Source organism: Vibrio sp. 99-70-13A1, assembly GCF_013114625.1.
Lineage (GTDB): Bacteria > Pseudomonadota > Gammaproteobacteria > Enterobacterales > Vibrionaceae > Vibrio.
In genome coordinates, this window is sequence record NZ_VTXD01000030.1 from 1 (window position 1) to 57,671 (window position 57,671).

Here is a 57,671-nt window from a genome sequence, read left to right on the forward strand (position 1 = left end):
TCACCGTTTTCACTTACTGACGCTTTTACTAGATCTTGCTGACCATTGATGTAAGTCGCTAGTTCTTCAATATCGTCGCCTGCTTTAGCGTTGATTTGAAGCTCTTGCTCGTTACCGTAGCTGTCTGTTAGTGACATAGTTAAATCGTTTGAGCCTGATTGAACGTTCCAGTCTTTACCTTTACCGTTCTCAGCTTGGTAGCTCACGCCACCCATTTCAGAGTTATCAGAGCGCATGTCTTTCAGTTGAAGCATTACCGCTTCACCGTTATCCGCACCGATTTGGAATGATTTAGAACCGTGCGTACCATTCAGCAGCTTGTTACCACCAAATGAAGTGGTTTCCGCGATACGATTCAATTCATCGTTCAGTGCAGTTACTTCTTCTTGAATAGCGACACGTTCTGATTTTGAGTTAGAGCCGTTTGAAGATTGTAGCGATAAGTCACGCATACGTTGCAGAATGTTTGTCGTTTCATTCATCGCACCTTCAGCAGTTTGAGCAATAGAGATACCGTCATTCGCGTTACGTACTGCTACATCAAGACCACGGCTTTGAACGTTTAAGCGGTTAGAGATTTGTAGACCTGCCGCATCGTCTTTTGCACTGTTAATCTTAGAACCAGAAGCTAGACGCTCCATTGAGGTTTGTTGAGCACTGTTCGCGTTGTTTAGGTAACGTTGCGCTGTCATTGCTGATACGTTTGTATTTACATTCACTGCCATGGTGATTTCTCCAATTGATTTTTCGATATTGCGGTTTCCGACGTCTCGAAAAACCAAGTAGTTCTCTCAAAGTTACTTTTGAAAGCGTGATGAGAGGTTTAAAAAGTACAAAAAGATGGAAAAAGAATTAAAGTTCGTATTCAAACTGCCGATATGCGGAAAATTTAGCCAAGTATGATTAGCCGAGTAAAGTTAACGCTAAATTAGGGGCTTGTTTAGCTTGAGCTAGAATAGTGGTGCTGACTTGCTGAAGGATTTGCTGCTTTAACATTTGGGTGGTTTCTTTCGCGTAGTCTGTATCTTTGATACGGCTGTTCGATGTGGCTAGGTTTTCATGAACATTTTCTAGGTTATTGACGGCATGACCAAAACGGTTCTGCATTGCCCCTAATTCAGCTCGATGACTATCAACATACTTCATTGCCGTATCGAGAATAGATACAGCCCTTTGCGCGCCACCAGCACTGGTAATGTCGATATTATCTACTGATTCATATTGCCCGCCAGATATAGCTAGTTCATTAGCCAGTCCACCAGAGAACGAGATTGTCCCTGAAGACTCATCACCTGCCATATATATCTGAAGCTGGCCATCATCATTCACGGAAGCCGATACTAAATCAGTCTGACCATTGATATAAGTCGCGAGCTCTTCTATATCATCACCCGCTTTAGCATTAATAGTAATATCTTGCTGCTGCCCAAAGCGATCAGTAAATGACATTGTCATATCATTACTCCCACCTTGAACTGACCATGAATCGCTTGCCATGCCATTCGCTACATAACTAAAGCCGCCCATCTCAAGGGTGTCTGTTCGCATGTTATTCAAGTTGACTTGAACCGCTTCCCCTGATGCAGAACCAATTTGAAAAGCTGTACTGCCAAAACTACCATTTAACAGTTTTTTTCCACCAAAGGATGTGGTTTCTGCAATACGATTCAGTTCATCATTTAACGCACTGATTTCTTCTTGTAGTGCAACACGCTCGGCCTGACTATTCGATCCATTTGATGACTGCAGAGAAAGGTCACGCATTCGCTGCATGATATTGGTGGTTTCATTCATCGCACCTTCAGCAGTTTGCATGATGGAAATACCATCATTTGCATTTCTAACCGCCACATCTAGACCGCTCATTTGAGCTTCAAGTCGATTAGAGATCTGAAGCCCTGCTGCATCATCTTTGGCACTATTAATACGGCTCCCTGAAGCTAGACGCTCCAAGGATTGGTTAAGCATATTGTTTGCATTAGAGAGGTTTCTCTGAGCAACCAATGCCGAAACATTTGTATTTACAGTAATTGCCATAGCACACTAAAGAAGGGGAAAACTTAAACACATATCGACCGTTTACAGAAAAACTTTAATAAAAAAGGAGCGCGACGGCTCCATAATATTCCAAAGTATTCAACGACAATCTTTACTGATTTCTTGAATAATATTTACTTTATGCTTAATTCACCCAGCATGGTGCTTGATGGCGCGAAGAAATACGCACCAGTTACCGCTTTAGTAAAGCGTAGTAGTTGGTCTGTTTTGCCGTCAGTGACGCCATACATACTTTCAAGCATCGCATCAAAGTTATGGCGCACATTACAGTATGCAATAAACAGCAAGCCATGCTCGCCAGTAGCACTTCCGTAAGGCAAGCTATGGCGTACAATTTTAAGCCCTTTGCCTTCTTCTTTGATATCAACACGACCAACGTGAGACGCAGCCGGAACATTATCTAGCTCAATAGAGTCAGGTTTAGTTCGTCCAACGACTTTCTCTTGCGCTGAAACACTCAAACGATTCCAAGCTGGTAAGTTATGAATAAAGCGCTGCACCATCACATAGCTACCACCAGCAAACGTACCTTCAGGTACAATGGCTACTTCTGCTCTTTGTGCTTCTTTAGGGTTCTCTGTGCCATCGACAAAATCTGTCATATCACGAGAGTCTAAATAACGATAACCGTATGTTTCGTCGACCACTTCTACATTATCTGCGATTTCAGATAGCAGCTTTCTCAGAACATAAAAGTGTAAGTCATGTCGATTTGAGTGACAGTGAATCAGTACATCAACCTCACTTGATGGCGCTGTAATTTCGCCCTCTCCAAGTTCAGGGAATGCGATAAGATCAGAAGGTGCATCTTGCTCAAACTTATCCCAGAAAGCCTTAGAAAAAGCGATTGATGCTGTTAGATCTGCACCTGGTTGGCTTTGGTTCAGTTCTTCAATAAGGTTCGGCAGCTTCTGTAACTGCTCTAATACTGCTGAGTCATTACTCTTCACTTTTAACTGGACATAAAGAGCAAAAGGTCCTGCTTCAGGCAATATTGCACTTTGTACATTTTGCGCGTCATGTGACGTGTTAACCATAAATACATCCTCTCGATTTTTACTTCAGTATAATTTTAATTAATTTTCTTATTTTGATAATTATCAGTCTTTAGCTAGAGTAGTTCGGAAACAGTCTTTCACTAGGCGACTATTAAATAAATACAATGCAAACCATAACAAAGCTACAAGGGTAATCGCATTTGCCCAATGAAACCCACCATTGTCTAAATAGACAAGATAGCTGGTATGAAACATTTGCAAAAAGACAGTAATGACTGTGACGCTTCTCCCCCAAGTCACCAACTGGTTAATTCTTTCTCTATCAGGAGAGCGCAAACCAAATAGCCACATTGAAATTAGGCTTGGAATACTCAAAGCTAAGCCTACATAAAACATGTCATGATCTGGGTAAATGATCTCTAATATTTTAGCGCCAGATTCCCTACTCGCCCCAGCAACGATAAACACGACCAGCGCTTTAGCAAGAAACAACCAGATAAGCCAAAGCAACATTGGTGCTTTTAAAAAGCCATGTTTATCGTATTGATCAAAGGAATATCGCACAAATAACTACTTAACTTTATTTCAAACCAACACTTTAACGTAATTTCTTCATATTCGGCTAGATTTTGAGTTATCTTATTGGGAAGTCTGTTTCTATTTCACGATGTAACTATGAAAAACAAGCCAAACACCCCCTCTGTTGAATCTCAGCAAGAAGCCATGAAGATCGCCAAAGCAACTCAAAAACCTAGCCAAACTAAAGAACAAACAAAGTTGATTGCTCAAGGTATTGAGAAAGGTATCGCTCTTTATAAAAAACAACAGAAAGAACGAAGCCGTCAAGCTGATAAAGCCAAGAAAAAATCTCAAAAAGACAAGCAGCAAAATCAAACTCAGCCAAACCCAGAGCCTGTAGAAACGGTTATAGAATCAAGTCATCACTCAAACAGTAAGCTGCCTTGGGGGTTACTAGCTCTAAGTTGGGCAGGGTTTGCCATCTACTTTTTCCAAGCATAGGGTAATGGTATGAATAAGCTTTATTTCATTTTCACTGTTGTAGCCTTACTTACAGGGTGTACAACTCCGACGAAACTTGTCCATTCTGATGCCTTATCAGTAAAAGTAGACATTCATGGCTCATTTGACATTAGTGAATGCCAGTATTTAGGTGAAGTGACAGGAAACGAAGGTCATTGGTATAGCTTTTTATTTTTTCCTAATGACACTCTTATTCAAGGGGCATTAAATGAGCTTAAAAGTAATGCTATCCAACTAGGTGCTGATACTATTGTTCTTACCGTTCCACAAGCATTTAACACATCAGTGACTATGCTAGGTACCGCCTATTCTTGCAGTAAGTAATGGCTAGCAATAGTGAAGACCAAAAAGTTTGAAGAATACTAATGCTCTGCGTATCGACCTTACTATTTGCAGTTTAATGCTATAGATTGAACTCTATAGATAGAAGAAAGCCAGCTTTCGCTGGCTTATGCACTAAATCCAAGGCTTGTCGCTATATCATTCCGACGTTCAAGCACCCACTGGCTATCAAATGGTCCCCAATCAGATAACTGATAGTAACCATCATTATGACGCCGCCCATCTTGAATAAACATCAGTTCAATTCCAATCCCCGGTAAAGCCTTGAGTACATCTTGAATTGTACGACGAGGCCATCCCGTTTTCTCGATGAGTTTAGGCACATTAGGCCTTTCAAGGCTTTCGACTAATAATGCTAAATATAGTCGCCTTGCAAAAACAGGACTCAACTCCATTGACACCTCCTATGTCTGTGCCAATCAATTATTTCTTTTTTCACTCATGACATGTTGAGGCTGATCAATAAGTCTCCAATAGTGGCATTTTCTTACTGTTTTTTTTCGTTCTAAGAAATATTTCACGCTGGATTTTGTCTGATTTACTGCTTCCTGTTAGGATTCAAAGCATAATAATGAAAAAATATCACCAAAAGGAAGAATAATGACTGTCACCATGTTCGGTATTCCAAATTGCGATACCATCAAAAAAGCGAAAAAATGGCTTCAAAGTGAAGGAATTGAGTTCGATTTCCATGATTACCGCAAACAAGGTATCAATGAAGCTCTTGTCACTGAGTTTTGTTCAGAGTTAGGTTGGGAGCTAGTCGTCAATAAACGTGGTACGACATATCGCCAACTGACTCAAGAACAAAAAGACAGCTTAAATGAGGTTTCTGCGATTCAGCTACTGATAGAACAACCTGCGATGATTAAGCGCCCAATTTTAAAAGTGGATGCGCAATACCATTTAGGTTTCAAAGCTGACCAATATGCGGCCATTTTTTCATAACTTCGATTTATTCGCTCTCTAATCGAATAGCATTACATTCAAAATTACGTTTACTTAACAAGGAATTCAAGGATGACAGATAGCCCAACTTTGGCTCTCGCAAAAGATCTAATTAGCCGCCAATCGGTAACACCAGAAGATGCCGGCTGCCAAGAGTTAATGATTAACCGATTAAAAGCACTTGGCTTTGAGATCGAAGTAATGGTATTCGAAGATACTACTAACTTCTGGGCTCGTCGTGGTACTGAAGCTCCCTTATTCGCATTTGCAGGACACACTGATGTAGTCCCATCGGGTCCTGTTGAACAATGGAACACTGCTCCTTTTGAACCAACCATTATTGATGGCGTTCTTTATGGGCGTGGCGCGGCTGATATGAAAGGTTCACTTGCTTCTATGGTAGTCTCCGTTGAACAGTTCATCGCAGAAAATCCAGATCATACTGGTTCAATTGGCTTTTTGATCACCTCTGATGAAGAAGGTCCATTTATTAATGGTACGGTTCGAGTTGTCGAAGCCTTAATGGCTCGAGATGAGCTAATTGACATGTGTATTGTTGGTGAGCCTTCAAGCACGAAGTATGTTGGAGATGTCGTCAAGAACGGTCGCCGAGGTTCAATCACTGGTGATCTGACTATCAAAGGGATACAAGGTCACGTTGCTTACCCTCACTTAGCGAATAACCCAATTCATAGTTCTTTGTTAGCAATTAATGAGCTAGCAACAACGGAATGGGATAAAGGTAATGATTATTTCCCGCCAACAAGCTTTCAAATTCCGAATGTAAGTGCTGGTACAGGCGCTTCAAACGTTATCCCTGGTGAATTTAACGTTCAATTTAACCTACGTTTTAGCACAGAGTTAAACAACGATATTATCGTACAACGCATCACCGCTATCTTAGATAAGTACGACTTTGAATACGGCCTACAATGGACTTTCAATGGCGACCCATTCTTAACCGATGCCGGTGATTTACTTGATGCTGTTGTAGAAGCGGTTGACCATGTAAATGATGTTAAACCAGCACTACTAACCACTGGCGGAACATCTGATGGTCGCTTTATTGCCCGAATGAATGGACAAGTAATTGAGCTAGGTCCGGTTAACGCCACCATCCATAAAGTGAATGAATGCGTAAATATTGCTGACTTAGAAAAACTCACTCAGATGTACCAACGTACGCTAGTTAACCTTTTCGGAAAGTAATATGAACCCTGAGCAGCTGACTGGACAAACTGAATCACACCTTACTGAGGTGTTAATTGGTGAGAAGTATTTTCTCACTCACCCTCAAATTCAGAGTGATTTACACCGTTTGGTCGAAGCTGCTCATGCTGCTGGCTTCAAGTTAGAGATCGCAAGTGGATTTCGAAGCTACGAAAGACAGGCTTCAATTTGGAATAGTAAATTTTCTGGGCAACGTACCATTCTAGATTCAAATAGCCAGCCTATCGATTTTGATTCACTCAGTGAGCAAGACCGAATGTGGGCAATTTTAAGATGGTCTGCACTTCCTGGGGCAAGCCGTCACCATTGGGGCTGTGATTTCGATGTATTTTCACGGACATGCTTACCGGTAGGTACCCAGCTTCAATTAGAGCCTTGGGAGTATTTAACTGGTCACCAAAAGTCATTCTATGATTGGCTGCTTGCTAATATTGAAAAGTACCATTTCTTCTTTCCCTACAGTAAAGATCTAGGGGGCGTTGCGATTGAACCTTGGCACATAAGCCACCGTTCAGTCTCTGAAAAATGCTTATCTCAGTTATCTCCATTAATACTTGGCAATCAGCTTCTATCTGAGCCAATATTAGGACAAGCGATCATTCTTGATCAGCTAGATCATATTTATTCCCAGTTTATCGAAAACATCAGCGATTAGGAGCCTTTATGCTAGAGATCTTAACGAATCCATGGGTTATTTGCTTCATCGTGGTCAGTGTTATTGTCGGTAATATCGCAGCATTAAAATACACTGCCAACATGAATGTAGGCAAGCCAAGCAGACTTAAAGGTGAAAGTGATTTAGATAAGCTGAACCGTTTGGATAAATTAAATAGCGCTAAAAAGGCAGCCGAGCAAGACACTCATAAAGACGCATAGTTTAACTTACGTCAAATATCGATGGTAACTGAAATATCGATGATAAGTTAAAAACCGACAGATATAAAAAAGAGGACTTACGTCCTCTTTTTTGTGTCAGCTAACCAATTTTTCTTTATTCAGTTGGTTCTTTAATTTCTACAATCGCGGCTAAAACAGGTGCTAACGATTTAAGAAACTCTTCTTCTACTGGCTTACCGGATGCATCAGTCACATTAATTGAAGTTCGGTTACCTAGATCACCCATTAGGAAGGTGTACGTTCCACCCGCTAACTCTAATGGTTTCACACCAATGCTTTCCCAAAATTCATCATCTGGAGAAGCATATTTAGCTTTAATTGTACCTTGAGATTGATTTCGCTCTTCTAGCTCAAAACCCATCGTCGGTAATAGTTCAGGTAAGCGTTGCCACAATACATTGTATGGAGTACGAGCAATAATTACAGGGAAGCCACTTCTGTCTGACCCCATAGTAATTGGGATTCTCTTCACCAATTCCTGTGCTTTTAGTGCCGCTTCATCTCGCAAATCTTGATCGTATCTTGCGGTCACTAAGTTCGTCATAAATGCATTATAACGTTCTTTGTTCGTTGCCGTCACAGGTTGAACGGTAGTGCCTTCTCGCCAATCAATCAGGTTGATTTTAAAGCCAAATCGGTTATTGGCTTCAAAACGAGAAATTGAATATCGACTGCCAACTTCTGTTTCTTCATCCTCAGAAATCCATGTTACCCAACCCGTCTCAACTGAATCTTCAGATTGCTCACGAATGTCAATTTGTCGAGCAGATAACATATCCACGGCTGTTTGCCACACTCTGTCAGCTTCATCTTTGCGTAGCAGCCAAAGCGTTACTTCACCATTTTGACGTTCAGCACGAGCACCAGGAATGAGCTCTAAAATTTGCTGAGGTGGTCGAATATCAACAGTAGGACCAACACCACCAGTGAATTCACCTTGTGGAATATCAAAATTAGGATAAAAGAATGGTTCAGCACCTTCAGGCACTTGCCATTGTGTAAATTCTGGTGTTTCTAAATACTCAAAGTCATCTTTAGCTTGGCGACGCTGAGTCGCGCTGCCTGAACACGCAGTAAGAACAAAAACAGCCAGTGAACCGATCACTAGCTGGTGAGAATACTTCATTTAAGCTCCTAAATGCCGAAGTCTACTTCGGCATTATTTCATACTAATTAGTAAATACACGCTTCTGTCATAGCTTGAGCAACAGTCGGTTGTTGTTCAGCAGAAAGCTCTGTCAGCGGCAAGCGTAAGCCACCTTCAGAAATTAAGCCAAGCTTGTGAACCGCCCATTTTACAGGAATTGGGTTTGACTCAACAAATAGGTTTTTGTGCAGTGGCATCAAACGTTCGTTAATGATCTCTGCCTCTTCAAACTTACCTTCTTTAGCTAATTTAAACATTTTAGCCATATCTGCAGCTGCTACGTTATTGGTTACCGAGATAACACCATCACCGCCGCGCTTAACAAATTCAAGACCAGTTAAGTCATCACCACTTAGTAAGATAAAATCTTCGCCACAAAGTTCACGGTGAATTGCAATTCTTTCTAAATCACCTGTCGCGTCTTTCAAAGCAACAATGTTTTCAATTTTAGATAAGCGAGCTACCGTTTCAGGCAATAAGTCAACAGCAGTACGACCTGGTACATTGTATAGAATTTGAGGTACATCACTCACTTCAGCAATGGCTTTATAGTGTTGATACAAGCCTTCTTGAGTCGGTTTGTTGTAATAAGGCGTCACGCTTAAACAGCCGACAATGCCAGAACCATTTAGCAAGCGGCTAAACAGTACCGATTCATGAGTCGCATTTGCACCCGTACCTGCAATAACAGGGATACGACCGTCAGCAAACTCAACAATCTTATTCACGACTTTGACATGCTCTTCAATAGTAAGTGTTGAAGACTCACCTGTTGTACCAACAGCAACTAAACCATCACTTCCAGCAGCCACATGATGATCAACTAACTTTTTAAGGCTGTCGAAATCCACTTCACCATCTAGGTTAAATGGCGTAACGAGCGCAACGATACTTCCTGAAAACATGTCTATCTCCCTTAATTTAATCTTTTTGCATGGTACTGTATGGCGATTGATAAACACAAGACTTTAAAGCCGCTTACCGACCACATCGGCATTAAATATTGTCGTATGTTTGAGGTTGCACCAACTTAGGCTTATGAAGCTTCAACAATTGAGTAACAACTGTTCGCCCCCATTACTCTCTGGTCCTTATTTTAGGGATAAAGTACCGACCTAATTCTACTCAATGAAAGTGACTCAAAACCAAAATCATCCATAGATATGCGCCCTAAAACGGCATGTACCCTTTAAGTAAAAACCTTTACCGTCACTTATTCATTTTGGTAACTGTGCTAACATGCATGAAACAATGGAATATTAAGAGACGTGATTTTATGACTCAGCATCTAGTAATCACAGCTGTGGGCACAGATCGCCCGGGTATATGTAACCAAGTGGTTCAGTTAGTCACCCAATCAGGCTGTAATATTATTGATAGCCGTATTGCTTTATTCGGTGAAGAGTTCACCCTGATTATGCTGTTATCAGGTAAAGCCAGTAACATTACTAGAGTAGAAACCACCTTGCCTTTATTGGGGCAAGAACACGATTTCATTACCATAATGAAACGCACTTCTACTCATGCACAAATCGACAACTCATACACCTTAGAAGTTTTCGTCGAGTCTGATGACAAACTTGGTTTAACCGAAAAGTTCACCACTTTCTTTGCCGATCGCCAAATAGGTATTGATTCATTGAGTGCTCAAACCATCAATAAATCAAAGGTCGATCTGGATAATGACCAATTTCATATCTCAATTACCGCTTCTGTGCATTCAGAATGTAATTTGATGCAGCTACAAGAAGAATTCAATTCACTGTGCCAAGAGCTCAGTGTTCAAGGTTCGCTCAACTTTATTAAAAACAGCCAATAATTATGTACCCATTGACCATTTCCATGGCTCTTTGAAAGCATAGTAACCGTAAAAAGGAAAACTCATGAATACGCTGACAGCTGGTAACCCAGCTCCTGCTTTTTCTCTACTTGATCAAGACGGGAACACTGTTTCTCTTAGTGACTTTTCAGGCAAGAAAGTACTTTTCTACTTTTACCCAAAAGCGATGACGCCTGGGTGTATTGTTCAAGCTGAAGGTCTGCGAGATATAAAGCCTCAACTTGATGATCTCAATGTAGTTGTACTTGGTGTGAGTATCGACCCAGTAAAACGCTTACCTAACTTTGTTGAGAAAAAGTCTCTTAACTTCACTCTATTATCAGATGAAGACCATGCTGTAGCTGAACAGTTTGGCGTGTGGGGAGAGAAGAAGTTTATGGGTAAAGTGTACGATGGCCTGCACCGTATTAGCTTCTTAATCAATGAAGAAGGCATTATTGAGCACGTATTCAATAAGTTTAAAACAAAGACTCACCATGAAGTTGTGTTGGATTACTTCAACAAAGATGCTTAAAACTAGCTTAGACAGCTAATCCACAGTTTGATCGTAGATGCTGTAATAGTTAACAGCTAACTAGCGCAGTGGCATCTACCTTGAGTCAGCTGGAAACAGATAGTAGAAGGGCGAACATTTTCATGTTCGCCCTTTTTATCATTCATACCTAAACCGAAATGTATTTACCGATTAAAGTAAGTACGATCAATCTTTGGCTGTTGGTTCTTGCTCATATAACTCATTACTTGGGAGCGCATTCCAAACCGCCTTCACCAATGTTGCTAATGGAATCGCAAAGAAGACTCCCCAAAAGCCCCATAGCCCGCCAAACACTAGTACCGCAACAATAATCGCTACAGGGTGCAGGTTAACTGCTTCTGAGAACAGCACTGGAACTAAAACATTACCATCCAGAGCTTGGATTATACCGTAGGCTATCAGCAGCCAGTAAAATGGAGGCGCTAAGCCCCATTGGAATAAACCGACAATCGCAACAGGAACTGTCACAGCAGCAGCCCCTATATACGGAATCAACACCGACAGACCAACTGCAACCGCAAGTAAAGCGGAATAGCGAAGATCAAGAATGGCAAACGTGACGTAACTGACACCGCCTACTATTAATATTTCAACGACCTTGCCTCGAATATAATTCGAGATCTGCTGATTCATCTCCACCCATACTTTTGTCGCTAAGCGGCGATTTTGAGGAAGAATGCCACTTGCCATCTGAATCATTTCTTCTTTGTCTTTCAACAAGAAGAAGATAAGCAAAGGAACAAGAATCAAATACACCGCTAATGTCGCGATACTGACCAATGAAGCTAGCGATCCTTTCACAACACTTTCTCCCATCCCTAACACTTTATTTTTCGCATTAGAAACAACAGATTCAACAATTTGAAGGTTGGCTAGTTCAGGGTAGCGCTCTGGAATAGTTGAAATAAATTTCTGCAATCCACCGTACATACTTGGAATGTCATTAATCAAATTACCCACTTGGTTCCATATCGTCGGGACCAAACCAAACAGAGCGAGAAGCATAAAACTGAAGAACATCAAAATGACTAACATTACCGATGGCGTTCTAGGAATACCCACTTTTTGCAGTTGGGCCACCGGCCACTCTAAAAGGTATGCAAGTACAATCGCCACCAGCAACGGGGCAATTAAGTGACCAAAGAAGTAAATCGTAATAAAGCCGAAAAGAATAATAGCAACTAAGCTGACGGCATGAGGATCTGAAAAACGTCGCTTATACCAACGACTGACCATTTCAAGCATTTGACTGCACTTCCTTTTTAATAACTTGGATTTGGTGAAAACCAGAACTCGCTTCCTGTTCTACAGAATAAGCTTGTTGTGATAAGAAGTTCACAATGTCTTTCATTGAGCTCATGTCAGATATATATATGAATAATGATTGACCGTTCTCTAACCTAGCAGCATAACGCTTCGCTAATAATAGTGCCATTGGGCAACGCTCTTCGCGTAAATCGAGAATATTAGGTTTCATTCTTGAGCTCGATGCTTATTATAAGAGGCGTATTGTAATCTGTTTTTTTAAACGCGCCATCTTTCTATTTCATTAACACAGGAGATGAGAGTCGCGTATCGTGAAGTTTTAGCATATAAAGCTTTATGAGATAAAAGGAAACCAATTCAAACAACCCTGGTCTTAATGTCAGATGAAACGGAGTATTACTGACTGATATGTTAAAACGCACCCGCTCGATTGTTTGCTTGTGTATAGCAACTGCATTAAGCACCCCTATTTCAACCAGTGCAAATAGCCTAGATCTTCCAGATATAGGCACTGCTGCAGGTGGCACATTAACCATAGATCAAGAGCTCATTTATGGTGATGCTTACATGAGGATCATCAGAGGTAGCCAACCTATCGTGAATGACCCAGTGCTAAATGAGTACATAAGTAGCCTTGGTCATCGATTAGTTGCGAATGCCAACGATGTAAAAACCCCTTTCGAATTCTTTATGATCCGCGATCGCAATATCAATGCATTTGCATTTTTTGGCGGCTACGTTGCTTTGCATTCAGGGTTATTTCTTCATGCACAATCCGAAAGTGAAATTGCCTCCGTTATTGCACACGAAATTGCGCACGTGACTCAACGTCATTTAGCTAGAAGCATGGAAGATCAGGCGAGACGTTCACCCGCAACGATTGCCGCACTAGCAGCCTCGGTTCTACTTGCTATCGCTGCGCCTGAAGCTGGTATTGCCGCTATAACAGCCACCACTGCGGGCAGTATGCAAAGCCAAATCAACTACACTCGTAGTAACGAAAAAGAAGCGGACCGTTTTGGGATTAACACTTTGGCTAAAGCAGGGTTTGATGTAAAAGCGATGCCAAGATTTTTTGGTCGATTAGCGGATGAATATCGCTACGCAAGTACACCACCGCCAATGCTACTGACTCACCCATTACCAGAAGATCGTATTACCGATTCTCGTGAACGTGCACGTCAATATCCACCTTTAAAAGTATCACCATCTCTTGATTACCACTTGGCTAGAGCTCGTATTGTTGCTCGCTATGCCGGTATAGAAAATGACTCTGCTTTAGATTGGTTTGAACGTAAGTTGAAGAAAGCCCCTGCGTCACTAGTGCCATCACTAGAATACGGTAAAGCTTTAGTTTATTTAGATTCTAAGAAGCTAGATAAAGCCGAACCTATCCTGACAAAACTGATCAGTAATGATCCACTGAATACCTTCTACCTAGATGCTATTTCAGATCTCCATATCGCCCAGAAGAAACCTGAAATTGCGATAAAAGAGATGAAGTCAGCACTAACTCGTAAGCCCAACAATCCGGTATTAACAATTAACTATGCCAACGCCTTATTAGAAAAAGAACAATACCAGGAAGGGATTCGAGTACTACAGCGCTACACTCACGATAACCCAAATGACACCAATGGTTGGCACTTACTTTCTAAAGCGAACATCAGCCTAGCCAATAGCGACGAAGATCTCGCAGCTCGAGCGGAAATTCTAGCGTTACAGGCTCAATGGAATAAAGCGATTCAGTACTACACACAAGCGAGTCAACTTGCAGAATTAGGTAGCCTTAAACAAGCGCGCTACGATGCGAGAATCGATCAACTTATGATTCAACGTGATCGCTTTCTATCATTACAATAATGCCTCTACTTCTCGCGCGGTAACTGTGTAAGATTAACAACAATAATAATTAGGAGAAAAACATGTCTGTCGTCATTTATCATAACCCTCGTTGTTCAAAGAGCCGTCAAACGCTGGCAGTTTTAGAAGAAAATGGTGTTCAACCTGAAATCATCAAGTATTTAGAGACGCCTTTTACTGTTGAGCAACTAAAAACCTTATTCTCTCAACTTGGGTTTGAAAGCGTTCGTGAAATGATGAGAACCAAAGAAGCCGATTACAAGGAAGCCAATTTAGGTGATGAGTCTTTGACTGATGACCAACTTTTCTCAGCAATGGTTGATAACCCAAAGCTCTTTGAAAGACCTGTTGTTGTAGCCAATAATAAAGCGAAGATTGGTCGCCCACCTGAGCAAGTTTTAGAGATTTTATAACTCACTATGAGCATTAAAATACTCGTGCTTTACTACAGCCGACACGGCTGTACTCAAGCATTAGCAAGGCAAATTGCGAGAGGGATAGAATCTATCCCTAATTGTGAAGCCGTATTACGCACAGTTGAAGATATATCGCCACATGGTGAACCTATCGAGCCAATTGTCACCCTGACCGAGCTAAAAGAGTGTGATGGACTTGCGCTTGGTAGCCCTGTTTGGTTTGGCAATATGTCTGGCTCAATGAAGCATTTTTGGGATTCAACCACACCACTTTGGTTAAATGGCGATCTTATCGATAAGCCTGCTTGTGTATTTACTTCGTCTTCATCATTACATGGTGGGCAAGAAACTACTCAACAAACCATGATGCTGCCACTGCTTCATCACGGGATGATGATCTTAGGTATCCCTTACTCTGAACCACTTCTGCACACCACTCAATCTGGCGGAACACCTTACGGTGCAAGTAGTGCAGGTCACTCCGCTTCCTTAACAAAAGATGAAATGGAACTGGCTCAAAAATTAGGTAAGCGCTTAGCTAAAGTTGCTATAAAACAGAAGGAAGTTCAGTTGTAATGGATATGTCACTGCGCACTAAGCAATTTCGTTACCTTGCATTAATCAGTAATGTTTCATTACTTGTATGGGTGGTTTTGTGGCAAGTCACGCTATCCCCTCACCCTCATTTAAATAACCTAACCCTGGCGTTGGTGTGGGCGATACCATTGCTGTTACCGCTACCAGGGATCATTGCTGGTAAGCCTTACACGCATGCTTGGGCTAATTTCGTGCTCATGCTGTATTTCTTACATGCCCTCACTATTTTCTATGTTGATGGTGGAGAGCGCATGCTCGCAGTGGTGGAGTTCGCTCTTACCTCTTTGGGGTTTGTTGGTAATATTCTTTACACTCGCGCACGAGGCAAAGAGTTAAGCCTTAAGTTGCCATTGTTATCAGAAGTAGAGAGACAAGAAAAATCAAGATTTAATCAGTAACCTTTATTTTTCTTAAAGCTTGTTCTTTTTTCGAGGCAATCTGTTTAGAGGGCAAGTTGATTTCAACGACTTCACAAGACACGGTTTATGCATAAAAAAGCCCGATACATCCATTAAGGTGTATCGGGCTTTTTATTATCTTTTAACTTATTTATCTACAATTTTGCTTACTTAGCAAGCCACTCATAAACCAAGTCAGGCTTAACTTCCTGAACGGGAACCACGATTTCGGCTTCATCAAGCTCAGTTGATTCCCCGATTTTACCTTCTAAAACGCCTTCAATAGAAGACTGAGTCTCAGTCTCAAGAGCATCATTTTCATCACCAACCGTCTGCGTGTTAGCTTGTTTTTCAAAACCAGGGGCAACTTCAGGCACATCCGATTGTCGCTCAATGGCGGTCACCTGACGAATTCTCTCCACTTCTTGTTCAAACTCTTGTTGAGTCGACAATAAATGAATACGGAATGTCACTTCACTATTTTGAATTTTTAAAATATCTAGGCTGGCAACAGAATTTAATCGCTTAAGTGCATTTTCTAGTTCAAAGAAACTCTTAGCATTACTAATACTAATAAACTGAGCCAAAATAGATTCTGAAGATTCACTTGCTACTGTTACTGCACTTTTACTTGCATAATAATGGCTGACTTCATCAATCAACTGTTGAGAAGAGGAAGCAGAACCGCTTAAAGGTGATTTAGGCGAGCTTGTCATCAGTGCAGGTTGTTGGTCGTATAAAGTCCAACGTAATGAATTACCTTGTGATTTTATCACCAACACAGCATCAGCAGGATAGCGCTGGCTTGCTGTACTGATTGGTGCAACAAACCCGCCCCATAAATCAGAAGTAGCAATACCAGTGATATCATCAAAATCACCGACAGGCAGAATAATGGGTAAACCACGAGTTTCAGCATTAGCTTGTAAACTACTCGCTAGCTCTGAACCTGAGTGTTCCCAAACAATATTCTTATCAAAGTTTTGCTCTTCGACTAGCCACACTAAAATGTTCGAGCGAGTATCTGGCCAATAAGGTAATTGTGCTTGGGTTAGTAATGAACGAATTTGCGCTGAATTAAATCTCATGCGTAATGTCGTTTGATCGCCCAATTCGCCATAGCTTAATTGTGATATATATTGAGAGCTTTGGCGCATCGCTTTTTTGATCATGTCATTAGACGCTACGTCTTTTAGACCTGTAGCTCTAACGAGTACTTGCTGCATACCAGTATTTCTAGCGACCGTTTCTGGTTGCTTATTTTCACCGTTAATTACGACTTCGGAACTAAAGATATCGACTTGAGTTAATGCGTAACTCGGTAATGACAAAAAAACCATCAACAACAATGCTATATAGCGCATACTGATCCTAATATTCTAATCTTGTGGCTTGATGATAAGCAACTATCTAAAAAGGGGCAAGGATAGACCGTTCAGATAGCTTGATAAAAATTAAATAGAAATAGCCTGAGCAGGTATCACTCATTCAAAAACAGCATGAAATAAAAAATTTCCCTCTTCAATCTATCATTTAGGCAAATAAGTTTGATCTACCCGACATAGCAACCGATTGCTAAATGATAGAATCCTGCGAATTTTATTTATCTTAAATTTTATCTTCTCACTTAAGTTCAAAGGATATTCCATGAAGAATGCTTTGCAGGGCGCTCAAATGCTGTTTGTTGCATTTGGTGCACTCGTCCTCGTGCCTCTATTAACAGGCTTGGATCCAAACGTTGCACTGTTTGGTGCCGGTATCGGTACCCTTTTATTCCAACTTATTACACGCCGTTCAGTGCCAATTTTCTTAGCATCTTCTTTTGCATTCATTGCCCCTATCATGTTTGGTATACAAACGTGGGGCATTGGCGCAACCATGGGTGGTCTCATGGCTGCAGGTGTTGTGTATGTGTTGATGGGTGCTCTGATCAAAGTAAGAGGTGTTGGCTTTATTCACAAACTGCTACCACCAGTGGTGGTTGGCCCAGTAATCATGGTTATCGGTTTAGGTCTTGCACCTGTTGCAGTAAATATGGCATTAGGTAAGACTGGTGATGGGGCTGTCCAATTGATTGATGCAGACGCCGCGCTATGGATTTCTTCGATTTCACTACTAGTGACGATTGTCATCAGTGTCTTCTCAAAAGGCTTCCTGAAACTGTTGCCTATTTTCTCCGGTATTGTCGCGGGTTACATCACAAGCTTAGTGTATGGCGCGGTAGACTTCACACCAGTTGCTGAAGCGTCTTGGTTAGCATTGCCAAACTTCACAACACCTGAGTTCAACATCAACGCCATCTTATTTATGATATTTGTTGCGATTGCACCAGCCGTCGAGCACGTTGGTGACATGCTGGCTATCTCTAACGTAACTGGCAAAGATTACCTAAAGAAACCAGGCTTACACCGCACTATCACTGGCGATGGTGTAGCAACGATTGCAGCTTCTATGCTGGGCGCGCCACCAAACACAACCTACAGTGAAGTAACAGGAGCAGTAATGCTGACCAAAGCATTTAACCCAGTGATCATGACTTGGGCTGCAGTGACTGCAATCGTTCTTGCGTTAGTAGGTAAGCTCGGCGCTTTACTGCAAACTATCCCAGTTCCTGTAATGGGTGGCATCATGATTCTACTGTTTGGTTCTATCGCAACAGTAGGCTTGAATACCCTAATTAAAAATAATGTAGACCTTCACAAATCACGTAACTTGGTGATTGTGGGTATTACTTTAGTTTTTGGGATTGGCGGCATGGCATTTGGCATCGGCGATTTTAGCCTACAAGGTGTAAGCTTATGCGGTATCGTTGCAATCTTACTTAATCTAGTGCTTCCAGAAGAGCTAGGTGACAACACTGTGGTAGATAAAGCTCAAATCGATTAATTAGTCGTTAAGTAAGGCTACCTACAAAAAATCACAAACTAACAAAATCAAAAAAGGGAGAGCATCAAATGCTCTCCCTTTTTATTAATGTGGTTAATTAAGCCAATTCAGCGAGTAAAAATAACTATTCAGATTAACTTAAACAAAAACCGAATTACTTAGTACCGAAGATCTTATCACCAGCATCACCAAGACCAGGGACAATATAACCCTTGTCGTTTAGCTTCTCATCGATTGCAGCAGTGTAAAGCTCTACATCTGGGTGTGCTTTTTCTAGAGCAGCGATGCCTTCAGGAGCAGCAACAAGTACAAGTACTTTAAATACTTTACAGCCTTGCTCTTTTAGAAGGTCAAGAGTTGCAATCATAGAACCGCCAGTTGCTAACATTGGATCAACAACTAGAGCAATACGCTCATCAATGTTAGATGCTAGCTTGTTGAAGTATGGTACAGGCTCTAGTGTTTCTTCGTCACGGTAGATACCAACCACACTGATACGAGCACTTGGCATGTGCTCAAGTACACCATCCATCATGCCTAGACCAGCACGAAGAATTGGTACTACTGTTACTTTTTTACCTTTGATTTGGTCAACTTCTACTGGGCCGTTCCAACCATTAATGGTTACTCGCTCAGTCTCGAAATCAGATGTCGCTTCATACGTTAGAAGGCTACCCACTTCTGTTGCTAGCTCACGAAAACGCTTAGTGCTAATGTCACCTTCACGCATCAGGCCAATTTTATGTTTTACTAGCGGGTGTTTCACTTCAACAACTTTCATTTCCAACTCCGGCAATATTTAAACAAACCTGTAGATTGTACACGAACTTTGTGGTTATTTCAGAATCTTTATTCTAATAAAAAAAACCGCGCAAACGTTTGCTCTTCGTAATCAAGCCCTGTTAGAATAGCGCCGTTTTCACATCCAACTTAAGTTCGAGGACTATCCCGTGAGTGGTAATACTTCTTCTCTAAGCTACAAAGACGCTGGTGTTGATATCGATGCAGGTAACGCACTAGTAGACCGTATTAAAGGTGCTGTTAAACGCACTCGTCGCCCTGAAGTAATGGGTGGTATTGGTGGCTTTGGTGCCCTATGTGAACTTCCAACTAAATATAAAGAGCCAGTACTCGTTTCTGGTACTGACGGCGTTGGTACTAAACTTCGCCTTGCTCTGGATCTGAAAAAGCACGACACAATTGGTATTGACCTTGTGGCTATGTGTGTGAACGACTTAATCGTTCAAGGTGGTGAACCTCTTTTCTTCCTAGATTACTACGCGACTGGCAAACTAGATGTTGATACTGCAGCTGATGTAGTTTCAGGTATTGCTGAAGGTTGTGTTCAAGCAGGCTGTGCACTTATCGGCGGTGAAACTGCTGAAATGCCAGGTATGTATGAAGGCGACGACTATGACGTAGCTGGTTTCTGTGTTGGTGTTGTTGAAAAAGCAAACATCATTGATGGAACAAAAGTAGCGGCTGGCGATGCTCTTATTGCTGTTGGTTCAAGCGGTCCTCACTCAAACGGTTACTCTCTAATTCGTAAAGTGCTAGAAGTTTCTGGCGCTGACAAGAGTGAAGAACTAGAAGGTCGCACAATTGGCGAGCACCTATTAGAACCGACTAAAATTTACATCAAATCAGCACTTAAAATGATTGCAGAACATGACATTCATGCTATCTCGCACATTACTGGTGGTGGTTTCTGGGAAAATATCCCTCGCGTACTTCCTGAAGGTACGAAAGCCGTGATTGATGGTAAGAGCTGGGAATGGCCTTCTATCTTTAACTGGCTACAAGAGAAAGGTAACGTGGAAACATTCGAAATGTACCGCACTTTCAACTGTGGTGTAGGTCTTGTGGTTGCTCTACCGAAAGATCAAGCAGATGCTGCTGTCGAATTACTGAAAGCTGAAGGCGAAAACGCTTGGGTTATCGGTGAGATTGCCAATGCTGAAGCTGGTGAAGAACAAGTAGAAATCAACTAATAGCCTATTATCTGTTTTGGCTTTATCCAAAACATTATTAGTGAATTTCACGAATGAGGACCTTATGGTCCTCATTCTGCTATTTAGCCCCCAGAAAACCTTAAAATGTATAGGTACATTACATAAAGCTTATTCACTATGAATGTACTTTGAACAAACGAGTTAGACTACCGCATGAAAAATATTGTTGTTTTAATTTCAGGAAACGGAAGTAACCTTCAAGCCATTCTCGATGCTTGCGAGAACAATATCATCGACGCTTCTGTAAAAGCGGTCTTTTCAAATAAAGAGGACGCTTTTGGTTTAGAGCGCGCAAGATCAGCTAATGTTCCTGCTCGCAGTCTAAGCCCTAAAGCTTACGAATCTCGTGAATTGTTTGATATTGAGCTAATGAAGCAAATCGATGAATACCAGCCAGATTTAATTGTTCTTGCTGGCTATATGCGAATCTTAAGCCCTGAGTTTGTTCGTCATTACTTAGGTAAAATGATCAATATTCACCCATCACTACTTCCTAAGTACCCAGGCCTGCATACCCACCAGCGCGCTATTGATGCAAAAGATGCAGAGCATGGTACCAGTGTACACTTTGTGACCGAAGAACTAGATGGCGGTCCGGTTATCTTACAAGCCAAAGTACCTATTTTCTCCGATGATGATGCTGATGCATTAGCCAATCGAGTATTGACCCAAGAGCATAATATCTACCCTCTCGTAAGCAAGTGGTTTGTAGAAGGTCGATTAGAGATGAATAACGGAAAAGCACTGTTAGATGGTGAATATTTAGGGGAACACGGCTACGCTGAAGAGTAACAATCAGTGAACCCAAAAATAAAAAGCCGCTTAAACTAAAACTTAGTTTAAGCGGCTTTTTAATGCAGGCTATAAAATCACACTCACTCGTTAACTGTCTGCAGTTAGTTATCCGTGGTTAACTATCAGGGGTTAGCTATTATCAGCTAGCCAAATATCAGACACGCACCAGTAACTCGTTAGCAATCACTGGTTAAAGGTGCAGTAGGAGCCTGACTCAGTACCTTCTTCGGAGCATAAGCTACATCGGAAAGCTGTTCATGATTACTATCAACCATTTCACCAAAGTGGAACAATGTGAACTCTCCTGGTTTCATACGACACCATTCCTCGTTATCTGTTAAAGGCTGGGTCGCCACAACAGACACCACATCATTCGGTGTCGTTTCTTCTTGGAAGTTAATCTCAACATCTTCGTCGATTAAACTCGCCTTCCCAAAAGGGGCGCGTCGTGTGATCCAATACAAATGGTTAGTGCAATAAGTCATGACATACTCGCCATCACTCAGCAGCATATTAAATACGCCTTTTTCTCTGAGGGTATCGCAACAATGTGCGACAAAGCGGAACATGCTTTCTTGATCTTGTGGTGGTTCAGGGTAGCGATCTTCTAATTGCTTCAGTAACCAACAAAAAGAAAGTTCACTGTCTGTTTGGCCAACAGGACGAAAACGCCCACTATTCAGATCATCATAATCAGTAAGCTGACCATTGTGAGCAAATGTCCAATACCTTCCCCATAGCTCTCGAGTAAATGGATGAGTGTTTTCTAAGTTCACTCCACCTCGGTTTGCTTGACGAATATGGCTGACAACAGCACAACTCTTAATTGGATAGTTTTGAACAAGTTCAGCAATTTTAGATTCACAGCTAGGATTAGGATCTTTAAACGTCCTAAAGCCTTTTCCTTCATAAAAAGTAATACCCCATCCATCTCTATGCGGACCTGTATTTCCCCCACGTTGAATGAGCCCTGTAAAACTAAAACATATATCAGTTGGCACATTGGCGCTCATACCGAGCAATTCACACATGGTCTAACCTACTCCCTTGTTATCACCATCATTGGAGCAAAGTATGCTCCAATTTATATCTGTTTAATTCACTATAAATTCTGTTTAACTAGCTTTAGATATAGCGATTATTCCATTTCTTTTTCAACAAGCTGAATAACAATATGGATAATTTTAATATGTACTTCTTGAATACGGTCTGCGTAGCCAAAATGTGGTACACGGATTTCAATATCCGCACAACCTGCCATTTTACCGCCATCTTTACCAGTTAAAGCAATGGTCTTCATACCCTTTGCTTGCGCCGCCTCAATCGCTTTTAAAATGTTGCTAGAGTTACCTGAAGTCGACAAACCAAACAACACGTCGCCTTTACGACCAACCGCTTCTACATAACGAGAAAATACGTGATCGTAGCCAAAGTCATTACTCACGCAAGAAAGGTGGCTTGGATCTGAAATTGCGATACCAGCATAACCTGGGCGATTCTCACGGTATCGACCTGTTAGCTCTTCAGCAAAGTGCATAGCATCACAATGCGAGCCACCATTACCACAAGAAAGAACTTTGCCATCTTGCTTAAAAGAATCTGCGATCATTTTAGCTGCGGCTTCTATCTGAGCAATATTATGATCATCACTTAAAAATTTATTTAGAACGTCAGCAGCTTCGTTCAATTCACTTTTGATTAGGTCTTGGTACATAAGGCTTATCTCTTATATTAGTTCACGCAGCGTATCGCTCGTAAAGTGAGAACTGAAGGTTATTCCTTCTATTATCTGAGTTTACCCAGAAACATTTCATAGTGTCGACACTTTAGCTAAAAGATTGCCACGATAATTTCCTTCCTAGGTCAAAACTGGGCACTTCTTCACCGCCCACCTCTCATAATTAGAACTTTAACTCTACTTAGATCACTTTTTATGCAGTTAGGGATTTTACAAATATTCAACAATTAAATTACACTTAACTGGTTCGACCTCTTTAGAGCTTATACAACAAGCTTTAGTAGCTACATAACAAGAATAATGTCTGAAAAGGAAATCAACAATGGACATATTGCTCTCCCTACTCTGCGTCACTTTAACTGCTGGTGTGTGCTTATATCATCGCCTTAGCTTAACTCGTGCTCTATTCGCCATTACGCTGGTAATGGTAGGGCTAACCTTTAATGGAAACATAGGTGCGACGGGTTGGTTAACTTACTTACTGTTCACTGCAATTTTCGCTGTGCCAAGTATTCGACAAACCCTAATTAGCCAAAAAGCATTAGTTCTGTTTAAAAAAGTGCTGCCTGCTATGTCTCAAACCGAGAAAGAAGCACTAGATGCTGGCACGGTTTGGTGGGAAGCCGAACTTTTTAAAGGCAAACCGCAGTGGGAGAAGCTTCAACAAATTCCAGCTCCATCGCTATCTAAAGAAGAACAAGATTTTTTAGATGGACCAGTTAATCACGTTTGTGAAATGGTTAGTGATTATCACGTAACCCATGAGTTGGCAGATTTACCGCCAGAAGTGTGGCAATACCTAAAAGACCATAAGTTTTTCGCGATGATCATTAAGAAAAAATATGGTGGTTTGGAATTCTCAGCTTATGCGCAGTCTCTGGTATTGCAAAAGCTCACAGGCGTCTCAAGTGTTCTATCTTCTACTGTTGGCGTGCCTAACTCCCTCGGTCCCGGTGAGTTATTACAACACTACGGTACTGAAGATCAAAAAGACTACTACCTGCCCCGCCTAGCTGAAGGGAAAGAGATTCCATGTTTTGCTCTGACCAGCCCTGAAGCAGGTTCAGATGCCGGCTCTATCCCTGACTATGGCATTGTCTGCCAAGGTGAATGGGAAGGTAAGCAAGTACTCGGCATGCGCCTTACTTGGAATAAGCGTTACATAACACTAGCGCCTGTGGCAACCGTGCTTGGTCTTGCTTTTAAATTGCGAGATCCTGAAGGCTTATTGGGCGACAAGGAAGATCTAGGCATCACCTGTGCCCTGATTCCTACTGACTTAAAAGGCGTTGAAATTGGTAACCGCCACTTCCCATTAAATGTTCCTTTCCAAAATGGTCCCACTCAAGCGCAAGATTTATTTGTGCCAATGGACTTCATCATTGGCGGTTCGAAAATGGCAGGACAAGGTTGGAGAATGCTGGTTGAATGTCTTTCTGTTGGTCGTGGTATTACCTTACCTTCAAACTCGACAGGAGGCATAAAATCAGCCGCTCTTGCAACTGGAGCGTATGCTCGTATTCGCCGCCAATTCAAACAACCAATCGGTCGTATGGAAGGGGTTGAAGAACCACTAGCTCGCCTTGCAGGTAATGCTTACGTTTTGGATGCTGCAAGCACCCTAACCGTTGCAGGTATTGATCTAGGTGAAAAGCCTTCGGTTATCTCGGCTATTGTGAAATATCACTGTACCCATCGCGGTCAACGCAGCATTATTGATGCTATGGATATCGTAGGGGGTAAAGGGATTTGTTTAGGTCCATCAAACTTCCTAGCTCGAAGCTACCAAGGTGCACCAATTGCAATCACGGTTGAAGGGGCAAACATTCTTACTCGCTCTATGATCATTTATGGGCAAGGTGCAATTCGCTGCCATCCTTATGTTTTAGAGGAAATGGAAGCCGCGTATTCAAATGATGCTAATTCAGTTGAAAGATTCGATTCTGCACTTGCTGGACATGTAAGCTTCACACTCAGTAACTTTGTCCGCAGTTTGTGGTTAGGTTTAACCGATGGTAGAGGGTCGAACTCTCCAACTAAAGATCAAACCAAGCGTTACTATCAGCAACTCAACCGCTACAGCGCAAACTTGGCATTCCTTTCTGATGTTTCTATGGCGGTACTCGGTGGCTCATTAAAACGAAGAGAGCGTTTATCAGCAAGACTTGGCGATATTCTTAGCCAACTTTACTTAAGCTCTGCAACTTTAAAGCGCTATGAAAGTGACGGCAGACATAGCGAAGATTTAGCTTTAGTTCATTGGGGTATGCAAGATAGCCTACAACAAGCTGAAGTGGCTATTGATGAGTTTTTGATGAACTTCCCTAACCCTGTTCTTGGTCGTGCGTTACGCGTAATCTTAATGCCATTTGGTCGTGTTCGCCGCGCGCCAAGTGACAAACTGGATAGCCAAGTGGCGCATATTATCCAAACACCAAGTGCAACTCGTTCACGTATAGGTCGAGGCCAATATCTAGAGCCAACAGAACACAACGCTGTAGGTAAAATAGAACAAGCTTTAGAGATTATTCTGAAAGCTGAACCTTTATTTGATCGCGTTTGTAAAGAAACCCATAAAAAGAGACCTTTCCTTCGCTTAGATCTAGTTGCTGATATTGGGCTTGAAAAAGGTATCTTAAACGCACAAGAAGCAGAGTTACTAAAAACCGCTGAAATACATCGTTTATACACAATTAATGTCGATGACTTTAACCCAGAGGAATTAGCAGCAAAGCCTCAATACCCAACGATTGAAAATGTTGCTTAGCTACTGTTTCTAATGCATTTAAATCTAATCTAGTACACACAATAAAAAGGGACTCATCAGAGTCCCTTTTTCTATTTTCTATTTTCTATTTTCTATTTTCTATCTTCTATCTTCTATCTTCTATCTTCACGATTATTTCTTAGGTGCTTGTAATTGCATCTCTGGCATTGCTTGCTTCTTAGCCTTTATCTTCCTAATCACAAACCAAATCAGTAACCCTAAAAGGATAGCAACTACGTTTCCAACCCCAATGATAATCATGTTCTTTTGTCTATCGGCTTCTCTTTGTTCTAAGATGCGTTGTTCTTCTTCTAACTTTTTCTGTTCTGCTAAAGCCGCCTCTTGTAATCGCCTTGACTCAGCTAGATCGATTTCCTCAACCACACTGTAAGTATGCTCTTGAATGGGGAACATCAACGGACGCTTAGTTGCAGCATCATTGGCAAATACTTCACCGAACCATGAATAAATCCCTAACTCACCGTTGTAATCAATAGCCAACGGCACTTTCATTTCCTCAGGACGTGCTTGACCTTGCTCGTAGTAAACATATTCATCTGGGGCTTTATGCTCAATGTGAACAGCTAATGTACCGGGTTCAATCATTCCCTGTTCACCAGAAACAACCACGCTATGAGGTTTACCTTCTTTTCTTGATTGGATGAAAGTAGTCGAAATAGGCGAAGGATAAACTAAAACTTCTTGCTCCTGAGCTCTAAGAAAGACGCCATTGCCTGAAGTAATTCGCACTCGGTATTTTCCCGGCTCGATATCAACGGGCAGAGCAACGGTAAACACTCCGTCACCAGGCATTTCATCTAAGCCTTCACCATCATCAGAAAACTCCCCCATAACTATAGGAATAGGACGAGCTTCTTTAACTAATGAGTCTTCGTTTTCAACAAACTTAGTAAAAGTAACTTTAAGCTTCACCCTATCTAAGAAGTCTCTCAAAACCAGCGGTTTACCATCAGAAGAAAGGCGAGCGGTAAATTTAATGTTCTCGCTTTGATAAAGCTTATTCGGGAAGTTGCCCGTTTTCAGTACAAGGTGCGAAAGAAGCTTAATATTATTATTAGGGGAGACCTTACCAATCGCCTGCCAAGGGCCCGGCATCGGGTTATCTATAGATATAATATCCATGGATGATTCTTCATACCAACGTACATTGTCGGCACTTCTCCATGAGTAATATTTTTTACCGTCAGGGCGAACAAGTACAACGGGTTGAGAACTTTCCGCACGATAAATTACGAAGGTAATCTGCTCAATAGTCGGATCAACTCGAAAACGATTATCCAACAAACTCATTGCTGATTCAGTGGCTGCTTTTGCGCCAAGGCTCATCAATAACAAACAACAGGTAACCATTACCCTCAACATAAATTCTCCTACTGACGCCAGAGGCAGCTTCCGCTTTTCTCTACGATATCTAACCGGCTTTGATGTTCATCTAGTTCATCGGCTGTTGCCCTTAAAACCTTTAATAGTTTTCGTCCAGATTGTGCTCTGCGAATACTTTCGGCCCCACCATCTTGTTGACCAGCATTAAATTGCAGTGATGTTTGACCACCCGTCATTAATAAATAAACGTCGGCTAAAATCTCGGCATCGAGTAAAGCGCCGTGCAAAGTACGATGAGAATTATCAATTCCGTATCTTTCACATAAGATATCTAGGTTGTTTCGCTTACCTGGGAATATCTTCTTTGCCATCGCTAAGGTATCGGTCACTTCACAGAAGTCACTCGTTTTACCAATAGTTGGATCTAGCTTTTCAAACTCATAATCCATGAACCCTGTATCAAAGGGCGCGTTATGGGCGACAAGCTCAGCACCATCAATGAACTCCAGAAACTCTTTATGAACATCTCGGTACAGTGGTTTATCAATCAAAAATTCATCAGTAATACCGTGAACTCCAACCGCCTCATCTTGGATCATTCGATCGGGTTTCAAGTAAACGTGAAAGTGACGCCCTGTTAACCTTCGATTAATGATCTCAACGGCACCAATTTCAATGATTCGGTGACCAAGATAGTGCGGTCCACTCTCGGTATTCATACCGGTTGTTTCGGTATCGAGTACGATGATGCGCTTGTTTTTAGCGTCGGTTTGTCTTTCAGAATTGCTGCTGGTATTCATAAGGATAACTGTGTCAGACTATGCCAATAATGTGCTTAAGGTAATAGTATCAAATCATGACGAAACAAGTCGAAATTTTCACAGATGGGTCTTGTTTAGGTAACCCAGGACCAGGTGGCTATGGCGTTGTGCTTCGCTATAAAAAAGTCGAAAAGACGCTAGCGAAAGGCTATACCCTAACCACAAACAATCGCATGGAAATGCTTGCAGCGGTTGTAGGGCTTAAAGCCTTAAAAGAACCTTGTTCTGTTATTCTCACGACTGATAGCCAATATGTTCGCCAAGGGATCACACAGTGGATACATAACTGGAAGAAAAGAGACTGGAAAACCACCGACAAAAAGCCTGTAAAAAATGCCGATTTATGGAAGCAGCTTGATCAAGAAACAGCGCGACATAGCGTAGATTGGCGTTGGGTTAAAGGGCACGCTGGTCATCGAGAAAATGAAATGTGTGATGAATTGGCGAGAACCGCGGCAGAAAGCCCAACCGAAGAAGATATCGGCTATCAACCTGCTTAACTAGCAACTACAAATATCAGTTATCAGTAAGCCAGCATCGAATTTCAATTAAAGCCGCTAGTCGGCTTTTTTATGCTTTGTAGGGTGCTGAGTTTTTTCAGGTGATAAAGTCCCAGCATGCGCCGTACACCTCGTGGTCAAGCTTGCTCCTACGGGCGAAAAACGTCGCTTTAAGTGCCAGTGTGGTTTAATTGGTTTGATAGGATAAGTGCGTTTTCTCGCGACAATGAAGTACTGACTTCCGGCAGATGATGCCCAGTCACCAAGACTGTTCTCTAACCAAGTCCACACCGTTTGATATTTCTTCATCGGAAATAAAGCATAGCTATCACATTGGATTACTTGATAGTTAAGTACCCCTAGCCAGTCTTTCATTCGACTTGGCGTGTACATCCTTCCACTCCAAGGTAAGCTGTTTTTCCGCCATGGCATTAAGCTCGCTAAACCCGTTAAGCTAAACGGATTAAAGCCTGAGATAATCAGATAGCCATCATCCATCATCACTCGATCAACTTCTCGCAGTAATCTATGAGGGTCGTTGCTATAATCCAATTGATGACTGAGTACTACGACATCAAAACTTTTTTCTACAAAGGGCAAATTATAAACATCTGCAATCACATTATGTAATGGGTTCTGGATATCTAAATTTACTTGATGTTGAATGTTACAAGTGCAGCTAGAAAGCTCACTACTAAGTCCGCCGAGTTTGAGCATATGGTATCCAAATAGTTTTGGACACCATTCATCAAGTCTCATTTGAATAGATTCCCTTACCCATTCACCATTATGTAGTTGGGACCAAGTATAAGGGCGTTCAAATTTCTTTTGGCTACGCGCGGGCTTCATCAATAATCTGTCTCGCTTATTCTGTCTCACTAAAAGTGACTGGAGAACCAATAATGTTACATATCAAAAGCATACCTGCATTCAATGACAATTACATCTGGCTGATTGAAAATAGCGATCGCCGTTGTGCTGTCGTTGACCCAGGTGATGCAGCTCCAGTATTAGAGTATTTGCAACAACATGAGCTTACTTTAGATGCAATTCTAGTTACGCACCACCACCACGATCACATTGGCGGTGTTCCAGAGTTAGTAAGACAATATCCTGACATTGATGTCGTAGGTCCTAGAAATGAACCAATTCCAACATTGACTCACCCCGTTGAAGATGGTGACCAAATTAAACTGTTTGATGAGATTTTTCTTGTACTTGGTTTAAGTGGACATACTGCAGGGCACATTGGCTTTGTTGGCGACGCCAAGCTATTTTGTGGAGATGTATTATTCTCCGCTGGATGTGGTCGTATTTTTGAAGGGACTCCTCAGCAAATGTTTGACTCTCTGAATAAGATTGCAGCCTTACCTCAAGAAACAGAAGTATATTGCGCTCATGAGTATACCGCTAGCAATGTGGCTTTTGCTCTAGCCGTTGAACCTGATAATGATCTACTTCACCAGTATCGAGACAAAGTAAACCGCTTACGAGCCCAGAACCAATCCACACTTCCAACCACACTTAGACAAGAAAAGTGGATCAATCCATTCTTACGCTATACGCAACCAAGCGTTATAAAATCAGTATCTAACAGAACTCAAGAAACCGATCCAATCTCTGTTTTTACTGCATTACGTGAGTGGAAGAACGAATTTTAACGATTTGACACTTGTCACTCCTAGGGGGTGACAAGTATTATCAGCAGCCGTTTATTTAAAAGGCTGTATCATGCGAGTTAAGTACAGCTGGGCATTGGCGCTTCTGCTTTCTGGTTGCCAATTAACTCAGTCAGACAATCAACAACAAGATCCCGAACCAACCAATCAACCTACGCCTGATCACGTCGTCTCATCTGAAACAACGGCAGAGCCTGTTATTGAATCTAAAACTCATATACAAGCACCTGTTGTCACTCCGCAAGAACAACAAGATGTGTGGCAACGTATCGCTATGCAGTTGGAGCTAACGGTTCCAGATCATAAAAAAGTCGACTACTACCGAACCTGGTATCTTAAGCACCCAAATCACCTTCGCACAGTTTCGAAAAGAGCAGAACCATTTCTGTATCTAATTACCGAGAAAATTGAACAGCGTGACTTACCACTAGAGCTGGCTTTACTGCCTGTTGTAGAAAGCTCTTTTGATGCCTTTGCCTACTCTCACGGAAGTGCAGCAGGCCTGTGGCAGTTTATCCCTGGCACCGCTGAATGGTTTGGTCTTAAACAAGATTTTTGGTACGACGGACGTCGTGATGTCGATGCATCAACGGATGCGGCATTAGATTATCTGACTTACCTAAACAAACGTTTTGAAGGCAACTGGAATCACGCTATTGCTGCCTATAACAGCGGTGGTGGTCGAGTATCAAATGCAATCAAACGCAACAAGAAACAAGGGAAACCAACTGATTTCTTCTCCCTAGATTTACCGAAAGAAACCAGTAGCTATGTTCCTAAGCTTCTTGCTCTTGCTGACATAGTCGCCAACCAAGAAAAATACGGCTTAGAGATCCCTGCCATTGCAAACGAACCCGTTATTCAGTTAGTTAACCCTAATGAACAACTTGACCTCGCAATTGCAGCTAAGTACGCAAACATCACAGTGAAAGAGCTACAAGGGTTAAACCCTGCATATAACCAGTGGGCGACAGCGCCTGATGGACCTCATCAGCTATTGCTACCTATCGAGTCTATTGAGCGATTCAACCAACAAGTTGAAGAGAATCGCGGTAAAGGTATGAAGCTTGTTCGCTATAAAGTGCAATCGGGAGACAGCCTTAGCGTATTAGCAAACAAATACAATACCACCAGCAAAGTGATTCGTTCTGCCAATAATATGACCAACAACAATATCCGAATTGGTCAGTACCTTATGATTCCAGCATCAACCAGTAACGATAATGTTTATGCGTTAAGCGCCTCAAACCGCTTAACCGCTACACAATCAAAATCACGAGGGCAGTATAAGCTGACTCATACTGTTGAATCTGGTGATAATTTATGGACGATTGCCAGAAAGAATAAGGTGTCACATCAGTCTCTAGCAAAATGGAATGGAATGGGACCTCGCGATACATTACGTGTCGGTCAAGAACTGGTTATTTGGAAAAACGGCTCTGACGGCGCAATAATCCGCACCGTTTTTTACAATGTACGATCAGGAGACACCATCAGCGGAATTGCTTCAAAATTCAAAGTAAAAAGTGCTGACGTTGTTAAATGGAACAGTTTAAAAAATAAAAAATATCTGCAGCCAGGACAAAAACTGAAGCTGTATGTTGATGTAACTAAGGTAAGTGTATGAACCCTTCAAGTAACCCGCTCGTGATGTTGTTGGATATATTCCGCTCACCAACATCTTGTTTTTTAGCCCTTCATCAACGTGGATCTTGGGGATGGCAACCTTACATTGTATTAATACTGAGTCCATTTTTGTTTTGGGGCGCGTATTTCTCAAATGTCGATTTTGCTTGGTTAAGCGCTGAGTTATCTCACCAATTAAACCCAGAACAGCTAGCGCTTTTAGACAGTAACACTCTACTTGCCAGTGAAATTATCAGCGATGTCTTTGGCCGTACTCTTGCGGTTCTAATGCTTGCTTTTTGGTTTAACCTCGCGGCGAAACCAAGTGTGCACCAGCACGGTTACTGGAAGTGGTTTGCTGTATCTTCAGCAGTAATGTTTCCTGCTGTATTAGGTGATATTGCAAGCTACGCGAGCTTAATCCTCAAACACGGTAACGTTATGTATTACGCTGCTGATCTTAATAGTTTAAATGGTTTAATTAAGCTTCCATTGACCAACGACTGGTCTCAATTTGCAAGCTCACTGCCACTATTACTGCCTTGGTATATTGTGCTCGGTTATTCAGCAGTATTAACATGGACTGAATTTGAGCGCGGTCAAGCACTTGTTATCTCATCTTTACCTTGGGTTGGTTACTACTTGATCTGGGCTATTTATATTATTGTTTCTTGATCGAACCAATAAGTTAAATCAGTTAACTAATATGGTTTCTTAATCTATTTAGCGCCTTCAGTTTGGTTTGTACTAACAGAAAAAGTCACCTGTAATGGGTTATGGTCAGAAGCGTCCGAAACGGGCGCTTTTGTTTTTTGTACTTCGAGACCACTATAAAAGACATGGTCAAGCGGTAGTCCGGTAATAAATTGGGTTCGATTATCTGGCTCAAATGTCACCTCCTGTAACCCCACTTTCTTCAAGGCTGCTCTTAATACCGTAAATCTAGCTTCACTCCAACTGTTAAAGTCACCAGCAAAGATGATTGGTCCCTGATGTACTAATAACTGACTCGTCAGAACATCTAACTGTTCAAAATAGTCTTCTGTACCAAACGTAAAATTAACAGAGTGGATATTAACAACAGCCAATTCTTGCCCGTCACTCAGTTGATACAATGACCACAAAGCTGATTTAGGTAACTGTAACCAAGGTTCTTCATGCGTATAAGCACAAGCTTTAATTGGCAAGACTGATGAAAGGTTAAGCACACCAGCTTGAGTATTAAATACTTCAAAAGCATTCACTTGGCTCACTCCCCACTCTCTACTGCTAATGTAGTTTTTCAGCTCCTCACTCATGCTCGCTTCTTGTAATAATATCAACTGGCGACCTTCAGAAAGTTCTTCTAAAGCCTCCTGCCAGTTCTCTTTATTCTGTTTATAGATGTTCCATACTAATATCGACAAGCCATTCGAAACATCGAGGCGCTGGGGAGAAGAATGAGCAAAACAACTGTGCTCCGTTTTACCTATTTCATTAGATACAGCATCAGAAGCTCGGTTTGAATTTGAGTTCGAGTGAATGCTGGTATTCAGCTGAGCTTGGTAAGGAATGGTAAAAACAGCTTTGAAGGAAATAAAGCTGGCAAGGATAATAAGAGCAGATATACACGTTAATTTCTTGAACATAGAACGATCTACTTAGAAAGAAAAAGGAGCGATAAACGCTCCTTTCGATAATTCATTTTAAACAGCGTCTTCGTCTTCTTCACCAGTACGAATACGAACTACACGCTCAACTTCAGTAATGAAGATTTTTCCATCTCCGATTTTTCCAGTTTGAGCGGTTTCAATGATGGTATCCACACACTGATCAGCGACTTCATCTGTTACCACAATTTCTAATTTTACTTTCGGCAAAAAATCAACCATGTACTCAGCGCCACGATATAATTCTGTATGTCCTTTTTGACGTCCAAAGCCTTTAACTTCTGAAACTGTCATGCCTGTAATGCCAACTTCAGCTAACGCTTCACGTACGTCATCCAGCTTAAATGGCTTGATGATTGCTTCAATTTTTTTCATGTTCATCCCTTAAACTCTACGAATATGTCCATTATCGGATAGCTATACTAAACATTCAATCAAAAAAGCCAGAGCATAAAGGCTCTGGCTTCCAAAATAATTCATTAATCATAACGGCTTATATAACCATTACTTCTGCCTCTTAGGGCAAAATAAAGCAGAGTTACTTCAAACTTGAGTAATACGCCGCTAAATTGGCAATGTCAGCATCATTAAGCATAGAAGCCTGAGCTTGCATCACTACCGCTAAACCACCATTACGCTGCTTTGCTTTATAAGCATTCATAGAAGAAACTAAATATTGCTCATTCTGACCTTTAAGGTTTGGGTAACCAGGGATAACTGCAATACCGTCAGCGCCATGACATGCTGCACAAATAGCTGCTTTTGCTTGCCCTGCTGCAACATCACCAGCGGCTAGAGCGTTACCGCTTAATAAGCCTAAACCAAGAACTAATCCAAGAGTGATTTTTTTCATTGCTCATTCCATTATTTATTTTTATATAAGTTTAAGAGTAATTGTGACATAAATATAAGTCACTTACTCCAAAGAACCTCACAATCTTGACCTTGATATCTTTGGTCAACAAACACTCCAAGAACAGCAACGACATTTTCACCGTCCATAACAATTGGCGTTCGTCTTCTTAACCAACTCGGCACATTATATTCTTGGAATAGTTTCTTCATCTTACGACTATGATTACGCCCAACAGGGTGTGCGACTAAACCTTCAGGGTTAAATATTACCCGTAAGCATTCCACATTTTTCATTACATCAAGCGACAACATTCCAACGCTATTCATTTCATGCTCTGCAAACTTCTTTTCGTCAGTCTGTAAGCACATTGAACCGATACGCTCAGGCAATAAAATTAGTTCATTCAGCGAAATGGATTGAGACCAATTTGTGATGTCCTTTGCATTTTTTACTGCATATAGTCGCCCTGAATAACGTCGAATTTCAACGCTGTCCAATATAAGCCTAGGGTTAGCATCATGCTTTGCTTCTGCCACTTCATCCCAAATCAGTTGTAGTTGCTTTCTACTTGGCATGGTTAAACTTAATTTTGCCAGCCACATTCGAATTAAGCGCGCACGTAATAACTCCGTTTGATTTTTAAGAAACGTAATATCTAAGCTCTGATCTAAATGGTAAGCCTGAGAAAATTGTGAGGCTAAAAGCTCATCAAGCAATTGTTCTTGTTCAGCACACAGAAGTGCACTGCGTTGAACGGAAGCACTAAAGCTCGGCCACCTTTGTTGGAAGCGAGGAGAAATTTCATGACGTATAAAGTTTCTGTCGAATCGTAAATCAGTATTACTTTCATCCTCGACCCAGCTTAAACCTTGCTGATGAGCGAATGCTTCAATATCGGTACGTGAAGCTGACAAAAGAGGTCTCACTAAGAAAGCATCTCCAAAAGGCATTATTTGCGCCATTGAAGAAAGCCCTTTAGGTCCACTACCTCGCTTTAACGCTAGTAGAAACGTTTCGACCTGATCATCACTGTGCTGCCCTGTGAGAAGAAAGTCACCATTCTCAAGATATTGACTAAGTACTTGGTATCTCGCATCTCTCGCTAATTTTTCTAAGCTTTCTGATGAGCTTTGATCTAATGTCACTTTTTCTACAGCAAACGAAATACCTAATTGTTCACACCAGGTTGAACATTGCTGTGCCCATTCATCAGCATTGGCACTCAGACCGTGATGTACATGTACCGCAATCACTGCAATTGACGGAAACGTTTTTTGATATATCGAGCTCAACTCAAGCAACACTCTTGAATCAACACCGCCGCTAAAAGCAATAACAACGCGCTTTGGCTGATGATTAGCTAATTGCATTACTGAAGTGAATTTCTCAAACAAACTCGACATGGAACGCCCTAGAAGTGACTGAAATTAAAATTAAGAACAATTTTAATAATAAAAAAGGGTTGGCACTGAGTCCAACCCTTTCATTCTATCGCTAAATTATATTATTTCTTGATGACCAAAGTTACTTGATAACCAATGCTATTGATACTCAATGTTACTGATGACCAATAGACTTGGTGATCAGCAGTAACCGTAACTCATTAAGCGTTGGTAACGGCGTTCTAGTAACGCATCATTATCAAATTGCTCTAGCTCTGCTAGTTGTTTAACTAGTGTCGCTTTCATATTCTCAGCCATTTGAATCGGATCACGATGCGCACCACCTAAAGGCTCAGGGATGATTTCATCAATCAACTCTAATTCTTTTAAGCGCGGTGCAACTAGCCCCATAGCTTCAGCGGCTTGTGGCGCTTTATCAGAATCACGCCATAAGATTGAAGCACAACCTTCCGGAGAAATTACCGAGTAAGTAGAGTATTGAAGCATGTTTACGTAGTCACCAACACCAATTGCAAGTGCACCACCAGAACCGCCTTCACCAACAACGTTACAAATAACAGGCACAGTTAGACCGGCCATTACTTTTAAGTTCTTAGCAATTGCTTCTGATTGACCACGCTCTTCAGCATCAACACCAGGGTATGCACCAGCTGTATCGATAAACGTAATGATTGGCATTTTGAAACGCTCTGCCGTTTCCATTAAACGTAGAGCTTTACGGTAACCTTCTGGCTTCGGCATACCGAAATTACGTTTTACTTTTTCTTTCGTTTCACGACCTTTCTGGTGGCCAATAACCATCACAGGACGACCATCCAGACGAGCCATACCACCAACAATAGCTTTATCGTCAGCGAAAGCGCGGTCACCCGCAAGCTCTTCAAATTCAGTAAATGCGTGTTCTAGATAATCTAAAGTATATGGACGCTGTGGGTGACGAGCCAGTTGAGCGACTTGCCAAGCACCTAAGTCACTGAATACTTTTTGTTTAAGCTCTAAGCTTTTTTTCTCTAGTTGTGCGATTTCTTTGTCTAGATCTACCGCTGTGTCACCACCGTGACGAGAAACGTCGCGTAACGCTTCAATTTTTGCTTCAAGTTCAGCGATAGGCTTTTCAAATTCTAGAAAGTTCAGGCTCATCTATGAATCCTTGTTGATTCAGCTCTCAAGTAAGTGGAGCTAAATTTAGTTAAATTCGAGTTCTACTTGGCTATTTCCAAGCAGCTGTTTTAATTCATCTAGTAATGTATCACTTGGCGTTACACGCCATTCTGTGCCCAAAGTTAACCGCGCTCTAGCGTCGGCACGTTGGTAGTATACATTGACTGGGACTGTTCCGGCTCTATACGGTTCTAAGATTTGACCAAAGCGTTCAAAAAATTGCCCCGTAATTTGGGATTCTTCAATTGATATTGATAATCCTCGAGCGTATTTTTCGCGGGCGCTTCCTAAGTCCATCACATCGCGCGCGGACATTTTAAGGCCACCGTTGAAGTCATCAAAGCTGACCTGTCCAGAAACGACCACAATTTTGTCTTTTTCTAGTAATTCTGCGTACCTATCTAGGGCATCGGAGAATAACATGACTTCCATTCGACCTGATCGGTCATCTAACGTCATCAAACCAATACGAGTTCCACGCTTTGTCGTCATGACTCGCGCGGCAATCACTAAACCTGCGATGGTCAGTGATTGATCTCGTCTTGTTGGAGTTGCATCGTTTAAGCGGCAGCTCGTATATTTAGCTAATTCTTTAATATACGCATTAACTGGGTGACCCGTTAAATACAAGCCAAGCGTTTCACGCTCCCCTTCTAGCCATACTTTCTCTGGCCATTTAGGCACTTGCGTATATTTATGTTCCACTTCTTCAGGCGCGTCAGTTAACACACCAAACATATCTGATTGACCGAAAGATTCAGCATGATGATGCTGGCTCGCCGCTTTCACCGCATCTTTTAGTGATGCCATCATTGCAGCTCGGTGAGGACCTAATCTATCAAGCGCGCCCGAATAAATCAGCTTTTCTATCACACGCTTGTTAACTTTTTTCAAGTCAATGCGTGCACAGAAATCAAATAGGTCTTTAAAATACCCGCCTTTTTCTCTGGCTTCAATGATCGCTTCAATCGGACCTTCACCTACACCTTTGATCGCTCCAATACCGTAAACAATCGCCCCTTCTTCATCAACATTGAATCGATAAAGCCCCGAGTTAATATCTGGCGGAAGCAGCTTGAGCTTCATTCTGATACATTCATCAACTAAGCCGATGACTTTCTCAGTATTATCCATATCAGCCGTCATTACAGCAGCCATGAATTCAGCAGGGTAATGAGTTTTTAGCCATAATGTTTGGTATGAAACCAGTGCGTATGCGGCTGAGTGAGATTTATTGAAGCCGTAACCTGCGAACTTTTCTACTAAGTCGAAGATCTTCATCGACAGTTCGCCATCTACACCGTTAGCTACTGCACCATCTTTGAAAGTGCCACGCTGCTTTGCCATTTCTTCAGGCTTTTTCTTACCCATCGCACGGCGAAGCATATCTGCGCCACCTAGCGTATAACCCGCTAAGATCTGTGCAATTTGCATTACTTGTTCTTGGTATAGAATGATTCCGTATGTGGGATCCAATGTTTCTTTTAGTGATTCGTGTTGCCACGTTTCATCAGGGTAAGATACCGCTTCTCTACCATGTTTACGGTCGATAAAGTTATCTACCATGCCTGATTGCAGTGGACCAGGACGGAATAGGGCTACCAATGCGATAATATCTTCAAAACAGTCGGGTTGAAGACGCTTGATCAAGTCTTTCATACCGCGAGATTCCAGTTGGAATACCGCCGTAGTTTCAGAGTTTTGCAAAAGGTTAAACGACGCTTTATCATCCAGAGGAATCGAGTCTATCCGTATAGGATCTTTTCCTTCTTTCGCCAAGCGAGGGTTAACCAAACCTAGAGCCCAGTCGATGATGGTCAATGTACGTAAACCCAAGAAATCGAACTTAACCAAGCCCGCAGTTTCTACGTCATTTTTATCAAATTGGGTAACCGGGAAGTTGCCTTCTGCGTCGGCATAAATTGGGGCAAAATCAGTGATCGTGGTAGGTGAAATTACAACACCACCAGCATGTTTACCTGCATTTCGCGTACAGCCTTCTAGGATTCGGCACTTATCGATAAGTTCACGAACTTCTTCATCACCATCATAAAGCTCAGGTAATGCAGGTTCTGCTAGAAATGCTTTTTCTAGAGTCATACCAGGATCGGGCGGAACCAGTTTTGAAATACGGTCAACGAAACCAAATGGATGCCCTAGCACACGACCCACATCTCGGATTACCGCTTTTGCAGCCATAGTACCGAACGTGATGATCTGGGATACCGCATCTCGACCATACATTTCAGCAACGTGGTCAATAACTTGGTCACGTTTATCCATACAGAAATCGATATCGAAATCGGGCATAGATACACGTTCTGGGTTCAAGAAACGTTCGAATAGTAGATCGTATTCAAGTGGATCAAGGTCTGTGATATCAAGAGCATAAGCAACCAATGAACCAGCACCAGATCCTCGCCCAGGACCAACTGGTACATCATTATCTTTTGACCACTGGATGAATTCCATTACGATCAAGAAATAACCAGGGAACCCCATGTTATTGACAACTTCGAGTTCTATTTTTAGGCGATCGTCGTATTCTGGTCGGCGTTCTTCACGAACTTTTTCATCTGGGAATAAAAACGCTAAACGACGCTCTAAACCTTCTTCTGATTTCTTGATTAAGAAGTCTTCAATAGCCAAACCTTCGGTTGGAAAGTTTGGTAGAAAATATTCACCCAATCGAACTGTCACGTTACAGCGCTTAGCAATTTCAACACTATTTTCTAAAGCTTCAGGAATATCAGAAAACAGTTCACACATTTCTTCTTCAGTTCGAAGGTATTGCTGCGGGCTGTAGTTTTTAGGTCGGCGCGGATCAACAATGGTGTAACCATCATGAATCGCAACACGAATTTCATGCGCATCAAATAGGTCTTCCGTTAGAAAAACAACTTCATTGGTCGCAACAACAGGAAGCTCAACTTGTTCTGCAAGCTCTAAGGCAAAATGAAGATAAGACTCTTCATCAGGACGCCCCGTTCGGATTAATTCAAGATAAAAGCGATCAGCAAAGTGTGTTTGATAAAACTGAACACAGCTTTCAACCAATTCTTGGTTACCTTTTAGAAGTGCCTTACCAACTTCCCCCTCTTTAGCCCCAGATAAAATGATCAGCCCTTCAGCATTCTCTACCAGCCATTCTTTGTCGATGACAGGTTGATGCTGAACATGACCTCTCAAGTAGGCTTTAGAAATCAATAATGTAAGGTTGTTATAACCTTTATTATCGGTTGCTATTACTGTGAGTTTAGTCAGCTCATCACCAAATTCAGCGGATTGCATTAAGAAATCTGCACCAATGATTGGCTTAACCCCACACCCATGGGCAGTACCGTAAAACTTCACCAAACCGCAAAGGTTAGTGAAGTCGGTAAGAGCTAATGCTGGCATGCCCATTTCAGCGACTTTTTTAACAAGTGGTGGCACTTTAGAAAGGCCATCTACCATTGAAAAATCACTGTGTACGCGCAGGTGAACAAATTTCGGATCTGACATTATTATTCCTGAGTTCTAGACGTTATCGCCTAGGGTTCTAACTGGGTGTATTCTATTTTCTTACGCACTAGTTAAACAAGGTTAATCTAAACCTAAAATTCGCTTAACCGGTTTAAAACTTTTACGGTATTGCTCGGTTACGCCATACTTCTCAATCGCTTCAAAATGCGCTTTAGTCGGATAACCTTTATGCTTAGCAAAACCAAACTCCGGGTGCAGCTTGTCCAATTCTTCCATCTCTTGATCACGAACGACTTTCGCAATAATTGAAGCGGCACTGATTTCCGCAACTCTTAAATCGCCTTTCACGACTGCAATACCATCCATAGGTAAATCAGGGACTCTATTGCCATCAATTAGGGCAAGGTCTGGCTGAGTGGGTAACCCCGCTATCGCTCTTTGCATTGCAATCATAGTTGCCTGCAAAATATTCCATTCATCAATTTCTTGTGGAGAGCATCGCCCAATAGACCAAGCTAACGCCTTTTCTTTGATCTCAGGAAAAAGGGCAAGCCGCTTCTTCTCAGAAAGTTTCTTGGAGTCATTCAACCCTTCAATTGGGTTGTTTGGATCAAGAATAACAGCAGCAGTCACAACATCCCCGACCAGCGGACCTCTTCCAACTTCATCAATACCAGCAATTAGCTGATAACCTGATGGATATTCAAAAGGTGGAAGTTCTTTTTTTTCAGTAGCTGCCATTTTATTTCTCTATTAATTTTAGAACTGCATTCGCAGCTTGTTGGTCGGCATCTTTTTTGATCCATTGATGCATTTCAGTAAACTTAGCTATCAATTCAGAATTATCACTAGAAAGCACTTTATCCATTGCTGGATACAAGAAATCTGGGTGACACTCTTCTTGAATGAACTCTTTAACTAACTCTTCACCGGCTAGAACATTTGGAAGAGACACAAACTCTGTAATCGACAACTTTTGAGCGATCCAACCTGTGAGCTTATTAACTTGATAACCCACAACCATAGGGCGTTTGATCAGCATACATTCTAATGCAACCGTTCCTGATGCAAGCAATACTGCATCAGCTGCTGTGATGACATTACGCGCCGTATCTTCAACGATGACAAAATCTAATTCAGGGGCTGTTGCTCGCCAAATGTCTATAAACTGCTGTTTACGCTTTTCATTAACGGCTGCAACCACAAAACCTATTTCGGGATATTTTTGCTTAATGCGTTGGCAAGTCTCAATAAATGGCTTAGCAATTAATGCTACTTCACCACCTCGACTGCCTGGTAAAACAGCCAACCACTGTTTGTCAGTTTCTAACTGTAAGTATTCACGAGCTTGGTGTTTGTCCGACTGTAATGGAATCGCATCAGCCAATGTATGGCCAATAAACTCACATGCAACGTTATATTTGTCGTAGAAAGCCTTTTCAAAGGGTAAAAATGCAAGAACCAGATCCGTTGCTTTATCAATTTTGAAAATTCGCTTCGGACGCCAAGCCCAAACAGAAGGACTCACATAATGAACCGTCTTTATACCCGCATTTTTCAAATCTAATTCAAGTCTCAGATTAAAATCAGGAGCATCGATACCAACAAAAACATCTGGTGGGTTTTGAGTAAAATACTTAACCAGTTCGGCTTTAACTTTCAGCAGCCTAGGCAATCGACCTAATACCTCAACTAACCCCATAACAGCTAACTCTTCCATATCAAAAAGAGAGTCGCAGCCTAACGCATTCATTTTAGGACCACCGATACCAACAAACTCTGCGTTAGAGTATTTGGATTTGATCGCTTTGATGAAACCTTCACCTAGGGTATCACCAGAAAGTTCACCCACGACGATACCAACTCTTATTGGTCTAGAGTCTACATTGACGTCTGCAGATAATGTTTGAGACTGCTTTTGGGACAGTGACGGCTGTTGAGATTGTGGTAGCTGTTCGGTCATTATTCTTCCTAATTTCATCCAAGCTTAAAACAAAAAAGATCGCTCAATAGTAGGCGATCTTTTCTTTACTCCAATTCAAATCGCTATCGAATAATACCGCGTTCTGAATTTTCAAGCATATCCAACATAGGGGTAATTGAAGGAAATTCTACTGCCATCTCAGTAAGAGTAACCTTAGCTTCCTCTAAAGTTTTACTTGAACGGTAAAGCTCTTTATACGCTTTTTGAAGTGCTCGGATTTCTGGTTTCTCAAACCCGTTACGCTTCAAGCCCACTAGGTTAAGACCAAACGGCGCTGCATGGTTACCCTGCGCAAGCACGTACGGCAGTACATCTTGAACAACCGCAGAACAACCGCCAATGTACGCATAAGCGCCAATTGAACAAAACGGGTGAATCGCAGAAAGAGCCATAACACCAGCGTAATCACCAACTGTAACGTGACCACCAAGGATAGCGTTGTTACCAATGTGAGTGTGGTTACCAACGATAACATCATGCGCTACGTGAGCATTTACACAAAGTAAGTTGTCGTCACCAATCACTGTGGTTGCTTTGTCTTGAGTCGTACCACGGTGGATCTGTACCGCTTCTCGAATAACGTTACGGTCTCCAATCACTACCGTTGTTTCTTCGCCACCGTACTTTTTATCTTGGTTTTCTTCGCCGATGACCGCATTAGGGAAAATTCGGTTCTCTTTACCAATCGTAGTATGACCTTTGATTACAACATGTGACATCACTTCTGTGTCGTCACCAATCGTTACATTACCCGCAATATAAGTAAATGGACCTACAGACACATTAGCACCAATAGTCACATTACCTTCAATTACGGCTGCTGGATGAATTTTTGCGGTTTCATGAATCATATTAAAACTCTCTACGAGCACACTTAAGTTCAGCTGAACACACCACGTCGCCGTCAACTTTGGCAACACCAGTAAATGAAGCAATACCACGTCGTTCTTTCAAAAATTCAACTTCAATCACTAGCTGGTCACCAGGAACAACAGGCTTGCGGAATTTAGCTTTATCGACACTCGCAAAATAGTACAGTTCATTTTCAGATGGTGCACCAAACGATTTAAATGCCAACAAACCAGTCGCTTGAGCCATTGCTTCTAAAATTAGAACACCTGGGAATACTGGTAATTGTGGGAAATGGCCAGTGAATTGAGGCTCATTCACAGAGACATTCTTAATAGCTGTTAGCGTTTTAGCTTCATCGAAGTTAGTCACACGATCAATCATTAAGAATGGGTAGCGATGAGGAAGTAGCTCCTGAATTTCAGTAATATTCATCGTTTTCTGTTCAGTAGTCAAAGTCGTATTCCTATTTGGATTCTTTATTCAATTATGGGGATTATAAACGAAAAAGGCCCGCCTTTCGCGAGCCTTTTATTAGAAAATGGAATTATGATTCCACATTCTTTTCGATTTGCTTTTCGACAGTTTTTAAACGCTTGTTCATTTCATCAATACGATGAACGTGAACCGCTGTCTTGCGCCAATCTTTATTGGATTGCAATGGAATACCTGAGGAGTACATACCTTTTTCAGTAATACTGCGCATCACCATTCCCATTCCGGTAATTGTGACTCCATCAGTGATTTCAATGTGTCCATTAATCACACAACCACCACCAACTATGCAGTATTTACCTAGGCTTGTACTGCCAGCAATAATAGTACCACCCGCTATCGCTGAACCATATCCGATGTGCACGTTATGGGCAATTTGAAGTTGGTTATCGAGAATAACGTTATCTTCGATAATTGTGTCATCCAGAGCGCCACGGTCTATCGTAGTACACGCGCCAATCTCAACTCGATTACCTACTTGAACAGAACCGACTTGTGGGATCTTAATCCACTCGCCTTTTTCATTCGCATAGCCAAAGCCATCAGATCCGATAACAGTACTAGATTGAACCAAACAAGCTTCACCTAAAACAACATCATGATAGATACTGACGTTTGCCCAAAGCTTAGTCCCCGCCCCAACCTTTGCATTCTTGCCAATGAAACACCCAGCTCCAATAACAACGTTATCGCCAAGTACAGCGCCAGTTTCAATCACAGCATTAGCGCCAATTGAAACATTAGTACCTATGGTGGCAGTGCTTGCAATAACGGCAGAGTCTGCAATTTCACAAGCGGGAGCCGGCGTTGTGTCCATAACTTGTGACACCTTTGCAAAAGCAATATAAGGGTCAGCAACAACGATTGCGTTACTCGAACACAGCTCTAATTCTGTAGACTTAACCATTACGGCTGATGCATTACAGCTCTCTAAATGCTTACTGTATTTCGCATTAGAAAGGAATGTAATATCCCCTTCTTTTGCTTTATCCATTGGAGCGATTGCTGAGATAATCGCATCACCATCACCGTGAAGTTCACCACCAGTGATTGTTGCTATTTCGGCTAAAGTCAGATTTTTCATAAATTATTTCAGTGCTTTAATTACTTTTTCAGAGATATTGTATTCAGGTTTGCCGTACTGCATTGCTTGAATATCAACAACAAGATCGTAGCCTTCTTTCTCAGCTACTTTTTGTACAGCATCTTGAATCACTTTAAACAGTTTTTGCTTTTCTTGAGCTTCGCGGCGTTGGCTCGCTTTCTCTAAAGCCTGAGCTTTAATTTTATACTTGCTGTCTAGTTGACCAATTTCGATACGAAGTTTTTCCACTTCATCAGGACCGAGTAGCTCGCCATCACGCTTCAGCTTTTCAATTTTAGTTTTAGCTTCTACTTGAATGCTTTGAAGCTCTGCTGCTTTGTCTTTAAATTCTTCCTGCATTTTCTGAAGAACAACGTCACGCTGAGGCAAAGCTTGAAATACTTGAGCAGTGTTAACGTATCCGACTTTTTGTGCAGCTTCTGCAGCTGTTGCAAAGAAAGATGAACTCAGTACTACAAGACCTAAGCCTGCTGCTTTAATCATTTTATTCAAAATATTGTCCTTTAAATTTTAGAAAGTTCTACCAATGGTGAATGTAAAGAATTCTTCATCATCACCTTCGTAAATTTTTGTTGGTTTAGCAATTGAGAATACAAGTGGTCCCATTGGTGACATCCACTGTAAAGCCGCACCATATGAAGCTCGATAATTCGTTGGGTCTGAGTAGTCGTAATAGTACTGACCACCTGATGTTATCTGGTTGCTGCTCTGATAATTAAACTCAGTATCCCAAACACTCGCCATATCGAAGAAGACACTGGTTCTGATTTGGCTACGTGCTTCGTCAGAAGCAAATGGTGTTGGAACAATAAGTTCTAAACTTGCTAACGCTACTGCGTTACCACCAACAGAGTCATCAGTTACCGATGTATGGTTAGGGTTATTACCGCCGCCATCAGCATACACAGCTTTAGGACCAGCTGAGTTCGAACCGAAACCACGTAAAGTTGTAAAGCCACCTGCGTAGTAGTTCTCATAGAATGGGAACAAGTTGTCGTTACCATCGGTTTGACCATAACCATTACCGTAGCCTAAACGACCACGCATCAACAGAGTGAATTCATGCTTTTTCGTCAGAGGAATGTAATGTTTTACATCATACTGCGCTTTAAAATATTGAACGTCTGAACTTGGTACCGTCATTTTAAAGAATGCACGCTGGTGGTTACCAGCCGTTGGGAAAAAGCCACGGTTTAAGTTATTACGAGTCCATGAAATATTCGCATCAAAGTCATTCACCAAAATATTTTCGTCACCATACTGACCAATACTTTTCGCAAATTGTTCAACTTGAATATAAGTAGGAACATTACCAATTTTGTTATGCGTATAACCAACACCAAGGTCAATACGGTTCAACTCATCCATAGGGAAACCCCATGTCAGACTGGCACCATAACTTTCGTTGGTATAGTCAACAATACCCGCTTCAGAAGCTTCAAATGTATTGTAGAAAATCTTACCACCAAGACTTACACCATCCAGAGTCCAGTACGGGTCTCGATAATCCAAGCTTACATTTTTCTGGTAGTCATTCATCATCGCACTGATACCAACACGGTCACCAGAGCCTGCAAAGTTATCCTGCTGTAAACCAACTTGGAAACTCACACCCGACTCAGTACCGTAGCCGACACCAAAGTTCACACTGCCAGAGTTTGCTTCTTTAACGTTGTAAACCAAGTCGACTTGGTCTTCACTTCCGGGCACTCGAACCGTTTGTACATCAACTGTTTCAAAGAAACCTAAACGATTCAAACGACCTTTACCGGTATCAATAGCTTTCGAGTTTAACCAACTGCCTTCCATTTGACGCATTTCACGGCGCAAAACTTCATCTTTGGTTGAATTGTTTCCTGAGAAACGAATATCGCGAACATAGATACGACTTCCAGCTTCAACATTGATGACAAGCGATACTTCATTTGTTTCATCGTCAAACTCAGGAATAGTACGAACTTGAGGGTATGCATAGCCAGACTCACCAAGAACTCGCTTCACGTCTTCTTCTAAGCTTGTCACTCTAGAGCCGTTATAGGTATCACCATCTTCAAATGGGACCAGAGCTTTAAAATCGTCTTCACGCCCAATTAACTCACCACGAAAAGAGACATCCTTGACCGTATAAGCTTCGCCTTCATCAAGCCCTAGGGTAATGTATACGCCCTTTTTATCTGGCGAGATAGCAACTTGAGTTGAATCAACTTTAAACTTCAAATAACCGCGATCTAGGTAGTAAGACTTTAGAGCCTCAATATCACCAGCTAGTACTTGCTTCTGATATTTTTCATCCGCTAGGAAGTTCCACCAAGCAACATCTACATTTAAGTTAAAGCGACCGAGTAAATCAGCATCGGAATAAACTTCATTACCAATGAAGTTTATTTGCTGAATTTTTGCAGATACACCTTCAGTAAAAATGAATTTCAAATCAGAACGATTACGAGGAAGAGGTGTGACAACCGCTTTTACCGTAGCATTGTACTTACCAACACTGTAATAAAAGTCCTCTAGACCTTTTTCAATGTTACTCAATGTTGTTCGGTCTAGAGCCTCACCTTCGCGAACACCTGACGCATCAAGGTTCTGCTGAAGCTGCTCTTCTTTAATTGCTTTATTACCTGAAAATGAAATGCTAGCAATTGTCGGACGCTCTTTAACTTGAACAATTAAAGCCCCTTCATCGCGCAATACTTTTACATCTTCAAAGTTACCAGAGGCATATAATGCTCGAATAATTTCAGACACATCATTCGGGCTTAATTCATCACCAATACGAACTGGCATTTTCAATAAAGCAGCACCTAAAGCAACACGCTGTAAGCCTTCAATTTGAATATCTTGAACTACAAAGTTTTGTGAACCGTTCGCAGCGACGCTTGTGGCCAAGAGGCTTGCGAACAGGATTTTCTTAATCGCCATACTTATTCTAATTATTCCTTGCTACTACTAAAACCTGTGAGAAACCATTCACAGACGAGTAAAATCGTTAAATATTGCTAGAGCCATAAGTGAGAAAATAATCGCACCTCCCAGTCGATATCCCATTTCCTGAATTTTTTCAGGGACAGGTTTACGAGTGATTGCTTCAATAGCGAAAAAGAGTAAATGCCCACCATCTAACATAGGCAGTGGAACTAAATTTATAATACCTAAATTGACACTAATTAAGGCTAAGAAACCTAAAAAGTACACCAACCCATACTCAGCAGTAGTACCAGCGCCTTTAGCAATTGAAATCGGGCCGCTCAAATTATTGAGACCAACATCACCCACAATCAATTTTTTCAACATGCTCGCGGTCAGCCCAATGACTTGCCCTGTTTTATCTATCGCTTTACCTATAGATTCAATTACACCAAATTGTAATTCAAAGCGATAATTTTCAGGCCACTCTGCGACTTCAGGAGCAATGCCAGCATAACCAATACTTGTACCGTCTGCAGCGTTACGACTCTTTGGAGTCAAAGTCAGTTCGACTTCATAACCGCTTCGTAATACAACCACTTGCAGAGTGTTGTTGGGATTTGAACGAATAAGCTCAACAACGGATTGCCAGCGCTCAATCTTCTGCCCATCAATTGCGACGATGTTATCTCCCGCCTCAAAACCAGCTTGCTTTGCTGCGCCATCCTCAATTATTTGAGCTAACACAGTCGATATTTCTGGGGTGTAAGGTAAAAACCCTAATGACCCCATAGCGGATTCAGTCTCTGGATTAAACTTCCACTCAGAGGTATCAACCACTATATGCTGCTCTACACCAATATTATCAGGCGTGGTGACAGTCATTGCTATTGATTCGTCACCGATATGAGAAATCAAACCCATATTTACAGATTCCCAATCAGCGGTTTTGATTCCTGAAATGGATTTAAGTTCCATTCCCGTTTCAATTCCTGACTGCGCCGCAATAGACTGAGGCGTCACTTCGCCGATAACGGGCTTTACCGCAGGAATGCCAATAAGGAAAACAAGCCAGTAAGCAAAAATAGCAAAAATAAAATTAAATGCAGGTCCCGCGGCAACGATTGAGCTTCGCTTCCATAAAGGTTTTTTATCAAAGGCATATTGATGCTGGTCAGCAGGAATATCATCGACCCGGCTGTCTAGCATTTTCACATATCCACCTAAAGGGATAATAGAAAGGCTATATTCAGTGCCGTCACGCCCAACCTTGCTCCAAATTGATTTACCAAAACCAATTGAGAATTTTTCAACTTTTACACCACAACGCCTAGCTACCCAAAAATGGCCATATTCATGTACGGCAACCAGAATACCCAGAGCGACTATAAAGGAGGCAAAGTTCCACAAAACTCCTGTCATGATAGATTCTCTTCAATAAATTTAACGGCAAATTTACGCGCTATATTATCTAGCTCTATCAAGCTTTCCAAGCTATCTAACTCATCAGGGCTATATTGTTCGCAGACTTTGTTCATTACATGCTCATTGATCATGGCAATCTGTGTGAATTTAATTGTAGAGCTCAAAAAAGCATCAACTGCAACTTCATTGGCTGCATTAATTGCAGTTGTAGCATGCTGCCCCTTGTAGCAAGCATCTATTGCCAGTTTTAGGCAAGGATAACGAGCAAAGTCAGGTTCAAGAAAAGTTAGCTCACCCACTTTTGTAAAGTCTAAAGCTTGAACTCCAGCTTCAATTCTATCAGGGTAAGACAGAGATAAGGCAATAGGCGTCGCCATATCAGGCTCTCCCATCTGCGCAAGTACAGAGCCATCTTTATATTGAACCATGGAGTGGATAACTGACTGCGGATGAATAATGACTTTTAGCTGTTCTTCAGAAGCGTTAAATAACCACTTAGCCTCGATAAACTCTAAGCCTTTGTTCATCATGGTTGCGGAGTCTACAGATATCTTGGGGCCCATAGACCAGTTAGGGTGAGCAATAGCTTGTTCTGGGGTGACGGTATCGAGCTCTTTCACTTCGGCATATCGAAAAGGACCACCAGATCCCGTCAGCAAAATATGATTGACGCCATGAGCTTTAAGATCACAACGACCTAAGTTCGTCTGAACCTTCTCATTTAAGCACTGGAAAATTGCGTTATGTTCACTATCAACTGGTAGAAGTTCTGCTCCATATTGTTTAACGGCATCAATAAAAAGCTGACCAGACATGACCAAAGCTTCTTTATTTGCAAGTAATACGCGCTTACCAGCCTTTACTGCCGCCATTGTAGGAAGTAACCCAGCAGCTCCAACAATTGCAGCCATAACGGTATCGGCTTCTTCAAGAGAAGCAATCTGACACATCCCTTCAGGCCCTGAAAGAACAATAATATCAAGGTTATTTGACTTAAGCGTATCGGCTAGCTTGCTAGCGGCTTCAGGACAAGCCATAGCGACATACTTAGGCTTCCATCTGTCGATCAATTCGATCATCTTCTCGACATTGGAGCCAGCTGCTAAACCAATTACTGAATATTGCTGAGGATTTTGTTCAACAACTTTTAATGTACTCGTTCCTATAGAACCAGTAGCGCCAAGAATCGTTATATATCGCATTGCGTATGACCGTTGAGATGTAATAAAGGGCAGAATGTCTGCCCTTATTTATTAGAATGCTAGATAAAGCAGAGCAAAGACAGGGAAAGCAGCGGTTAAACTATCAATTCTATCTAATATGCCACCGTGGCCAGGAATAAGATTACTGCTGTCTTTTATCCCGGAGACTCGTTTGAACATACTTTCAACAAGGTCGCCCAGCACAGAAATCACTACAGTTATTAATGTAATAACAACCATGTGAACAGGGCTAGTAAATTGAATATCAAATACGCCAGCAAAGATCCACGCAACGACTAAAGCCGTGATAATCCCGCCAATTAAACCCTCAATTGTCTTATTAGGGCTAACCGATGGCGCCATTTTTCGCTTACCAATACTCTTTCCTGTGAAATATGCTCCACTGTCAGCAGCCCAAACGATAAAGCAAACAAACATCACTAATTTTGCACCATGATAAGGATCGACGTTGATGTTTGTCGCTCTTAAAATAATGATACTCCAAAAAAACGGGAGTAACGTTAGCAGACCAAAGCCATGCCTCAATACCGTTGATTTTTGCCATGAAGGTAAAGATTTTGGATAACTAATGGCTAACCCACTGGCAATTATCCACCAGATAAACCCAGCACTTAATATTGCGTAATGAGCACTTGAAATGTCATTTAAACTGAATGCATCGAAGGGGATAAAAACAAGGCTAAGTGCACTAATTGCAACCGTCGGTACAAGTGCTAAATATCGAGATTTGCTTTCAACAAATTGAGTCCACTCCCAAAAGCCTAAAATTGTAATGGCAGCAAGGGCCAAAATAAAATGGGGCAGTGCTAACTCAAAAATACCTAGAATAACTAGGGGAGCTAAAATCAACGCTGTAATAATTCGTTGTTTCAAACTAATAAATCCTTATTCGGTTTCCATCAATGCTTTGACTTGTTCGCCTGTACATCCAAATCGACGCTCTCGATTAATAAACCAAGTAACGGCTTCAATAAGACTATCTTCATTAAAATCAGGCCAATACTGCTCCGTAAAATACATCTCGGCATAAGCGAGTTGCCAAAGCATAAAATTACTAATTCGGCATTCACCACTAGTACGGATCAACAGGTCAACTTCTGGAATATCAGACATGGTAAGATGCTGTGTAATTAAAGACTCATCAATAGCCTCAACATCTAAGCTCCCATCTTGTACTTTTTGAGAGATCGATTTTACTGCCTGTTGGATATCCCATTTACCACCATAGTTGGCCGCAATATTGATAACCATACCTGTATTAGTACTGGTTAGAGTTTCAGCTTCTTCAATTTTTTTTTGTAAACGTTCATTGAAGCGACTTTTGTCTCCAATAACTCGAAGTTGTAAGTTGTTTTTGTGAAGCTTTTTTACTTCGCTGGATAAGACGGTAATAAAAAGCTCCATCAGCACACCAACTTCAGCTTCAGGGCGACGCCAGTTTTCACTACTAAAAGCGAATAAAGATACGGCTTTAATACCTAATTTAGCGGCTGAAGAAATGGTTTTTCTGACTGCTTTTACACCATTTTTATGGCCAAAGACGCGAGGCTTGCCTTGAGCTTTAGCCCAACGACCATTGCCATCCATAATGATAGCAATATGTTTAGGAAGGGAATCTGAGAATACTTGAGAATTATGCATAAAAGAGTGAACTACATTCTAACAGCTGGACAGATTAGCATAAAAAAACGCTGAACTGTGTGAGTGCAGCGTTTTTCCAACATAAAGAATAAGGAAAATTAAACTTCCATCAACTCTTTTTCTTTACCAGCTAGTACTTCATCTACATTTTTTACTGCAGCATCAGTTAGCTTTTGAATTTCATCTTGTGCTTTACGATCTTCATCTTCAGAAATTTCTTTATCTTTAAGAAGTGCTTTTAGATCGCCATTTGCGTCACGACGGATGTTACGAATAGCAACACGACCACCTTCAGCTTCACCACGTACGATTTTAACTAGGTCTTTACGACGCTCTTCCGTTAATGCTGGAAGTGGAACACGGATAACCGTTCCTGCAGACATAGGGTTTAGACCTAGGTCAGACGTCATGATCGCCTTTTCAACAAGTGGTGTAAGTGTTTTATCAAATACGGTAATAGCTAGAGTACGAGCATCTTCAGCAATTACGTTAGCAACTTGGCTTAAAGGCGTTGGTGCACCGTAGTACTCAACTGTCAGGCCAGAAAGTAGGCTCGGGTGAGCACGACCTGTACGAATCTTTTGCAGGCTGTTTTTTAGTGCATCAACACTTTTTACCATGCGCTCTTGAGCGTCTTTTTTAATTTCGTTAATCACAATTTCACCTTGATTATGTTCTTTCTTCAAGAAAGCTTTTTATTTGGAGTGATAGGGATAAGCTTGCCAAAGTGTAAACCTTAACAAGCCCGAAAAATTAGTCAGCATCGCTGATTAATGTACCTTCAGTTTCACCCATAACCACGCGACGTAATGCGCCTGGTTTATTCATGTTAAATACACGGATCGGCATTTTGTGATCACGAGCTAGCGTAAATGCAGCCAAATCCATTACTTTCAATTCTTTCTCAAGAATCGTGTTGTAAGACAAAGTATCATACAGCTCTGCGTCTGGGTTTGCTACTGGGTCAGCCGTAAATACACCATCTACTTTCGTCGCTTTTAGAACGACGTCAGCTTCGATTTCGATACCACGTAGACACGCAGCAGAATCTGTAGTGAAGAATGGATTACCTGTACCAGCAGAGAAGATCACAACGCGACCTTGACGCAGTTGACTGATTGCATCAGCCCAGTTGTAATCGTCACATACACCTTTAAGAGGAATTGCAGACATTACACGTGCGTTTACGTAAGCACGGTGTAAAGCGTCGCGCATTGCAAGGCCGTTCATTACCGTTGCAAGCATACCCATGTGGTCGCCAACAACGCGGTTCATACCTGCTTCAGCAAGACCTGCACCACGGAAAAGGTTACCACCGCCGATAACAACACCAACTTGAACACCAAGTTCTACCAATTCTTTCACTTCTTGAGCCATACGATCAAGGATCGTTGGATCAATACCAAAACCTTCTTCGCCTTGCAGGGCTTCACCGCTAAGTTTTAACAGGATACGTTGATACGCTGGTTTAGGGTTCGTAGTCATGGAGTTTACCTTTAAAAAAAGTTGATGATTAACAGTCATGGATGAAAACTAAATGCTTAAAGCAATTTTCATTCATAACGGCTAAATTCTAAAACATGAACTAATATTCATTGAAAAGCACTAGTCATAAAAAGACCGCAGCAATGGCCACGGTCTTTATTCAATCAATACACTAAGGATTAACCTTGTTGTACCGCTGCAACTTCGTCTGCGAAGCTCATTTCAGCAGCTTTCTCGATACCTTCACCAACTTCTAAACGAACGAAGGTAGATACTGATGCGCCTTTCTCTTTAAGAATGTCAGCAACAGTTTTCTTAGGTTCCATGATGAAAGCTTGACCAGTAAGAGATACTTCGCCCGTGAATTTCTTCATACGGCCGATAACCATTTTCTCAGCGATCTCTTGAGGCTTGCCTTCGTTCATAGCGATTTCTACTTGAACAGCTTTTTCTTTTTCTACTACGTCAGCAGGTACGTCAGATGGGTTAACGTACTCAGGCTTAGAAGCAGCAACGTGCATAGCGATGTGCTTAAGCGTTTCAGCTTCGCCTTCACCAGCAACTACAACACCGATTTTTTCGCCGTGACGGTAAGAAGCAAGTGCTACACCTTCAACAAGCTCAACGCGACGGATGCTGATGTTTTCACCGATTTTAGTTACTAGCGCAATACGTGCGTCTTCAAATTTAGCTTGAAGTGCAACGATATCTAAACGCTCTGCTAGAGCAGCTTCAGCAACTTCGTTAGCGAATGCAAGGAAACCTGCATCTTTAGCTACGAAATCAGTTTGGCAGTTAACTTCAAGAAGAGCAGCAACGCCAGCTTCTTCTTTAATGATGATTGTGCCTTCAGCAGCAACGTTACCAGCTTTTTTAGCTGCTTTCGCTGCGCCAGATTTACGCATGTTTTCAATTGCTAGCTCGATGTCGCCTTCAGCAGCAACAAGCGCTTTTTTACATTCCATCATGCCCGCAGCTGTGCGTTCACGAAGTTCTTTAACTAGAGCTGCAGTTACAGTTGCCATTCTCTATTCCTCAGTTAATTCTAAAAAAGATAAAAAACAGGGGCCTCATTAAATGGCCCCTGATATTGACTGTATTTAGTTTGTTTCAGCTATCAATAATGACAGTTGAATATGAACTAAATATGGCTCAGAGCCGCTATTATTCAGCTTCTACGAAACCGTCTTTTTCAGCAGCAGCAGCGATAACAACATCTTTGTTACGGCCTTCTTTAACCGCATCAGCAGCAGCGTTTAGGTAAAGCTGTACTGCACGGATTGCATCGTCATTACCAGGAATGATGAAGTCAATGCCGTCTGGGTTAGAGTTAGTATCAACTACAGCGTAAACTGGGATACCTAGGTTGTTAGCTTCTTTAACTGCGATGTGTTCGTGGTCAGCATCGATTACGAATAGAGCGTCAGGTAGGCCGCCCATGTTCTTAATACCACCAAGAGACTTCTCTAGCTTCTCCATTTCACGAGTGCGCATTAGAGCTTCTTTCTTAGTAAGCTTGTCGAAAGTACCGTCTTGAGCTTGCGCTTCAAGTTCTTTCAGACGCTTGATAGACTGACGAACAGTTTTGTAGTTCGTTAGCATACCGCCTAACCAGCGGTTGTTAACGTAGAATTGGTTGCTGTTGATAGCAGCTTCTTTAACAGCTTCAGATGCAGCACGCTTAGTACCAACAAATAGAACTTTACCTTTCTTCTCGCCAACTTTAGCAATTTCAGCTAGAGCGTCGTTGAACATTGGTACAGTTTTTTCTAGGTTGATGATATGTACTTTGTTACGAGCACCAAAGATGAATGGCTTCATTTTTGGGTTCCAGTAACGAGTTTGGTGACCGAAGTGAACACCAGCTTTAAGCATATCGCGCATTGATACAGTTGCCATTTTAAAATCCTCTATGGGGTTAGGCCTCCACATTTCCCATAAATCCGACCCCTAACATCTACTTGTTTAAGCACAAGCAGTTTTATTGTTGAGGCACCCCGGAACATGTGTCGAAATGTGTGTGATTTAAAGATAATTAGTATAGACAGAAAGCCTAATTCGCCAATATGGAGAAATCAGTCCTTGTGTCCGGCGCGCTTTATACCATATTTCGTCTATCTTTGGCTAGAAAAAAATAAGAATCTCGGTGAGATCACACCGAATCTTTAGCCAAAAATAAATCGCTTATATGATCTCTAAAATTTGCTATAAAACGCCAATTATCTAAAACCACTTTCCTTCTCGGGTTATCGGATTGTTGCGCTTATATGCTGCACTGCTAGAATAGCGCCATATGCACACTCAGGTGCTACAGAATTTAAGAGACATACAATGGCTGTAAAAATTAAAACTGCTGATGAAATAGCAAAGATGCGCGTTGCTGGCAAGCTTGCCGCTGAAATCCTAGAAATGATTGAACCTCACATCCAGGTGGGTACAACAACAGAGGAACTGAACACGATCTGTCATGAGTACGCACTAGCAAAAGGCGCATACTCAGCACCACTTGACTATCATGGTTTCCCTAAATCAATCTGCACATCTATCAACCACGTTGTTTGCCATGGCATACCAGCATCACAAGATGAAATGGGCAGCAATGGTCAGTTGAAACCAGCGGTTTTAAAAGACGGTGATATTCTGAACGTCGACATCACTGTGATTGTTCCTGATGACGAGAATGCAGATCTTAGCGTTCGCCCACAAGGCTTCCACGGTGACACGTCAAAAATGTTCCTAGTTGGTGAAGTATCTCCTGCTAACAAACGCTTATGCATGGTGGCACAAGAAGCACTTTATGAAGGCATGCGCCAAGTAAAACCAGGAGTACAACTGGGTAAAGTTGGTACAGCAATTGAGAAATACATAAAGACAAATAACAAGAACAACCCTCGTGCAAAATTTTCAATTGTTAAAGATTACTGCGGTCATGGGATTGGTTCTGAATTCCACGAAGATCCTCAAGTTGTTCATTACAAAAATAATGACCGTACCGTGTTAAAAGCGGGTATGTGTTTCACTATTGAGCCAATGATTAACGCAGGAAAATTCGGTTGTAGTCTAGACGATGAAGATAACTGGACTGTATACACTGGTGACAGCAAGAACTCTGCGCAATGGGAACACACTCTAGTTGTCACTGAAACTGGCTGTGAAGTGCTGACTTTACGTAGTGACGACGCGATTCCGCGCATCATGAAAAACGTATAAATCACAAACTAAGATGCCATCATAATTCAAATGATGGTCATTATTAGACTAATAACTCTCCTATCCTCGCTTATGCGGGGATATTTTTTATCTAATCCCTTCAGTTCCATGTTCAACATCTGTTAAATTGAATTTATCTCGACCTGCATGGATAGCAAACAATGCCGTACCAATCTCCTCTCATGTTCACTGATGAACAAATTGATATATCAGAGTTAAAAAGCCAGTTAGAAGGTTTTACGCTCTATCAAAAAAACGAATTTCTTAACCACCACCCAGTAACAGATCTTGTGCTTGGACGCTCTGAGTATATGGATTTACTGCTTAACCGCTTGTGGCGGTATTTTGGTTTCAGTGATTTGCCCCATATAAGTTTGGTAGCGGTTGGAGGATATGGAAGAGGAGAACTTCATCCACTGTCAGATATCGACATTCTCGTTGTTTCAAAGAAAACGCTACCAGCAGCCCTAGGTGAGAAAGTCAGCCAATTCATTACTATGTTATGGGACTTAAGGTTAGAAGTAGGTCACGCAGTACGAACCATTGAGGAGTGCATTGAAATTGGAGGAGACGATTTAACCGTTGCCACCAACCTTCAAGAGTCTCGCTTACTTTGTGGAAGTGAAGACACCTTTAAAATTCTCAAACGGAAAGTAGATTCCGATTCGTTCTGGCCCAGCGAAACTTTTTATCGCGCTAAAATACAAGAGCAAAAAAGTCGCCATGCTCGTTATCACGATACAACATACAACCTTGAACCGGATATTAAATCCACACCAGGCGGATTGAGGGATATACATACACTAAGTTGGGTTGCTCGTAGACATTTCGGCGCAACCTCGCTTCTCGAGATGAGTAAATATGGCTTTCTTACGGATGCCGAATATCGCGAACTGGTGGAGTGTCAGGATTTCTTATGGCGCGTTCGTTTTGCTTTACACGTTGAATTACGCCGCTATGACAACAGGCTCACCTTCGCCCATCAAGTCCAAGTTGCCGAACATTTAGGCTATACAGGCGAAGGAAACCGCGGCATCGAAATGATGATGAAAGAGTTCTACCGTACCTT

Annotated in this window: 59 protein-coding genes (1 of these 59 running past the window's edge); 22 read left to right on the forward strand and 37 right to left on the reverse strand. The window is 41.7% G+C overall.

Features of this window, described 5'->3' with window-relative positions:
- From F0226_RS16840 to F0226_RS16855, 4 genes are all read right to left on the reverse strand, one after another.
- The coding region (locus F0226_RS16840; RefSeq protein ID WP_171736735.1) for a flagellin at positions 1–725 on the reverse strand (725 nt) is incomplete at its 3' end.
- Between the two features lie 178 nt (positions 726–903).
- Positions 904–2,037, reverse strand: coding sequence for a flagellin (locus F0226_RS16845; protein WP_171736736.1), 1,134 nt, complete (start codon positions 2,035–2,037; stop codon positions 904–906).
- A 134-nt stretch (positions 2,038–2,171) separates the two neighbouring features.
- On the reverse strand, positions 2,172–3,095 hold the full coding sequence (locus F0226_RS16850) for a Dyp-type peroxidase (protein WP_171736737.1): 924 nt from the start codon (positions 3,093–3,095) through the stop codon (positions 2,172–2,174).
- A gap of 63 nt (positions 3,096–3,158) precedes the next feature.
- On the reverse strand, positions 3,159–3,620 hold the full coding sequence (locus F0226_RS16855) for a DUF2919 family protein (protein WP_171736738.1): 462 nt from the start codon (positions 3,618–3,620) through the stop codon (positions 3,159–3,161).
- 111 nt (positions 3,621–3,731) lie between these two features.
- Between F0226_RS16855 and F0226_RS16860 the strand changes: the two genes are divergently transcribed.
- Together F0226_RS16860 and F0226_RS16865 are read left to right on the forward strand one after the other, a co-directional pair.
- On the forward strand, positions 3,732–4,076 hold the full coding sequence (locus F0226_RS16860) for a DUF2956 domain-containing protein (RefSeq protein ID WP_171736739.1): 345 nt from the start codon (positions 3,732–3,734) through the stop codon (positions 4,074–4,076).
- Between the two features lie 9 nt (positions 4,077–4,085).
- A complete protein-coding gene (locus tag F0226_RS16865; protein ID WP_171736740.1) occupies positions 4,086–4,421 on the forward strand; it encodes a DUF4156 domain-containing protein in 336 nt (111 codons plus the stop codon).
- A gap of 125 nt (positions 4,422–4,546) precedes the next feature.
- On the opposite strand, the gene F0226_RS16870 is transcribed toward F0226_RS16865, so the two are convergent.
- Positions 4,547–4,834 (reverse strand): helix-turn-helix domain-containing protein, encoded by a 288-nt coding sequence (locus tag F0226_RS16870; RefSeq protein ID WP_137373605.1) that lies wholly within the window; start codon positions 4,832–4,834, stop codon positions 4,547–4,549.
- Positions 4,835–5,039: 205 nt separating this feature from the next.
- Between F0226_RS16870 and F0226_RS16875 the strand changes: the two genes are divergently transcribed.
- From F0226_RS16875 to F0226_RS16890, 4 genes are all read left to right on the forward strand, one after another.
- A complete protein-coding gene (locus tag F0226_RS16875) occupies positions 5,040–5,387 on the forward strand; it encodes an ArsC family reductase (protein WP_171736741.1) in 348 nt (115 codons plus the stop codon).
- A gap of 72 nt (positions 5,388–5,459) precedes the next feature.
- On the forward strand, positions 5,460–6,596 hold the full coding sequence (dapE, locus tag F0226_RS16880; RefSeq protein ID WP_171736742.1) for a succinyl-diaminopimelate desuccinylase: 1,137 nt from the start codon (positions 5,460–5,462) through the stop codon (positions 6,594–6,596).
- Between the two features lies 1 nt (position 6,597).
- Entirely contained in the window at positions 6,598–7,272 is a 675-nt protein-coding gene (locus F0226_RS16885; RefSeq protein WP_171736743.1) for a M15 family metallopeptidase, read from the forward strand.
- An 8-nt stretch (positions 7,273–7,280) separates the two neighbouring features.
- Positions 7,281–7,493, forward strand: coding sequence for a DUF2897 family protein (locus F0226_RS16890; protein ID WP_171736744.1), 213 nt, complete (start codon positions 7,281–7,283; stop codon positions 7,491–7,493).
- A 115-nt stretch (positions 7,494–7,608) separates the two neighbouring features.
- Here the strand turns inward: F0226_RS16890 and bamC are convergent, their stop codons facing one another.
- Positions 7,609–8,640, reverse strand: a complete 1,032-nt coding sequence (bamC, locus tag F0226_RS16895; protein ID WP_171736745.1) for an outer membrane protein assembly factor BamC — start codon at positions 8,638–8,640, stop codon at positions 7,609–7,611.
- 47 nt (positions 8,641–8,687) lie between these two features.
- Positions 8,688–9,566, reverse strand: coding sequence for a 4-hydroxy-tetrahydrodipicolinate synthase (gene dapA, locus F0226_RS16900; protein WP_171736746.1), 879 nt, complete (start codon positions 9,564–9,566; stop codon positions 8,688–8,690).
- Between the two features lie 371 nt (positions 9,567–9,937).
- Between dapA and F0226_RS16905 the strand changes: the two genes are divergently transcribed.
- Positions 9,938–10,480: a glycine cleavage system protein R gene (locus tag F0226_RS16905; protein WP_171736747.1), complete on the forward strand. Its 543-nt coding sequence runs from the start codon at positions 9,938–9,940 to the stop codon at positions 10,478–10,480.
- A 64-nt stretch (positions 10,481–10,544) separates the two neighbouring features.
- Positions 10,545–11,015, forward strand: a complete 471-nt coding sequence (gene bcp, locus F0226_RS16910; RefSeq protein WP_171736748.1) for a thioredoxin-dependent thiol peroxidase — start codon at positions 10,545–10,547, stop codon at positions 11,013–11,015.
- Between the two features lie 186 nt (positions 11,016–11,201).
- On the opposite strand, the gene F0226_RS16915 is transcribed toward bcp, so the two are convergent.
- Complete coding sequence (locus F0226_RS16915; RefSeq protein ID WP_171736749.1) at positions 11,202–12,281, reverse strand: AI-2E family transporter; 1,080 nt, start codon at positions 12,279–12,281, stop codon at positions 11,202–11,204.
- Positions 12,274–12,513 (reverse strand): sulfurtransferase TusA family protein, encoded by a 240-nt coding sequence (locus tag F0226_RS16920; protein ID WP_171736750.1) that lies wholly within the window; start codon positions 12,511–12,513, stop codon positions 12,274–12,276. The genes F0226_RS16915 and F0226_RS16920 overlap by 8 nt, the downstream gene beginning before the upstream one ends.
- A 197-nt stretch (positions 12,514–12,710) precedes the next feature.
- Here F0226_RS16920 and F0226_RS16925 point away from each other — a divergent pair, with 197 nt between their 5' ends.
- The 4 genes from F0226_RS16925 to F0226_RS16940 all read left to right on the forward strand — a co-directional run bounded on the left by F0226_RS16925 (position 12,711) and on the right by F0226_RS16940 (position 15,576).
- The gene (locus F0226_RS16925) at positions 12,711–14,165 is read left to right on the forward strand and encodes a M48 family metallopeptidase (RefSeq protein ID WP_171736751.1); all 1,455 of its coding nucleotides are present in this window, start codon (positions 12,711–12,713) and stop codon (positions 14,163–14,165) included.
- A 62-nt stretch (positions 14,166–14,227) separates the two neighbouring features.
- The gene (gene arsC / locus F0226_RS16930; RefSeq protein WP_171736752.1) at positions 14,228–14,578 is read left to right on the forward strand and encodes an arsenate reductase (glutaredoxin); all 351 of its coding nucleotides are present in this window, start codon (positions 14,228–14,230) and stop codon (positions 14,576–14,578) included.
- A gap of 6 nt (positions 14,579–14,584) precedes the next feature.
- Positions 14,585–15,157, forward strand: a complete 573-nt coding sequence (wrbA, locus tag F0226_RS16935) for an NAD(P)H:quinone oxidoreductase (RefSeq protein ID WP_171736753.1) — start codon at positions 14,585–14,587, stop codon at positions 15,155–15,157.
- Positions 15,157–15,576, forward strand: a complete 420-nt coding sequence (locus F0226_RS16940) for a DUF2069 domain-containing protein (protein WP_171736754.1) — start codon at positions 15,157–15,159, stop codon at positions 15,574–15,576. The genes wrbA and F0226_RS16940 overlap by 1 nt, the downstream gene beginning before the upstream one ends.
- Positions 15,577–15,743: 167 nt before the next feature.
- Here F0226_RS16940 and F0226_RS16945 read toward each other — a convergent pair whose 3' ends face one another.
- Positions 15,744–16,940, reverse strand: coding sequence for a DUF2066 domain-containing protein (locus F0226_RS16945; RefSeq protein WP_171736755.1), 1,197 nt, complete (start codon positions 16,938–16,940; stop codon positions 15,744–15,746).
- 283 nt (positions 16,941–17,223) lie between these two features.
- Here F0226_RS16945 and F0226_RS16950 point away from each other — a divergent pair, with 283 nt between their 5' ends.
- Positions 17,224–18,462 (forward strand): uracil-xanthine permease family protein, encoded by a 1,239-nt coding sequence (locus F0226_RS16950; protein WP_171736756.1) that lies wholly within the window; start codon positions 17,224–17,226, stop codon positions 18,460–18,462.
- 154 nt (positions 18,463–18,616) lie between these two features.
- On the opposite strand, the gene upp is transcribed toward F0226_RS16950, so the two are convergent.
- Positions 18,617–19,243, reverse strand: a complete 627-nt coding sequence (gene upp / locus F0226_RS16955; protein WP_137373588.1) for a uracil phosphoribosyltransferase — start codon at positions 19,241–19,243, stop codon at positions 18,617–18,619.
- A 169-nt stretch (positions 19,244–19,412) separates the two neighbouring features.
- Here upp and purM point away from each other — a divergent pair, with 169 nt between their 5' ends.
- Positions 19,413–20,453: a phosphoribosylformylglycinamidine cyclo-ligase gene (gene purM / locus F0226_RS16960; RefSeq protein WP_137373587.1), complete on the forward strand. Its 1,041-nt coding sequence runs from the start codon at positions 19,413–19,415 to the stop codon at positions 20,451–20,453.
- A gap of 174 nt (positions 20,454–20,627) precedes the next feature.
- Positions 20,628–21,266, forward strand: a complete 639-nt coding sequence (gene purN, locus F0226_RS16965) for a phosphoribosylglycinamide formyltransferase (protein WP_171736757.1) — start codon at positions 20,628–20,630, stop codon at positions 21,264–21,266.
- Positions 21,267–21,445: 179 nt separating this feature from the next.
- Here purN and F0226_RS16970 read toward each other — a convergent pair whose 3' ends face one another.
- Both F0226_RS16970 and lpcA read right to left on the reverse strand, forming a co-directional pair.
- Positions 21,446–22,300, reverse strand: coding sequence for a class II glutamine amidotransferase (locus F0226_RS16970; RefSeq protein WP_171736758.1), 855 nt, complete (start codon positions 22,298–22,300; stop codon positions 21,446–21,448).
- A 107-nt stretch (positions 22,301–22,407) separates the two neighbouring features.
- Positions 22,408–22,983, reverse strand: coding sequence for a D-sedoheptulose 7-phosphate isomerase (lpcA, locus tag F0226_RS16975; protein ID WP_137373584.1), 576 nt, complete (start codon positions 22,981–22,983; stop codon positions 22,408–22,410).
- Between the two features lie 346 nt (positions 22,984–23,329).
- On the opposite strand from lpcA, the gene fadE reads away from it, so the two are divergent.
- Positions 23,330–25,774, forward strand: coding sequence for an acyl-CoA dehydrogenase FadE (gene fadE, locus F0226_RS16980; RefSeq protein ID WP_171736759.1), 2,445 nt, complete (start codon positions 23,330–23,332; stop codon positions 25,772–25,774).
- A 132-nt stretch (positions 25,775–25,906) separates the two neighbouring features.
- Here fadE and F0226_RS16985 read toward each other — a convergent pair whose 3' ends face one another.
- Positions 25,907–27,157 (reverse strand): TIGR03503 family protein, encoded by a 1,251-nt coding sequence (locus F0226_RS16985; protein WP_171736760.1) that lies wholly within the window; start codon positions 27,155–27,157, stop codon positions 25,907–25,909.
- An 8-nt stretch (positions 27,158–27,165) separates the two neighbouring features.
- Positions 27,166–27,918, reverse strand: a complete 753-nt coding sequence (gene dnaQ / locus F0226_RS16990; RefSeq protein WP_171736761.1) for a DNA polymerase III subunit epsilon — start codon at positions 27,916–27,918, stop codon at positions 27,166–27,168.
- Between the two features lie 56 nt (positions 27,919–27,974).
- Between dnaQ and rnhA the strand changes: the two genes are divergently transcribed.
- Positions 27,975–28,439, forward strand: a complete 465-nt coding sequence (gene rnhA / locus F0226_RS16995) for a ribonuclease HI (RefSeq protein WP_171736762.1) — start codon at positions 27,975–27,977, stop codon at positions 28,437–28,439.
- A gap of 57 nt (positions 28,440–28,496) precedes the next feature.
- Here the strand turns inward: rnhA and F0226_RS17000 are convergent, their stop codons facing one another.
- Positions 28,497–29,288, reverse strand: coding sequence for a class I SAM-dependent methyltransferase (locus tag F0226_RS17000; RefSeq protein ID WP_171736763.1), 792 nt, complete (start codon positions 29,286–29,288; stop codon positions 28,497–28,499).
- Positions 29,289–29,341: 53 nt separating this feature from the next.
- Here F0226_RS17000 and gloB point away from each other — a divergent pair, with 53 nt between their 5' ends.
- The 3 genes from gloB to F0226_RS17015 all read left to right on the forward strand — a co-directional run bounded on the left by gloB (position 29,342) and on the right by F0226_RS17015 (position 32,419).
- Positions 29,342–30,100, forward strand: a complete 759-nt coding sequence (gloB, locus tag F0226_RS17005) for a hydroxyacylglutathione hydrolase (RefSeq protein WP_171736764.1) — start codon at positions 29,342–29,344, stop codon at positions 30,098–30,100.
- A 70-nt stretch (positions 30,101–30,170) separates the two neighbouring features.
- Complete coding sequence (locus tag F0226_RS17010; protein ID WP_171736765.1) at positions 30,171–31,745, forward strand: LysM peptidoglycan-binding domain-containing protein; 1,575 nt, start codon at positions 30,171–30,173, stop codon at positions 31,743–31,745.
- Complete coding sequence (locus tag F0226_RS17015) at positions 31,742–32,419, forward strand: YIP1 family protein (RefSeq protein WP_171736766.1); 678 nt, start codon at positions 31,742–31,744, stop codon at positions 32,417–32,419. Before F0226_RS17010 ends, F0226_RS17015 begins: the two co-directional genes overlap by 4 nt.
- 44 nt (positions 32,420–32,463) lie before the next feature.
- On the opposite strand, the gene F0226_RS17020 is transcribed toward F0226_RS17015, so the two are convergent.
- The 21 genes from F0226_RS17020 to rpsB form a co-directional block, all read right to left on the reverse strand.
- On the reverse strand, positions 32,464–33,372 hold the full coding sequence (locus F0226_RS17020) for an endonuclease/exonuclease/phosphatase family protein (RefSeq protein WP_171736767.1): 909 nt from the start codon (positions 33,370–33,372) through the stop codon (positions 32,464–32,466).
- A 57-nt stretch (positions 33,373–33,429) separates the two neighbouring features.
- Complete coding sequence (gene glnB / locus F0226_RS17025; RefSeq protein ID WP_017063373.1) at positions 33,430–33,768, reverse strand: nitrogen regulatory protein P-II; 339 nt, start codon at positions 33,766–33,768, stop codon at positions 33,430–33,432.
- Between the two features lie 163 nt (positions 33,769–33,931).
- The gene (locus tag F0226_RS17030) at positions 33,932–34,246 is read right to left on the reverse strand and encodes a cytochrome c (RefSeq protein ID WP_171736768.1); all 315 of its coding nucleotides are present in this window, start codon (positions 34,244–34,246) and stop codon (positions 33,932–33,934) included.
- 59 nt (positions 34,247–34,305) lie between these two features.
- The gene (tilS, locus tag F0226_RS17035; protein WP_171736769.1) at positions 34,306–35,652 is read right to left on the reverse strand and encodes a tRNA lysidine(34) synthetase TilS; all 1,347 of its coding nucleotides are present in this window, start codon (positions 35,650–35,652) and stop codon (positions 34,306–34,308) included.
- Positions 35,653–35,832: 180 nt separating this feature from the next.
- On the reverse strand, positions 35,833–36,792 hold the full coding sequence (gene accA, locus F0226_RS17040) for an acetyl-CoA carboxylase carboxyl transferase subunit alpha (protein WP_171736770.1): 960 nt from the start codon (positions 36,790–36,792) through the stop codon (positions 35,833–35,835).
- Positions 36,793–36,837: 45 nt separating this feature from the next.
- Positions 36,838–40,317, reverse strand: a complete 3,480-nt coding sequence (gene dnaE / locus F0226_RS17045) for a DNA polymerase III subunit alpha (RefSeq protein ID WP_171736771.1) — start codon at positions 40,315–40,317, stop codon at positions 36,838–36,840.
- Positions 40,318–40,398: 81 nt separating this feature from the next.
- Positions 40,399–41,019, reverse strand: coding sequence for a ribonuclease HII (gene rnhB / locus F0226_RS17050; RefSeq protein ID WP_171736772.1), 621 nt, complete (start codon positions 41,017–41,019; stop codon positions 40,399–40,401).
- 1 nt (position 41,020) lies between these two features.
- On the reverse strand, positions 41,021–42,205 hold the full coding sequence (lpxB, locus tag F0226_RS17055; RefSeq protein ID WP_171736788.1) for a lipid-A-disaccharide synthase: 1,185 nt from the start codon (positions 42,203–42,205) through the stop codon (positions 41,021–41,023).
- Positions 42,206–42,324: 119 nt separating this feature from the next.
- The gene (gene lpxA / locus F0226_RS17060; protein ID WP_171736773.1) at positions 42,325–43,113 is read right to left on the reverse strand and encodes an acyl-ACP--UDP-N-acetylglucosamine O-acyltransferase; all 789 of its coding nucleotides are present in this window, start codon (positions 43,111–43,113) and stop codon (positions 42,325–42,327) included.
- 1 nt (position 43,114) lies between these two features.
- Positions 43,115–43,567 (reverse strand): 3-hydroxyacyl-ACP dehydratase FabZ, encoded by a 453-nt coding sequence (fabZ, locus tag F0226_RS17065; protein WP_137373566.1) that lies wholly within the window; start codon positions 43,565–43,567, stop codon positions 43,115–43,117.
- Positions 43,568–43,658: 91 nt separating this feature from the next.
- Positions 43,659–44,690, reverse strand: coding sequence for a UDP-3-O-(3-hydroxymyristoyl)glucosamine N-acyltransferase (gene lpxD / locus F0226_RS17070; protein ID WP_171736774.1), 1,032 nt, complete (start codon positions 44,688–44,690; stop codon positions 43,659–43,661).
- 3 nt (positions 44,691–44,693) lie between these two features.
- Positions 44,694–45,194 (reverse strand): OmpH family outer membrane protein, encoded by a 501-nt coding sequence (locus F0226_RS17075; RefSeq protein ID WP_171736789.1) that lies wholly within the window; start codon positions 45,192–45,194, stop codon positions 44,694–44,696.
- Positions 45,195–45,221: 27 nt separating this feature from the next.
- A complete protein-coding gene (gene bamA / locus F0226_RS17080; RefSeq protein WP_171736775.1) occupies positions 45,222–47,633 on the reverse strand; it encodes an outer membrane protein assembly factor BamA in 2,412 nt (803 codons plus the stop codon).
- Between the two features lie 48 nt (positions 47,634–47,681).
- The gene (gene rseP, locus F0226_RS17085) at positions 47,682–49,040 is read right to left on the reverse strand and encodes a sigma E protease regulator RseP (protein ID WP_171736776.1); all 1,359 of its coding nucleotides are present in this window, start codon (positions 49,038–49,040) and stop codon (positions 47,682–47,684) included.
- On the reverse strand, positions 49,037–50,245 hold the full coding sequence (ispC, locus tag F0226_RS17090) for a 1-deoxy-D-xylulose-5-phosphate reductoisomerase (RefSeq protein ID WP_171736777.1): 1,209 nt from the start codon (positions 50,243–50,245) through the stop codon (positions 49,037–49,039). The genes rseP and ispC overlap by 4 nt, the downstream gene beginning before the upstream one ends.
- 51 nt (positions 50,246–50,296) lie before the next feature.
- Positions 50,297–51,139 (reverse strand): phosphatidate cytidylyltransferase, encoded by an 843-nt coding sequence (locus tag F0226_RS17095; protein WP_171736778.1) that lies wholly within the window; start codon positions 51,137–51,139, stop codon positions 50,297–50,299.
- Between the two features lie 12 nt (positions 51,140–51,151).
- Entirely contained in the window at positions 51,152–51,907 is a 756-nt protein-coding gene (locus F0226_RS17100; protein WP_171736779.1) for an isoprenyl transferase, read from the reverse strand.
- 98 nt (positions 51,908–52,005) lie between these two features.
- Positions 52,006–52,563, reverse strand: coding sequence for a ribosome recycling factor (gene frr, locus F0226_RS17105; protein WP_171736780.1), 558 nt, complete (start codon positions 52,561–52,563; stop codon positions 52,006–52,008).
- Positions 52,564–52,660: 97 nt separating this feature from the next.
- Positions 52,661–53,392, reverse strand: a complete 732-nt coding sequence (pyrH, locus tag F0226_RS17110) for a UMP kinase (RefSeq protein ID WP_009847418.1) — start codon at positions 53,390–53,392, stop codon at positions 52,661–52,663.
- Positions 53,393–53,571: 179 nt separating this feature from the next.
- Positions 53,572–54,417, reverse strand: coding sequence for a translation elongation factor Ts (gene tsf / locus F0226_RS17115; RefSeq protein ID WP_137373558.1), 846 nt, complete (start codon positions 54,415–54,417; stop codon positions 53,572–53,574).
- Positions 54,418–54,556: 139 nt separating this feature from the next.
- Positions 54,557–55,291: a 30S ribosomal protein S2 gene (gene rpsB / locus F0226_RS17120; protein ID WP_137373557.1), complete on the reverse strand. Its 735-nt coding sequence runs from the start codon at positions 55,289–55,291 to the stop codon at positions 54,557–54,559.
- Positions 55,292–55,723: 432 nt separating this feature from the next.
- Between rpsB and map the strand changes: the two genes are divergently transcribed.
- Together map and glnD are read left to right on the forward strand one after the other, a co-directional pair.
- Positions 55,724–56,602, forward strand: a complete 879-nt coding sequence (gene map, locus F0226_RS17125) for a type I methionyl aminopeptidase (RefSeq protein WP_137373556.1) — start codon at positions 55,724–55,726, stop codon at positions 56,600–56,602.
- 161 nt (positions 56,603–56,763) lie between these two features.
- Positions 56,764–57,671: the 5' portion of a bifunctional uridylyltransferase/uridylyl-removing protein GlnD gene (gene glnD, locus F0226_RS17130; RefSeq protein ID WP_171736781.1), read on the forward strand. The gene runs 1,714 nt beyond the window's last position; 908 of the gene's 2,622 nt are visible here — the first part of the coding sequence; it begins with the start codon at positions 56,764–56,766; its stop codon lies beyond the right edge, outside the window.

Coding starts and splice junctions, on each gene's coding strand:
- F0226_RS16845 (WP_171736736.1), bottom strand. CDS start 2,037: ATGGCAATTACTGTAAATACAAATGTTTCGGCATTGGTTGCTCAGAGA.
- F0226_RS16850 (WP_171736737.1), bottom strand. CDS start 3,095: ATGGTTAACACGTCACATGACGCGCAAAATGTACAAAGTGCAATATTG.
- F0226_RS16860 (WP_171736739.1), top strand. CDS start 3,732: ATGAAAAACAAGCCAAACACCCCCTCTGTTGAATCTCAGCAAGAAGCC.
- F0226_RS16865 (WP_171736740.1), top strand. CDS start 4,086: ATGAATAAGCTTTATTTCATTTTCACTGTTGTAGCCTTACTTACAGGG.
- F0226_RS16870 (WP_137373605.1), bottom strand. CDS start 4,834: ATGGAGTTGAGTCCTGTTTTTGCAAGGCGACTATATTTAGCATTATTA.
- F0226_RS16875 (WP_171736741.1), top strand. CDS start 5,040: ATGACTGTCACCATGTTCGGTATTCCAAATTGCGATACCATCAAAAAA.
- dapE (WP_171736742.1), top strand. CDS start 5,460: ATGACAGATAGCCCAACTTTGGCTCTCGCAAAAGATCTAATTAGCCGC.
- F0226_RS16885 (WP_171736743.1), top strand. CDS start 6,598: ATGAACCCTGAGCAGCTGACTGGACAAACTGAATCACACCTTACTGAG.
- F0226_RS16890 (WP_171736744.1), top strand. CDS start 7,281: ATGCTAGAGATCTTAACGAATCCATGGGTTATTTGCTTCATCGTGGTC.
- bamC (WP_171736745.1), bottom strand. CDS start 8,640: ATGAAGTATTCTCACCAGCTAGTGATCGGTTCACTGGCTGTTTTTGTT.
- dapA (WP_171736746.1), bottom strand. CDS start 9,566: ATGTTTTCAGGAAGTATCGTTGCGCTCGTTACGCCATTTAACCTAGAT.
- F0226_RS16905 (WP_171736747.1), top strand. CDS start 9,938: ATGACTCAGCATCTAGTAATCACAGCTGTGGGCACAGATCGCCCGGGT.
- bcp (WP_171736748.1), top strand. CDS start 10,545: ATGAATACGCTGACAGCTGGTAACCCAGCTCCTGCTTTTTCTCTACTT.
- F0226_RS16915 (WP_171736749.1), bottom strand. CDS start 12,281: ATGCTTGAAATGGTCAGTCGTTGGTATAAGCGACGTTTTTCAGATCCT.
- F0226_RS16920 (WP_171736750.1), bottom strand. CDS start 12,513: ATGAAACCTAATATTCTCGATTTACGCGAAGAGCGTTGCCCAATGGCA.
- F0226_RS16925 (WP_171736751.1), top strand. CDS start 12,711: ATGTTAAAACGCACCCGCTCGATTGTTTGCTTGTGTATAGCAACTGCA.
- arsC (WP_171736752.1), top strand. CDS start 14,228: ATGTCTGTCGTCATTTATCATAACCCTCGTTGTTCAAAGAGCCGTCAA.
- wrbA (WP_171736753.1), top strand. CDS start 14,585: ATGAGCATTAAAATACTCGTGCTTTACTACAGCCGACACGGCTGTACT.
- F0226_RS16940 (WP_171736754.1), top strand. CDS start 15,157: ATGGATATGTCACTGCGCACTAAGCAATTTCGTTACCTTGCATTAATC.
- F0226_RS16945 (WP_171736755.1), bottom strand. CDS start 16,940: ATGCGCTATATAGCATTGTTGTTGATGGTTTTTTTGTCATTACCGAGT.
- F0226_RS16950 (WP_171736756.1), top strand. CDS start 17,224: ATGAAGAATGCTTTGCAGGGCGCTCAAATGCTGTTTGTTGCATTTGGT.
- upp (WP_137373588.1), bottom strand. CDS start 19,243: ATGAAAGTTGTTGAAGTGAAACACCCGCTAGTAAAACATAAAATTGGC.
- purN (WP_171736757.1), top strand. CDS start 20,628: ATGAAAAATATTGTTGTTTTAATTTCAGGAAACGGAAGTAACCTTCAA.
- F0226_RS16970 (WP_171736758.1), bottom strand. CDS start 22,300: ATGTGTGAATTGCTCGGTATGAGCGCCAATGTGCCAACTGATATATGT.
- lpcA (WP_137373584.1), bottom strand. CDS start 22,983: ATGTACCAAGACCTAATCAAAAGTGAATTGAACGAAGCTGCTGACGTT.
- fadE (WP_171736759.1), top strand. CDS start 23,330: ATGGACATATTGCTCTCCCTACTCTGCGTCACTTTAACTGCTGGTGTG.
- F0226_RS16985 (WP_171736760.1), bottom strand. CDS start 27,157: ATGTTGAGGGTAATGGTTACCTGTTGTTTGTTATTGATGAGCCTTGGC.
- dnaQ (WP_171736761.1), bottom strand. CDS start 27,918: ATGAATACCAGCAGCAATTCTGAAAGACAAACCGACGCTAAAAACAAG.
- rnhA (WP_171736762.1), top strand. CDS start 27,975: ATGACGAAACAAGTCGAAATTTTCACAGATGGGTCTTGTTTAGGTAAC.
- F0226_RS17000 (WP_171736763.1), bottom strand. CDS start 29,288: ATGAAGCCCGCGCGTAGCCAAAAGAAATTTGAACGCCCTTATACTTGG.
- gloB (WP_171736764.1), top strand. CDS start 29,342: ATGTTACATATCAAAAGCATACCTGCATTCAATGACAATTACATCTGG.
- F0226_RS17010 (WP_171736765.1), top strand. CDS start 30,171: ATGCGAGTTAAGTACAGCTGGGCATTGGCGCTTCTGCTTTCTGGTTGC.
- F0226_RS17015 (WP_171736766.1), top strand. CDS start 31,742: ATGAACCCTTCAAGTAACCCGCTCGTGATGTTGTTGGATATATTCCGC.
- F0226_RS17020 (WP_171736767.1), bottom strand. CDS start 33,372: ATGTTCAAGAAATTAACGTGTATATCTGCTCTTATTATCCTTGCCAGC.
- glnB (WP_017063373.1), bottom strand. CDS start 33,768: ATGAAAAAAATTGAAGCAATCATCAAGCCATTTAAGCTGGATGACGTA.
- F0226_RS17030 (WP_171736768.1), bottom strand. CDS start 34,246: ATGAAAAAAATCACTCTTGGATTAGTTCTTGGTTTAGGCTTATTAAGC.
- tilS (WP_171736769.1), bottom strand. CDS start 35,652: ATGTCGAGTTTGTTTGAGAAATTCACTTCAGTAATGCAATTAGCTAAT.
- accA (WP_171736770.1), bottom strand. CDS start 36,792: ATGAGCCTGAACTTTCTAGAATTTGAAAAGCCTATCGCTGAACTTGAA.
- dnaE (WP_171736771.1), bottom strand. CDS start 40,317: ATGTCAGATCCGAAATTTGTTCACCTGCGCGTACACAGTGATTTTTCA.
- rnhB (WP_171736772.1), bottom strand. CDS start 41,019: ATGGCAGCTACTGAAAAAAAAGAACTTCCACCTTTTGAATATCCATCA.
- lpxA (WP_171736773.1), bottom strand. CDS start 43,113: ATGATTCATGAAACCGCAAAAATTCATCCAGCAGCCGTAATTGAAGGT.
- lpxD (WP_171736774.1), bottom strand. CDS start 44,690: ATGAAAAATCTGACTTTAGCCGAAATAGCAACAATCACTGGTGGTGAA.
- F0226_RS17075 (WP_171736789.1), bottom strand. CDS start 45,194: ATGATTAAAGCAGCAGGCTTAGGTCTTGTAGTACTGAGTTCATCTTTC.
- bamA (WP_171736775.1), bottom strand. CDS start 47,633: ATGGCGATTAAGAAAATCCTGTTCGCAAGCCTCTTGGCCACAAGCGTC.
- rseP (WP_171736776.1), bottom strand. CDS start 49,040: ATGACAGGAGTTTTGTGGAACTTTGCCTCCTTTATAGTCGCTCTGGGT.
- ispC (WP_171736777.1), bottom strand. CDS start 50,245: ATGCGATATATAACGATTCTTGGCGCTACTGGTTCTATAGGAACGAGT.
- F0226_RS17100 (WP_171736779.1), bottom strand. CDS start 51,907: ATGCATAATTCTCAAGTATTCTCAGATTCCCTTCCTAAACATATTGCT.
- pyrH (WP_009847418.1), bottom strand. CDS start 53,392: ATGACTACGAACCCTAAACCAGCGTATCAACGTATCCTGTTAAAACTT.
- tsf (WP_137373558.1), bottom strand. CDS start 54,417: ATGGCAACTGTAACTGCAGCTCTAGTTAAAGAACTTCGTGAACGCACA.
- rpsB (WP_137373557.1), bottom strand. CDS start 55,291: ATGGCAACTGTATCAATGCGCGATATGCTTAAAGCTGGTGTTCACTTC.
- map (WP_137373556.1), top strand. CDS start 55,724: ATGGCTGTAAAAATTAAAACTGCTGATGAAATAGCAAAGATGCGCGTT.